Origin of the sequence: Microbacterium ureisolvens (assembly GCF_019511645.1) — a bacterium.
GTDB lineage: Bacteria > Actinomycetota > Actinomycetes > Actinomycetales > Microbacteriaceae > Microbacterium > Microbacterium ureisolvens_A.
On sequence record NZ_JAEUAX010000017.1, the window covers coordinates 1 to 52,177 of the forward strand.

The 52,177-nt window shown below is 69.6% G+C and carries 48 protein-coding genes and 4 tRNA genes; 22 read left to right on the top strand and 30 right to left on the bottom strand.

Going from position 1 to position 52,177, the window contains the following annotated elements; all coding sequences use genetic code 11:
• The first annotated feature begins 741 nt into the window (after positions 1 to 741).
• A complete protein-coding gene (locus JNB61_RS20580) occupies positions 742 to 2,829 on the top strand; it encodes an alpha/beta hydrolase-fold protein (protein ID WP_220340621.1) in 2,088 nt (695 codons plus the stop codon).
• Between the two features lie 165 nt (positions 2,830 to 2,994).
• Here the strand turns inward: JNB61_RS20580 and JNB61_RS20585 are convergent, their stop codons facing one another.
• On the bottom strand, positions 2,995 to 5,724 hold the full coding sequence (locus JNB61_RS20585; RefSeq protein ID WP_308291305.1) for a helix-turn-helix transcriptional regulator: 2,730 nt from the start codon (positions 5,722 to 5,724) through the stop codon (positions 2,995 to 2,997).
• A 146-nt stretch (positions 5,725 to 5,870) separates the two neighbouring features.
• Between JNB61_RS20585 and JNB61_RS18695 the strand changes: the two genes are divergently transcribed.
• The 9 genes from JNB61_RS18695 to JNB61_RS20590 all read left to right on the top strand — a co-directional run bounded on the left by JNB61_RS18695 (position 5,871) and on the right by JNB61_RS20590 (position 13,443).
• Positions 5,871 to 6,695, top strand: coding sequence for an alpha/beta fold hydrolase (locus JNB61_RS18695; protein ID WP_220340623.1), 825 nt, complete (start codon positions 5,871 to 5,873; stop codon positions 6,693 to 6,695).
• 24 nt (positions 6,696 to 6,719) lie between these two features.
• The gene (locus tag JNB61_RS18700; RefSeq protein WP_223214971.1) at positions 6,720 to 7,565 is read left to right on the top strand and encodes an alpha/beta hydrolase; all 846 of its coding nucleotides are present in this window, start codon (positions 6,720 to 6,722) and stop codon (positions 7,563 to 7,565) included.
• A gap of 25 nt (positions 7,566 to 7,590) precedes the next feature.
• Positions 7,591 to 8,406, top strand: a complete 816-nt coding sequence (locus JNB61_RS18705) for an MBL fold metallo-hydrolase (RefSeq protein WP_220292894.1) — start codon at positions 7,591 to 7,593, stop codon at positions 8,404 to 8,406.
• The gene (locus JNB61_RS18710) at positions 8,406 to 9,233 is read left to right on the top strand and encodes an alpha/beta fold hydrolase (protein WP_223214972.1); all 828 of its coding nucleotides are present in this window, start codon (positions 8,406 to 8,408) and stop codon (positions 9,231 to 9,233) included. The genes JNB61_RS18705 and JNB61_RS18710 overlap by 1 nt, the downstream gene beginning before the upstream one ends.
• A gap of 270 nt (positions 9,234 to 9,503) precedes the next feature.
• Entirely contained in the window at positions 9,504 to 10,412 is a 909-nt protein-coding gene (gene phnD, locus JNB61_RS18715; protein WP_220340624.1) for a phosphate/phosphite/phosphonate ABC transporter substrate-binding protein, read from the top strand.
• Complete coding sequence (locus tag JNB61_RS18720) at positions 10,412 to 11,221, top strand: phosphonate ABC transporter ATP-binding protein (RefSeq protein ID WP_220340625.1); 810 nt, start codon at positions 10,412 to 10,414, stop codon at positions 11,219 to 11,221. The genes phnD and JNB61_RS18720 overlap by 1 nt, the downstream gene beginning before the upstream one ends.
• The gene (phnE, locus tag JNB61_RS18725; protein ID WP_220340626.1) at positions 11,205 to 12,050 is read left to right on the top strand and encodes a phosphonate ABC transporter, permease protein PhnE; all 846 of its coding nucleotides are present in this window, start codon (positions 11,205 to 11,207) and stop codon (positions 12,048 to 12,050) included. The genes JNB61_RS18720 and phnE overlap by 17 nt, the downstream gene beginning before the upstream one ends.
• Positions 12,047 to 12,814, top strand: a complete 768-nt coding sequence (locus tag JNB61_RS18730) for a tyrosine-protein phosphatase (protein ID WP_220292890.1) — start codon at positions 12,047 to 12,049, stop codon at positions 12,812 to 12,814. Before phnE ends, JNB61_RS18730 begins: the two co-directional genes overlap by 4 nt.
• Positions 12,811 to 13,443, top strand: a complete 633-nt coding sequence (locus tag JNB61_RS20590; protein ID WP_308291303.1) for a TetR/AcrR family transcriptional regulator — start codon at positions 12,811 to 12,813, stop codon at positions 13,441 to 13,443. The genes JNB61_RS18730 and JNB61_RS20590 overlap by 4 nt, the downstream gene beginning before the upstream one ends.
• Before the next feature lie 238 nt (positions 13,444 to 13,681).
• Here JNB61_RS20590 and JNB61_RS18740 read toward each other — a convergent pair.
• Positions 13,682 to 13,772: transfer RNA gene (locus JNB61_RS18740), tRNA-Ser, on the bottom strand.
• A 173-nt stretch (positions 13,773 to 13,945) separates the two neighbouring features.
• Between JNB61_RS18740 and JNB61_RS18745 the strand changes: the two genes are divergently transcribed.
• Positions 13,946 to 15,319 (top strand): MFS transporter, encoded by a 1,374-nt coding sequence (locus tag JNB61_RS18745; protein ID WP_220340650.1) that lies wholly within the window; start codon positions 13,946 to 13,948, stop codon positions 15,317 to 15,319.
• 52 nt (positions 15,320 to 15,371) lie between these two features.
• Positions 15,372 to 16,325, top strand: coding sequence for an L-lactate dehydrogenase (locus tag JNB61_RS18750; protein WP_220340627.1), 954 nt, complete (start codon positions 15,372 to 15,374; stop codon positions 16,323 to 16,325).
• Positions 16,326 to 16,368: 43 nt separating this feature from the next.
• Here the strand turns inward: JNB61_RS18750 and JNB61_RS18755 are convergent, their stop codons facing one another.
• A complete protein-coding gene (locus tag JNB61_RS18755) occupies positions 16,369 to 16,818 on the bottom strand; it encodes an SRPBCC domain-containing protein (RefSeq protein ID WP_220340628.1) in 450 nt (149 codons plus the stop codon).
• Between the two features lie 75 nt (positions 16,819 to 16,893).
• On the opposite strand from JNB61_RS18755, the gene radA reads away from it, so the two are divergent.
• Positions 16,894 to 18,264, top strand: coding sequence for a DNA repair protein RadA (gene radA, locus JNB61_RS18760; RefSeq protein WP_220340629.1), 1,371 nt, complete (start codon positions 16,894 to 16,896; stop codon positions 18,262 to 18,264).
• 331 nt (positions 18,265 to 18,595) lie between these two features.
• Here the strand turns inward: radA and JNB61_RS18765 are convergent, their stop codons facing one another.
• From JNB61_RS18765 to JNB61_RS18790, 6 genes are all read right to left on the bottom strand, one after another.
• Entirely contained in the window at positions 18,596 to 19,006 is a 411-nt protein-coding gene (locus JNB61_RS18765) for a dehydrogenase (RefSeq protein WP_159847337.1), read from the bottom strand.
• A 44-nt stretch (positions 19,007 to 19,050) separates the two neighbouring features.
• Positions 19,051 to 19,767, bottom strand: a complete 717-nt coding sequence (locus JNB61_RS18770; protein WP_220292887.1) for a FadR/GntR family transcriptional regulator — start codon at positions 19,765 to 19,767, stop codon at positions 19,051 to 19,053.
• 116 nt (positions 19,768 to 19,883) lie between these two features.
• On the bottom strand, positions 19,884 to 20,657 hold the full coding sequence (locus tag JNB61_RS18775; RefSeq protein ID WP_220292886.1) for a 3-oxoacyl-ACP reductase: 774 nt from the start codon (positions 20,655 to 20,657) through the stop codon (positions 19,884 to 19,886).
• 106 nt (positions 20,658 to 20,763) lie between these two features.
• Positions 20,764 to 22,128 carry an aldehyde dehydrogenase family protein gene (locus JNB61_RS18780; protein WP_220340630.1) on the bottom strand — a complete coding sequence of 455 codons (1,365 nt, stop codon included), beginning with the start codon at positions 22,126 to 22,128 and terminating at the stop codon, positions 20,764 to 20,766.
• A 103-nt stretch (positions 22,129 to 22,231) separates the two neighbouring features.
• Entirely contained in the window at positions 22,232 to 22,993 is a 762-nt protein-coding gene (locus tag JNB61_RS18785) for a gamma-glutamyl-gamma-aminobutyrate hydrolase family protein (protein WP_220340631.1), read from the bottom strand.
• Complete coding sequence (locus tag JNB61_RS18790; RefSeq protein ID WP_220340632.1) at positions 22,974 to 24,329, bottom strand: glutamine synthetase family protein; 1,356 nt, start codon at positions 24,327 to 24,329, stop codon at positions 22,974 to 22,976. The genes JNB61_RS18785 and JNB61_RS18790 overlap by 20 nt, the downstream gene beginning before the upstream one ends.
• 188 nt (positions 24,330 to 24,517) lie before the next feature.
• Between JNB61_RS18790 and JNB61_RS18795 the strand changes: the two genes are divergently transcribed.
• Complete coding sequence (locus tag JNB61_RS18795; protein WP_220340633.1) at positions 24,518 to 26,086, top strand: amino acid permease; 1,569 nt, start codon at positions 24,518 to 24,520, stop codon at positions 26,084 to 26,086.
• Positions 26,087 to 26,221: 135 nt separating this feature from the next.
• Here the strand turns inward: JNB61_RS18795 and JNB61_RS18800 are convergent, their stop codons facing one another.
• From JNB61_RS18800 to JNB61_RS18810, 3 genes are all read right to left on the bottom strand, one after another.
• The gene (locus JNB61_RS18800; protein ID WP_220292279.1) at positions 26,222 to 26,917 is read right to left on the bottom strand and encodes a type II secretion system protein M; all 696 of its coding nucleotides are present in this window, start codon (positions 26,915 to 26,917) and stop codon (positions 26,222 to 26,224) included.
• 161 nt (positions 26,918 to 27,078) lie between these two features.
• A complete protein-coding gene (locus JNB61_RS18805) occupies positions 27,079 to 27,582 on the bottom strand; it encodes an amino-acid N-acetyltransferase (RefSeq protein WP_159847360.1) in 504 nt (167 codons plus the stop codon).
• Between the two features lie 78 nt (positions 27,583 to 27,660).
• Positions 27,661 to 30,186, bottom strand: a complete 2,526-nt coding sequence (locus JNB61_RS18810; RefSeq protein WP_220340634.1) for an ATP-dependent Clp protease ATP-binding subunit — start codon at positions 30,184 to 30,186, stop codon at positions 27,661 to 27,663.
• 234 nt (positions 30,187 to 30,420) lie between these two features.
• Between JNB61_RS18810 and JNB61_RS18815 the strand changes: the two genes are divergently transcribed.
• The gene (locus JNB61_RS18815; protein ID WP_223215316.1) at positions 30,421 to 31,023 is read left to right on the top strand and encodes a hypothetical protein; all 603 of its coding nucleotides are present in this window, start codon (positions 30,421 to 30,423) and stop codon (positions 31,021 to 31,023) included.
• Positions 31,020 to 31,250: a helix-turn-helix domain-containing protein gene (locus JNB61_RS18820; protein WP_220292267.1), complete on the top strand. Its 231-nt coding sequence runs from the start codon at positions 31,020 to 31,022 to the stop codon at positions 31,248 to 31,250. Before JNB61_RS18815 ends, JNB61_RS18820 begins: the two co-directional genes overlap by 4 nt.
• A gap of 144 nt (positions 31,251 to 31,394) precedes the next feature.
• Here the strand turns inward: JNB61_RS18820 and JNB61_RS18825 are convergent, their stop codons facing one another.
• The 3 genes from JNB61_RS18825 to JNB61_RS18835 form a co-directional block, all read right to left on the bottom strand.
• Positions 31,395 to 32,132, bottom strand: coding sequence for a hypothetical protein (locus JNB61_RS18825; protein ID WP_220340635.1), 738 nt, complete (start codon positions 32,130 to 32,132; stop codon positions 31,395 to 31,397).
• Positions 32,133 to 32,252: 120 nt separating this feature from the next.
• Complete coding sequence (gene cls, locus JNB61_RS18830; protein WP_220292256.1) at positions 32,253 to 33,719, bottom strand: cardiolipin synthase; 1,467 nt, start codon at positions 33,717 to 33,719, stop codon at positions 32,253 to 32,255.
• Positions 33,720 to 33,870: 151 nt separating this feature from the next.
• Complete coding sequence (locus tag JNB61_RS18835; RefSeq protein ID WP_220292254.1) at positions 33,871 to 34,065, bottom strand: hypothetical protein; 195 nt, start codon at positions 34,063 to 34,065, stop codon at positions 33,871 to 33,873.
• 177 nt (positions 34,066 to 34,242) lie between these two features.
• Between JNB61_RS18835 and JNB61_RS18840 the strand changes: the two genes are divergently transcribed.
• Positions 34,243 to 35,550, top strand: a complete 1,308-nt coding sequence (locus JNB61_RS18840; RefSeq protein WP_220340636.1) for a DUF4192 family protein — start codon at positions 34,243 to 34,245, stop codon at positions 35,548 to 35,550.
• A 29-nt stretch (positions 35,551 to 35,579) separates the two neighbouring features.
• Here the strand turns inward: JNB61_RS18840 and lysS are convergent, their stop codons facing one another.
• Positions 35,580 to 37,121, bottom strand: coding sequence for a lysine--tRNA ligase (gene lysS, locus JNB61_RS18845; protein ID WP_220292250.1), 1,542 nt, complete (start codon positions 37,119 to 37,121; stop codon positions 35,580 to 35,582).
• A gap of 148 nt (positions 37,122 to 37,269) precedes the next feature.
• Here lysS and JNB61_RS18850 point away from each other — a divergent pair, with 148 nt between their 5' ends.
• Positions 37,270 to 38,589: an MFS transporter gene (locus JNB61_RS18850; RefSeq protein ID WP_223214973.1), complete on the top strand. Its 1,320-nt coding sequence runs from the start codon at positions 37,270 to 37,272 to the stop codon at positions 38,587 to 38,589.
• Here JNB61_RS18850 and panC read toward each other — a convergent pair.
• From panC to tilS, 12 genes are all read right to left on the bottom strand, one after another.
• Positions 38,558 to 39,403 carry a pantoate--beta-alanine ligase gene (panC, locus tag JNB61_RS18855; RefSeq protein ID WP_220340637.1) on the bottom strand — a complete coding sequence of 282 codons (846 nt, stop codon included), beginning with the start codon at positions 39,401 to 39,403 and terminating at the stop codon, positions 38,558 to 38,560. The genes JNB61_RS18850 and panC overlap by 32 nt on opposite strands.
• Entirely contained in the window at positions 39,400 to 40,113 is a 714-nt protein-coding gene (locus JNB61_RS18860) for a Rossmann-like and DUF2520 domain-containing protein (protein ID WP_220292238.1), read from the bottom strand. The genes panC and JNB61_RS18860 overlap by 4 nt, the downstream gene beginning before the upstream one ends.
• Positions 40,110 to 41,828, bottom strand: coding sequence for a PH domain-containing protein (locus tag JNB61_RS18865; RefSeq protein ID WP_374226650.1), 1,719 nt, complete (start codon positions 41,826 to 41,828; stop codon positions 40,110 to 40,112). Before JNB61_RS18865 ends, JNB61_RS18860 begins: the two co-directional genes overlap by 4 nt.
• Positions 41,829 to 41,923: 95 nt before the next feature.
• Positions 41,924 to 42,523 carry a PH domain-containing protein gene (locus JNB61_RS18870; RefSeq protein ID WP_220340639.1) on the bottom strand — a complete coding sequence of 200 codons (600 nt, stop codon included), beginning with the start codon at positions 42,521 to 42,523 and terminating at the stop codon, positions 41,924 to 41,926.
• Positions 42,465 to 42,962, bottom strand: coding sequence for a DUF3180 domain-containing protein (locus JNB61_RS18875; RefSeq protein ID WP_220292234.1), 498 nt, complete (start codon positions 42,960 to 42,962; stop codon positions 42,465 to 42,467). The genes JNB61_RS18870 and JNB61_RS18875 overlap by 59 nt, the downstream gene beginning before the upstream one ends.
• Positions 42,959 to 43,516 carry a 2-amino-4-hydroxy-6-hydroxymethyldihydropteridine diphosphokinase gene (folK, locus tag JNB61_RS18880; RefSeq protein WP_220340640.1) on the bottom strand — a complete coding sequence of 186 codons (558 nt, stop codon included), beginning with the start codon at positions 43,514 to 43,516 and terminating at the stop codon, positions 42,959 to 42,961. The genes JNB61_RS18875 and folK overlap by 4 nt, the downstream gene beginning before the upstream one ends.
• Complete coding sequence (gene folB / locus JNB61_RS18885) at positions 43,513 to 43,908, bottom strand: dihydroneopterin aldolase (RefSeq protein WP_220340641.1); 396 nt, start codon at positions 43,906 to 43,908, stop codon at positions 43,513 to 43,515. Before folB ends, folK begins: the two co-directional genes overlap by 4 nt.
• Positions 43,908 to 44,735 carry a dihydropteroate synthase gene (gene folP, locus JNB61_RS18890; protein WP_220340642.1) on the bottom strand — a complete coding sequence of 276 codons (828 nt, stop codon included), beginning with the start codon at positions 44,733 to 44,735 and terminating at the stop codon, positions 43,908 to 43,910. Before folP ends, folB begins: the two co-directional genes overlap by 1 nt.
• Positions 44,732 to 45,322 (bottom strand): GTP cyclohydrolase I, encoded by a 591-nt coding sequence (gene folE, locus JNB61_RS18895; RefSeq protein ID WP_220340643.1) that lies wholly within the window; start codon positions 45,320 to 45,322, stop codon positions 44,732 to 44,734. The genes folP and folE overlap by 4 nt, the downstream gene beginning before the upstream one ends.
• Before the next feature lie 9 nt (positions 45,323 to 45,331).
• On the bottom strand, positions 45,332 to 47,341 hold the full coding sequence (gene ftsH / locus JNB61_RS18900) for an ATP-dependent zinc metalloprotease FtsH (RefSeq protein ID WP_159847407.1): 2,010 nt from the start codon (positions 47,339 to 47,341) through the stop codon (positions 45,332 to 45,334).
• A 147-nt stretch (positions 47,342 to 47,488) separates the two neighbouring features.
• Positions 47,489 to 48,040 carry a hypoxanthine phosphoribosyltransferase gene (gene hpt, locus JNB61_RS18905; protein WP_220340644.1) on the bottom strand — a complete coding sequence of 184 codons (552 nt, stop codon included), beginning with the start codon at positions 48,038 to 48,040 and terminating at the stop codon, positions 47,489 to 47,491.
• A 14-nt stretch (positions 48,041 to 48,054) separates the two neighbouring features.
• Positions 48,055 to 49,053, bottom strand: coding sequence for a tRNA lysidine(34) synthetase TilS (tilS, locus tag JNB61_RS18910; protein ID WP_220340645.1), 999 nt, complete (start codon positions 49,051 to 49,053; stop codon positions 48,055 to 48,057).
• A gap of 189 nt (positions 49,054 to 49,242) precedes the next feature.
• Here tilS and ppa point away from each other — a divergent pair, with 189 nt between their 5' ends.
• Positions 49,243 to 49,776, top strand: coding sequence for an inorganic diphosphatase (gene ppa, locus JNB61_RS18915; RefSeq protein WP_220292218.1), 534 nt, complete (start codon positions 49,243 to 49,245; stop codon positions 49,774 to 49,776).
• A 67-nt stretch (positions 49,777 to 49,843) separates the two neighbouring features.
• On the opposite strand, the gene JNB61_RS18920 is transcribed toward ppa, so the two are convergent.
• Positions 49,844 to 51,148 (bottom strand): M23 family metallopeptidase, encoded by a 1,305-nt coding sequence (locus JNB61_RS18920; RefSeq protein WP_222855578.1) that lies wholly within the window; start codon positions 51,146 to 51,148, stop codon positions 49,844 to 49,846.
• Between the two features lie 321 nt (positions 51,149 to 51,469).
• On the opposite strand from JNB61_RS18920, the gene JNB61_RS18925 reads away from it, so the two are divergent.
• From JNB61_RS18925 to JNB61_RS18935, 3 genes are all read left to right on the top strand, one after another.
• Positions 51,470 to 51,542 (top strand) — tRNA-Glu (locus JNB61_RS18925).
• A 20-nt stretch (positions 51,543 to 51,562) separates the two neighbouring features.
• Positions 51,563 to 51,636, top strand: a tRNA-Asp gene (locus JNB61_RS18930).
• Positions 51,637 to 51,713: 77 nt separating this feature from the next.
• A tRNA-Phe gene (locus tag JNB61_RS18935) sits at positions 51,714 to 51,786 on the top strand.
• 145 nt (positions 51,787 to 51,931) lie between these two features.
• On the opposite strand, the gene JNB61_RS18940 is transcribed toward JNB61_RS18935, so the two are convergent.
• Positions 51,932 to 52,177, bottom strand: a 246-nt coding sequence (locus tag JNB61_RS18940) for a ThuA domain-containing protein (protein WP_220340647.1), incomplete at its 5' end; no start/stop codon positions are given.

Below are 52,177 nucleotides of genomic sequence, written 5' to 3' on the forward strand. Positions count from 1 at the left end.
TGACAAGTGCACGCTGTTGAGTTCTCAAAGATCGGACGCACCAACCAGCAACGAATCCCACGACCCGCGCCCCGGCTGGGCAACTTCACTATCCTACCTCGCGGGAGCGACTCCGTCAAACTGACCGATGCCCCCCAGGCGAGTCCCCCCACACAACCGACAAGCGGACGACCCGGAAACCAGATCTCATATGCGGGAGGCTGTCCACTACTTGAGGGGAGCCAGACCCAGAGGCCTTCCGCTCTACCCTTTGGGGCGAACAACAAGAACTCTACCTGCCGAAGCCGCGTTCGTCCAATCGGGACCCGGGTGGGCGTCCGTGTGGTGCGCGCGACCGCGATTCCCGTTGGCGATCGATGGCCGGATCGGGTTGCGATGCCCTCCCGGGGAGGGGCGAACGAGCCCTCTCGCTCCGCATATGTACAACGTTAGAATTTTTCCTTGACCTTCACCTGCCCGAGACCCCACGATGGGCGGGAACGGAAATTACGACGTTGTAAACCGTGTGATCGGAGCTTCGTCGCCGCTCCGCCGGAGGTTGTGATCCCTCCGGTGTCGACGCTCCCGCATGACGCGGTGCGGGCTGCACACGAGAGGAACTCGATGGTGATGTGGACAGATCAAGGGCGGCGCACGCAGAAGCGCCCCCGTCGTGTACTGGTGGCCTTCGCTACTGCGGCCGCGCTGGGAGTGTCCTCACTCCTCGCGGCGCAGCCGGCCGCAGCCGCTGAGGATCCCTGGGTGACCGAGGTCGATAACGTCGTCCCTGACGTCTATCGCTTCGCGGTTCCCAACTCGGCGATCCAGCCGGCGACCGGCATCACAGGCTCGGTCGTGGCCGTCGAAGGAAACTTCGCGCCGGGCAAGACGTGGACGACCCTGAACATGGGGGCCAGCGGAGGCAACTGGACCTCGACCATCGGCCCGCTCGAGCCGGGACTTTACTACTACCAGTACTCGGCTCGTCCGGCCTGGAACCAGGATGCGATTGCGTTCCGCAACCCCGCCAGTCCGCAGGAGGTGACCTCGAAGCCCGCGTGGAACACCCTGTTCGTCGACGGCCCGGGCGCCGAATGGCTCGCCGACGTCCCCAACGGAGGGGCGCTGGAGGATCTCACCTACCAGAGCTCTGTCACAGGCGCAGAGCGCTCCGCGCTGGTATGGACGCCGCCGGGCTACGACCAGAACCGTGCCGAGCCTTACCCCGTGCTCTACCTCCTGCAGGATGAGGGGCAGAGCTATCGCGAATGGGTCGAGCTCGGGCGGTTGAAGCAGATCCTCGACAACCTGACGGTCGAAGGCGAGGCCGAACCGATGGTCGTCGTGATGGGCGACGGCGAGTCGGATGAGATCCGCGGCGAGGTCGTCAAGAACCTCCTTCCCGCCGCGGAGGGGGCCTTCAACGTCTCCAGCGACGCCGGCGATCGCGCGATCGCCGGTATCGGGCGAGGAGCTGAGCAGGCCCTCAGCCTTCTGGTCAGCGCCACGGGAGAGTTCTCGAACGTCGGCTCGTTCTCGGGTGACCTCGAGCAGAACGTCGGCAAGGGCAAGGCACGCGAGATCAACGACGCGACCGACCTCATCCGTCTCTACGTCGGCAACGTCACCGACCCGAGCTACAACGCAACGGTGAGTCTCGCCGACAAGCTCAGCGCCGCGGGCGTCGAGTTCCAGTCAGACGGCTCCGACCCCGAGACCGGCGGCACGTGGGACACGTGGCAGAAGAGCCTCCACGACTTCGCGCAGCGCGTCTTCCAGGCTTCGGACGACACCGGACCGAGTGAGGGGCATCTTCCGCTGGAGCCGCACGCGCTCCCGGCTGCCGGCACCACGCCGACGCCCTGGATCGACGAGAACGGCGTCGTGACCTTCGAGACCGGCACCGAGTTCGCCGGCGCGAACAACGTCACCGTGTGGGGCAACTTCGGACCTGCGGGCAGCTGGCCGCGCACGCCCATGACCAAGCAGGAGGACGGACGCTGGCGTCTGACGATGCCGGTCGAGGCCGGTTCGTACTATTACAAGTTCGTGGTGGAGGGGTCAGATCGCAAGGACACCGCCAACCCGACGACCGTGCTCTCTGAGCGCAACTGGAGCACATTCCAGGTACCCGGCGACGAGACGCTCCGTGGCGAGTACACGACACCGGTCGCACCCGAGGCTCGCGGCGACGTCCAGGTCATGAACTACACGAGCAGCGCGAGCGGCAACCCCACTCGCTCCGCCTATGTGTGGACGCCCCCGGGCTACGACCCCGATCGCGCTGAGGCCTACCCCGTCTTCTACCTCCAGCACGGTGGCGGGCAGACGTGGACCGACTGGATCGAGGTCGGCTTCGCCGCCCAGATCCTGGACAATCACTACGCCAAGGGGAACATCGTTCCCATGGTGGTGGTGATGGCCAACGGCAACGGCGTGAACTTCCCCACGGAGATCACGCAGCGCATCACCGTGGCCGCCGAGGCGCAGTACAACGTCAGCAGCGAGCCCGCGGACCGCGCCCTCGCGGGCCTCTCCATGGGGTCGGCTGCGGCATTGAGCACCTTGTACCAGGTGCCCGGCGAGTTCGCCTACATCGGGGCCATGTCGGCGTTCACCAACCCTCCGGCCAATGCGAACGTCTCGGCGATCAACGAGGGCACGAAGCTCCTGCGCATCTACTCGGGCGACATCCAGGACTTCACCTACCCGAACACGTTGAGCCTGGTCAGCGCGCTGAACAGCCGCGGGATCGAACACGAGTTCGCTCCGATCATCCCTGGTCCGCACAGCTGGGACGTGTGGCAGAAGTCGCTGATCGACTTGCTTCCGCGCCTGTTCCAGGGCTGAGGCCTCAGCGGTCACTCCCGCCAGGATGACGCCCGTGAGGGCGAGAACGACGTTCTCGCCCTCACGGGTCACTTGTCGGCGATGAAGCATCTCGTCCAGGCGCTGTCGGCCGGCTCGCGCACCTCGATGTCCAGCTACCGCAGCCGGTGCGCGGCAGACCCGCGCTCACGATGACAGGTCGGTGAAGTGATCGGTGAGCTGGCGTCGTGAGTTGATCTCCAGTTTCCGGAAGACCTTGCGCAGGTGGTAGTCGACGGTGTTCGCACTGATGAACATGGATGCGGCGATCTCGCCGTTCGTGGCACCACGGGCCGCGAGGAGGGCAACCTCTCGTTCCTGGCTGGTGAGGGTGTCCTGGGGTTTCGCTCCGCTGATGACATCGATCCCCGTGGCCTGGATCTCTCGGCGCGCGCGTTCGGCGAACGTGACTGCACCGAGGTCGACGAAGGTGTCGTACGCCTTCTGCAGCTGCACCCGCGCGTCGGCGCGACGCCGTACACGGCGCAGCCACTCTCCGTAGAGCAGACGTGCGCGCGCGCCGTCGCCACGGTGGGCACCCACGAGCGCGTCGATCGCAGAGAGGTAGTGCCGCTCGGCATCCTCATCTTCGGCAAGAAGGGCGCGGGACCGGTCTCGCAGACCACGCGCGGCTCCTGAACCGCTCGCCTCGGCGTAGGACTCGAGCTTCGCCAGTCCCCACTGCGCAGATGATCGGTTGCCGCTGCGGGCGGCCGCTTCGATGTATTCGGGGATGTGGTGGAAGCTCGCCTGAAGGAACGGGTGCCGGACGAGCGGTGAGAGTCGTTCGAACGCCGCCTCGTAGGCTCCGGAGGCGATCTCGTTGATCGCAATCGCGCCGGTGGCCATGCGTGAGATCCCGCCCCACCCTCCCTCGTGGACAGCATGGGTGATCTGCTCCACGATCGCGGGGGGCGTGCCCTGCCACGCGAGCAGCCCCGCGTTGACCGCCTGCTCGTCTATGGCACCCAAAGCCCGGCGCAGCTCCGCCGACTGATCGACGTATTCGGCGGCGGCGCGCGGATTCATCCTGCTCATCTCGACCGCGCTGAGGATCCACAGGCAGGCATCCACGTCGCGCAGCGCGCCGGCATCCCTGCTCTCCCTTACTGCGCGCCGGAGAAGTTCGGCCGCAGCATCCCAGTCCCAGAGCGCGACGCACGGGACCGTCACATAGAAGCCGAAGTCCGGGAGTTCTTCGCCGGCCGCGCCGCGCAACGCAACGACGGCCTCACGCAGCAGCGGCGCCGCGTCACCGTAGTCGTCGAGGATGAAGGAACTGACGGCGCGCAGCAGGACAGAGGTGAGGTCTTCGCCCTCAGACGCGGCCCGCATCCGCACAGCGAGCTCGCGGACGTCCGCCCCGACCGCTTGCTCCTCGGTGACCGTGGCCGAGTTGAGCGCAAGCAGCAGCGTTCGCCGAGCGTGTTCCGGTGCCAGCTCGCTCATCAGATCGGCCGCCTGGATCAGCTTCGCCAGTCCACCGCGCAGCCCTTCCGGATCGGAGAGGAACAGGCCCGCCATCGCTTCGACAATGAGCTTGCGTCCCCGGCTGACGTCGTTCAAAGTCGAGTCGTCGACGCGGTCGAGCTGTTGAAGAGCGAGTTGGGCAGCCCCCGCGCTCAGGGCCGCCTCGGCGGCCCCGACAGACCGTTCGCTGCGGTCGGCGACCGCCGTGGAGAGCCCGGACGCTCGCGCGAGCAGATGCGCGCGAGACAGCATGCCGCCGCGCGCGCCGGCGGCGTCGGCCGCGGCGACCAGTTCCGCCGCAACGTCGTCGTCCGGCCGATCGACCGACGCAGCCGCGTGGTATGCCGCGACCTCGAGCTGGTTCCGGGCTCGCGCATGATCACTGAGGGCGCGGTGCACGCTCCGGCGATCGGCCCCGATAGCTGCGGCGTAGACCGCCGAGCGGATGAGTGGATGCCGGAAACGAATCGTGTCGCGCACGTGCACGAAGTCGATGCGCTCGGCGTCGCCCGAAGCGTCCAGCGGAACACCGAGGGCTTCGGCGGCGGCGTTCACGGCCGCCACATCTCCGCTGGATTCGACCGCCGCGATGAGCAGCCATCGCCTGCTGGCTTCGGGCAGCTCCCGCAACCGGCGCGCATAGATCTGCTCGAGCCGACGGCCGATCGGGATCGGCGAGTGGGCGATCGCCGTGGAGGTGAGTTCCGCCGCAGACCATTCGATGGCGAGCTCTCGGAGAGCGAGGGGATTCCCGGCGGTGTACGAGACGTAGTCCGCAGCAACCGTGGGGTCGAGGAGCCCCCTTGCCGCTCCCCTGAGCAACGCTGATCCGGCGTCGCGATCGAGTCCGCCCAGTTCCAGACGCGCAACACCTGCGAGCCCGCTCTGGACGGTCTCGTCCGACCGCGCGGCGATGACGACGCACGCGCGTTCGGCGGCGATCCGTCGGGCGACGAAACCGAGCGCGAGCAGCGACTCGGCGTCGGCATGCTGTGCATCGTCGACCACGCAGGCAGTCGGCTGATCCATACCAGCGCGTGCCAGGAGGTTGAGGAACCCGAGTCCGACGAGCGCCGGCTGGGGCGGAGGTCCTTGTTGCACGCCGGCGGCGATGCGCAGCGCCGTCTGCTGAGCCGGGGGCAGCTCGTCGACGTACTCGATGAGGGGTCGGCCGAGCCGCTGGAGTGCACCGTACGCGATCGTGGACTCCACTTCGACGCCCTGCGTGCGCAGCACACGAAGACCGGGCTGGTCGCGTAGTGCGGCTTCCACGAGGGTCGTCTTCCCGATTCCCGGGTCGCCGGTGATGAGCAGGGCGCCACCGCTCTGATTCCTCGCACCCGCGAACAGAACGCGGAGCCGTTCGGTCTCCGCGTTCCGCCCTAGAAGCTCCGGCCCATCGTCGATGGATGCACATTATCGACGAGACGACAACGAATGGAAGAGCGCCGTCCCGCGAGGTCGGAGGCGACCGGCCCGAAGGACTACGTGCTTCACGTGGTGCGCGACGTTCGCCGAGTCGGTGGGATGGCAGCAACCGCGAAGGAGGCGCCATGCCCTACGTTACGACCGACGACGGAACCGAGATCTTCTACAAGGATTGGGGCGGCGACGGCACCCCGGTGCTCCTCAGCCACGGGTGGCCACTGAACTCGGACGCGTGGGAGTCGGCAGCACTCTTCCTCGCGAGCCACGGCCACCGCGCGATCGCACATGATCGACGGGGGCACGGCAAGTCCACGCAGACCTGGACCGGCAACGAGATGGACACGTATGCCGACGACCTCGCCTGTCTCATCGACCACCTGGATCTGCAGGGCCTGACGCTGGTGGGTCACTCCACCGGCGGCGGAGAGGTTCTCCACTACGTGGCGCGCCACGGCTCGGCACGTGTCGCGAAGCTCATTCTCGTCTCGGCGGTGCCGCCACTCATGGTGAGGACCGACGACAATCCGAACGGACTGCCGATGGACGTGTTCGACGGCATCCGCGCCGGCGAAGCCGCGAACCGTTCACAGCTGTACCGCGACCTCGCCGACGGGCCGTTCTTCGGCAACAACCGCGCCGGCGATGTGCCGCAGGGGACCCGCGACGCCTTCTGGCTGCAGGGTCTGGCATCCGGCACCCGCAACGCCTACGAGTGCATCGCCGCGTTCTCTGCCACAGACTTCCGCCCCGACCTCGCAGAGGTCGACGTCCCGACGCTCGTGATCCACGGCGACGACGACCAGATCGTCCCCTTCGAGATCAGCGGCAAGCTCTCGGCCGAAAAGATCTCCGGCGCCGAACTGCTCGTCTACGAAGGGCGGCCCCATGGGCTTCCCGATACCGATCGGGACCGACTCCACGCCGACATCCTCGCGTTCGTCGAACGCTGACCGCACGAAACGGAGAACACGAACATGAGCCAACCCGGCATGACACCAGGTCTCCCGCCGATCGTGCTGGTGCATGGACTGTGGATGACGCCCTCCAGCTGGGACACCTGGGCTGAGCGGTTCCGCGCCCGGGGCCACGAAGTCCTCACCCCCGGGTGGCCGGGGATCGACGATCGAACCCCCGCGGATGTCCGCCGCGATCCCAGCGCGCTGGAGGACGTCTCGATCACCGAGATCGTCGACTCGTACGATCGGATCATCCGGGCGCTGCCCGAGGCTCCGATCATCATGGGCCACTCGTTCGGCGGGATCTTCATCCAGATGCTGCTCGACCGCGGTCTGGGGGTGGCCGGCGTCGGAGTGGAACCCGGGCAGCCGGCGGGGGTGCTCTCCCTCCCGTTCTCCACCCTGCGGACCGGGTTGCCGATTCTCTCCAACCCGTTCCGCATGCGCAAGGCGAACCGGTTCACCAAGCGACACTTCCACTACACCTTCGGCAACGACCTGACCCGGCAGGAGTCGGACCGCGAGTGGGAGGGCAGCGCGGTGAACTCCGTGAACCGCGTGTTCTTCGAAGGTGTGCTGTCGTTGCCGAGGCAGAAGACGGGGATCACGCGCGTCGACTTCCACAAACCCGACCGCGCACCCCTCCTGCTCATCTCGGGGGGAATCGATCACGTCGCACCGCCCGCCATCCAGAGGGCGACGCTGCGGAAGTACGCGCAGGGCTCTGCTCTCGTGGAGCAGATCGAGTTCCCTGGTCGCACCCACCGCATCGTCAGCCAGGACGGTTGGGAAGAGGTCGCGGACTACGCACTGGACTGGGCCCTGAGCCACGCCCGCAACACCACTCGCGAAGCATCCGTCTGAGCTGTCCGAGGCGAAAGGCCCGCTGATGAAGCTCACTCGGATCGGAGGCCCCAGTGTGCTGGTCGAACACGCGGGCTGGCGCATCCTCATCGATCCCACCTTCGATCCGCCAGGGCGCCGCTACGCCTTCGCACTGGGGACCTCGAGCGTCAAGACACTCCCACCCGCGATCGAGCCGGAGGCTCTCGGGCCCATCGATGTCGTGCTGGTCAGCCACGACCACCACGCCGACAACCTCGACGATCGCGGCAGGGCACTGCTGCCGACAGCAGGAACCGTGGTCACCACGGCGCCCGGGGCCGGCCGGCTCGGGCTGCCGAATGCGCGCGGTCTGCGACCCGGCGAGAGCATCCTTCTCGAGTCGGCGGGCAAGGATGCCCTCGAGGTCACCGCCACACCCGCGCGACACGGGCCTCCTCTGAGCCGCGCGATCGTCGGCGCAGTCATCGGCTTCCTGATCCGCCGCCCGCCACGGCCGCGGTACGACCTGTGGGCCACGGGAGACACGGTCCTCACCCGTCGCCTGCGAGCGTTCGCTCGCGGCCTCGACGTCGACACGGCGATCGTGAACGCCGGCGGAGTCGGGTTCCCGCTGACCGGGCCGATCCGATACACGATGACCGGCGCCGACGCCGTGACCCTCATCGGCGAGCTGAGACCGCGCGTGGCGATCCCGGCGCATTTCGACGGCTGGTCGCATTTCCGGGACGGCGAGACGGGGATGCGCGACGGCATCCGCGCCGCCCCCTCCGCCGTCCGAGACCGGATCCGTTGGCTCCCTGACGGCACCGCCGTCGACCTCACCGACCCCACCACCGCACACGCTGAAAGGAACGACTGATGAACACTCGAAAGCGCCGGGGCCTTCTCGGGCTCGCTGCCGTCGCGATCGCGGCCCTCACGGCCATGGCCGGTGTCGCTGCGCCGGCCACGGCCGAACCCACTACGGCGGCGCGACCCACCGGTCCCAAGCCGACGATCGTGCTGGTTCACGGCGCGTTCGCCGACTCCAGCGGCTGGAACCTCATCGCCCCGACCCTCGAAGCCGGCGGCTACCCCGTCATCGCGTTCTCCAACCCGCTCCGTGGAATCGACTACGACAGTCAGTACCTGCGAGATTTCCTCGGGACCATCGACGGCCCGATCGTGCTCGTGGGGCACTCCTACGGCGGTGCGGTGATCACCAACGCAGCGGTCGACGACCCCGACGTCACGTCACTCGTCTACATCGCCGCCTACGCCCTCGACGAGGGCGAGTCCGTCGCTGCCGCGAACTCCCTCGGCGGCGGGCACACGGAGGTGACGGATCACCTCGTCATCCGCCCGTTCCCCGGCGCGAGCGAGGGCGATGCCGACGCGTACATCGACCCCGCGTTCTTCCCTGACCTCTTCGCCCAGGACGTGCCGAAGACGCTCGCACGGACCATGGCCGCCTCGCAGCGTCCGGGATCGTACGCCTCGCTGATCACCCCGTCGGGGCCGCCGGCGTGGCAGAGCATCCCGAGCTGGTACATGGTCGCGACGCAGGACCGCATCATCCCGCCTGAGGCGGAGCGCGTGATGGCCGAACGCGCCGGCGCCACCACCGTGGAGGTCAACACGTCACACGTGCCGATGATCAGCAAACCGGCCGCCGTGATCGCCCTCATCAAGCAAGCGGCCAAGTGACCACCCCGGCCGGCCCGTCGGAATGTCCGTCCGATGGGCCGGCCGCTGCGGGCGAAGCCCAGCCGAACCAAACGAAACGAGTCCCGTCTCAGCTGAGTGAATCACACTGGCACGGGACTCGAAGCTGGCGGTGTCGCCGAGACGGGGTGGGGTGCGAGTTGTTCATCTTCCGTTTCATTCGCGGTCCAGCGGTCTCGTAATTCGCGGTCACCTCACGGAGTTTGCATACCGGTGTTCTCGAAATCCCCGAACTTCTGGAAGGACACCCACATGCGCTCCCCCGCAATCCCCGCCCTCGGTCTCCTCGGCATCGCCGCGCTCGCCCTCACCGGCTGCGGTGGTGCGGCATCCGCGTCTGACACGGATGCTGTCGCCGACGTCCCGATCACCATCGCCACCATCCCGCTCGGCGACGACCCGTCGGCCGAGAACCCGATCGAGGCGTTCGCTGCACTGCTGGAGGAGGAGACCGGCCGCACCGTCGAGGTCACCGACGTGCCCGACTACCTGAGCGTGGTCGAGGCGATCCGCGCCGACCACGTCGACATCGGCATCATGAGCGGGTTCCCCTCGGCGCTCGCGGTCAACACCGGAGAGGTCGACGCACTGCTCGCCTGGAAGGGCGACGACACCCCCGTCTCGACCTGCGTCGTCTTGCAGGACTCCCCTATTCAGGACGTGGAAGACCTGGAGGGCAAGACGGTCGCGTTCGCGGACCAGGCGTCCAGCTCCGGCTACTTCATGCCGGTCTACATGCTCCACGAGGCGGGCCTCGAGCAGGGCGAGGACTATGAGGCGATCTTCGCCGGCGGCCACGAGGGCAGCTTCGCCGCGCTGGAGCAGGGACAGGTGGATGCCGCCTGCACGGCGATCATGCTGACGCAGATGGGTGAGCCGTACTTCCCGTTCGCTGACGGCGAGTGGCGGGGTGTTGGCGAGAGCCCGTCGATGCCGGTCGCGGGCACGGTGCTGGCACGGCAGTCGCTGGACGACGAGACCCGCGCGCTCCTCGAAGAGGCGCTGCCGGCGGTGTTCTCAGAGGAGAACGCCGAGGCACTCGGCGCGCTGGGTGAGGGCTTCATCGGCCGCGAGACGGTGATCGCGCCGAAGCCTGAGCTGTTCCAGGGCTTCGTGGACATCGCCGCCGTCGCCGGCGTGAAGCTCGAGGATCTGCGCTGATGACGCTGACCGCAACGACGGATGCTGCGGCGGTCGCAGCATCCGTGTCCCCTGTGGTGTCGGTGCGCGACCTCGCGGTGGCCTACGACCGCACCCCGGTGCTCACAGGTGTCGACCTCGACCTGCGACCCGGCGAGACCGTGGCGCTGCTCGGTGCGTCCGGATCGGGCAAGTCCACGCTGATGCGCAGCCTCACCGGGTTCGCCCCGATCACCGGGGGCAGCGCCCAGGTCGCAGGGCAGGAGGTCGCCGCGATGCGCCCGCGTGAACTGCGGGCTCTGCGCGCGCAGGTGGGGCAGGTGTTCCAGCAGTTCAACCTGATCCCCCGGCTCAGCGTGCTGACCAACGTGCTGACGGGTGCCCTGCACCACGCAGGGCCGTTCAACCTCGTCGGCGGCTTCACACGGGAGCAGCGCACCCGCGCCCTCGACCTGCTCGACCGGGTCGGCATCGCCCACAAAGCCACCGCACCGGCCCGGTCGCTCAGCGGCGGGCAGCAGCAGCGTGTCGCCATCGCTCGCGCCCTGATGCAGCGGCCGCGGGTGATCCTGGCCGACGAGCCGGTCGCCTCGCTCGATCCGAAGCTCGCCGACTCGGTACTGAGCCTGTTGCGCGACATCGCCCGCCACGACGGCATCCCCGTGCTGGTCAGCCTGCACGTGCTGCCGCTCGCGCTCGCGCACAGCGACCGGATCGTCGGCCTGAAGCACGGCGAGGTCGTGGTGTCGGCACCTACCGCCGAGCTCGACGCCACCGCCCTCGCGGTCGTCTACGACGACGAGGAGGACGCCGGTGAGCACCACCACTGAGCGCCCGCGCCACCAGAAGGCGAACGCACCGCAGCTGGACCCGCAGGAGCGGGACCGCCTCGAGCACGCCTTCCGAATCCCACGCGCCCGGTTCGGACTCGGCCTGCTCGCCGCGTTCGCGGTGCTGGTCTGGTCCTTCCAAGGCGCCGAGTTCAACTTCGCCAAGCTCGCCGAAGGCGCGGTGAACATGACCGAGTTCCTAGGTCGGCTGTTTCCGCCGGACTTCTCCGACTTCGGCACCATCGTCGCCCTGCTCATCGAGACGCTGCAGATGGCGATCGTCGGCACCGTGCTCGGCGCAGTCTTCGCCCTCCTGATCGCTTTCGGCGCAGCATCCAACATCGCTCCGAAATGGGTCTACTACCCGTGCCGATGGCTGATGAACATCATCCGGTCGGTACCCGACCTGGTGTTCGCGCTGATGTTCGTGTCGGCCGTCGGGCTCGGACCGTTCGCGGGCATCCTCGCGATGACGCTCGGCTCGGTCGGCTCCATCGGCAAGGTCTTCGCCGAGGCGATGGAATCCGTCGACCGCGGACCGCTCGTCGCGATGGAGGCCGTCGGCGCCTCGAAGCGACAGATCATCCAGTACGGCGTGCTGCCGCAAGCGGCGCCGCTTCTCGTGTCGTACACGCTGCTGCTGTTCGAGGGCAACGTGCGCGGCGCGACCATCCTCGGGCTCGTCGGTGCCGGCGGCATCGGCCTCGAGCTCACCACCGCGATGCGCATGTACGACTACGGGCACCTGTGCGCGATCGTCATCTGCATCATCGTCCTGGTCACCGCGATCGACCAGGTCAGCGCATTCGTCAGAAGGAGAATCACATGACCGCCGCCCTCATCGACCTGGAGCTCAGCGCTCCCGTCAACCTCCGCGACCTCGGCGGCATCCCGGTGGCCGGCGGAGTGCTGCGCGAAGGCATCGCCCTCCGCGCCGACGACCTCGCCGTCGTCACCCCGCAGGACGCCGACGACCTGGTCGACCGCGGGCTCGTGGCAGTGATCGACCTGCGCACCAGCGACGAGGTGACCCTCACCGGCCGCGGCCCGCTGGCCGACCAGGCCGTCGCGTACCACCACCTGCCGCTCATGGCGAGCATCGGAGCGGGCATGCCGCAGGGTGGCCGCGTCGCCTTCGACCACGTGTCGATGGGCGAGATGTACGTGCACATGGTCGAGACCTCCGCGCCGCAGCTCGCGACCGCGCTGTCGATCATCGCGCTCGCCCCCGGCGCAACGGCGTTCCACTGCGCCGCCGGCCGCGACCGCACCGGTGTGCTCGCCGCGATGCTGCTGCTCGCCCTCGGCGCCGCCGACGACGACATCGTCGCCGACTACGCCCGCACCGACGCCAACATGGCCGCCATCCAGGCACGCATGAAGCCCGTCATGGGCGTGCTGCTCGAGCGGCTCGGTTTCGACCTCGACGAGATGACCGCATCGACGACGGATGCTGAACCCATGGACATCTCGATGCGCACCCTGCTCGCCCGGCTCCGCGAGCGGCACGGCGACGCCCTCGCCCCGGTCCGTGCGGCGGGCCTGACGGACGACATCGTGGCACGGCTGCGCGCTCGCGCGGTGGCCGTGTGAGCATCGCTCCGCCCGCAGAGCAGACCGGGGCCGCGGTACGCCGTGGCCCCGGCCGGCCCCGGGTCGATGACCTCGACCAGCAGATCCTCACCGCCGCGCTCGCGCTCATCGACGAAGGCGAGACCGTCACTGTTCGCCAGCTGGTGCACCGCAGTGGTGTCAGCCGCGCGGCGATCTACCGCCGCTGGCCGTCGATGACCACGCTCGTGGCCGCCGCACTGGACGTCGGCCGCACTGTGCCGCCCGACCTTCCGCTCGACGGCGACCTCCGCGCGGCGGTGATGGGGGCGCTCGTGGGGGGCCAGAGCGTGAGCGTCGTGGGCTACTCGGAGGAACGGTTCCGGCACCGGATCCGGCTCGCCATGACCGACCGCGACTTGCAGACCGCGTATTGGGCCTCCCACGTGTCCCGCCGCCGTGAGCCGCTCGAGCGTGCCATCGGCGCCGGCATCGACCGCGGCATCCTTCGTCCCGACCTCGACCCGGCCACCTGCTTCGATCTGCTCGCCGGCGTCGTCTACTACCAACTCGTGGTCCGCGGTGACCAGATGAGCGATCCGGTCGTCTGGCAGCGTTGCCAGGCTGCGTTCGACATCGCCTGGCGAGGCATGCTCGCCGACCAGCCCTGACGCCGGTCAGACCTCACCCCTTCACGAGGCGAGGACAGCGTGGGTGTCCGGCGCATGCGCCATGGTCCGCGGTCGTTGCCGTCAAGGGATGTGCACGCGGCTGGGTCATTCGTCGTTCGCGTGCTCCTCGATCCCGTCGACGGCATGATCGAAGCGCGAACCGCTCCTGGAGCGTGGACCATTGTGGGCAAACGATGGCCTGCGCAAAACGAAAACCCCTGCTGAACAGGGGTTTTCATGGCGGTGACGGTGGGATTTGAACCCACGGTAGGGGGTTACCCTACACAACTTTTCGAGAGTTGCACCTTCGGCCGCTCGGACACGTCACCGCGGACAAGCTTACGACACGAAAACGGATGCCGCGAATCGGCGCCGTTCCCCTCGGTCCAGGGTCGTCCGCCCGCGACTCGGAACCGCCGGCCCCGGTGTCGCCGGGCGGGTCTAGCGTGGGATCGTGACCGACGATCATCCGGCGGAGGCGCCCGCATCCGTCCCCGGCCGAATGGCCACGACGCAGCGGTACGTGCTGTGGATCGCCGTGCTCGCGTCGTTCGTGGCGTTCCTCGACGGCACGATCGTGAACGTCGCGCTGCCGGCGATCAGCGACGAGCTCGGCGGCGGCATCAGGACGCAGCAGTGGGTCGTCGACGCCTACCTCATCACGCTCGGCGCGCTGATCCTCGTCGCGGGATCGGTGAGCGATGCCTACGGGCGGGTGCTGGTGCTGCGCATCGGGCTCATCGGGTTCGCCGTCGCGTCCCTCGCGATCGCCGCGGCTCCGACGGCGGAGTTCCTCATCGTCGCGCGCGCTGTGCAGGGGGCGGCGGGCGCGTTCCTCGTGCCGAGCTCGCTGGCTCTCATCACCTCCAACTTCAGCGGTCCGGCGCAGAGTCGCGCGATCGGCATCTGGACGGCGATGACGACGTCGGCCATGATCGTCGGGCCACTGCTCGGCGGGATCCTCGTCGACTTCGCATCGTGGCGGTGGGCGTTCCTCATCAATGTCGTGCCGATCGGCGTCACCCTCGTGCTGCTCGCACGCGGCGGCTTCCGCGACACGCGGCATCAGGATGCATCGATCGACTGGCTCGGCGCGGTGCTGTGCACCCTCGGCCTCGGCGGGATGGTCTACGCACTCATCGAGCAGCCGAATCAAGGGTGGGCCTCCCCCGGGATCTGGATTCCGCTCGTCCTCGGCGCGCTGCTGTTTCTCACGTTCGTGATGCGTCAGCGCACGGTGCGGCACCCGATCCTGCCGCTCGACCTGTTCCGCGCGCGCAACTTCCGAATGGGCAACATCGCGACCACGTTCATCTACGGAGCGCTCGCGCTCAACGGACTCGTTGTCGTCGTGTACCTGCAGGAGGGGGCGGGGCTTCCGGCGACCCTCGCCGGACTCGCGAGTCTGCCGATGACGATCCTGATGATCCTCTTCAGCTCCCGCGTCGGCGCACTCAGCGGGAGGTGGGGGCCACGATTCTTCATGACGATCGGGCCGATCACGATGGGCGTCGGCGCGCTGCTGCTCCTGACGGTCGGCAGCGACTTCTCCTATTGGTGGCAGGTGCTGCCGAGCATGATCGTGATGGGAGCCGGCCTCGCGCTCACCGTCGCGCCCCTCACCTCGGCGATCCTCGGCGCGATCGAGCCGGAGCGCTCGGGCATCGCCTCCGCGGTGAACAACGCGGTGGCGCGCGTGGCGGGGCTGATCGCGATCGCGCTGCTCGCCAGCATCGTGGGCGGCACGCTCGACCTCGAAGGCTTCCACCGCGCTGCGATCGTCACAGCGGTGCTCATGATCGCCGGCGGGATCACATCGTTCGTCGGCATCCGCAATCCGGATCGCGCCCTCTACCCGCCGGCCGAGCCGGCATAGACCCGGCGGTAAACGGTGGCTCGCAGCATCCGCCGACTGCAAGACTGGCGGCATGGCCGTCATCGAGAATTCGAAAGTCACCATCGTCGGAGCCGGCAGCGTCGGCTCGAGCGCCGCGTATGCCGCGCTCATCCGCGGCTCCGCCCGCCACGTCGCCCTCTACGACATCGCCACCCAGAAGGTGGAGGCCGAGGTGCTCGACCTCGCCCACGGCACGCAGTTCACGGGAACCAGCGACATCATCGGCGGCAGCGACCTCTCGGTGGTGGAGGGCTCACACGTCGTCGTGATCACGGCAGGAGCGAAGCAGAATCCGGGTCAGACGCGCATCGAGCTCGCCGGGGTGAACGCCGGGATCATGAAGACGATGATGCCGCAGCTGCTCAGCGTGGCACCCGACGCCGTGTACGTCATCGTCACGAACCCCTGCGATGTGCTCACCGTGCTCGCGCAGGAGGAGACCGGCCTCCCGCGCGAGCGCATCTTCGCCTCGGGCACCGTGCTCGACACCTCGCGTCTGCGCTGGAAGCTCGCCGAGCGCGCCGGCGTCTCGACCTCGAGCGTGCACGCGTACATCGTCGGCGAGCACGGCGACACCGAGTTCCCGCTGTGGTCGAAGGCGACCATCGGCACCGTGCCGATCCTCGAGTGGGTCACGCCCGCCGGCGACCGCATGACGGCCGAGGAGCTCGACCAGATCGCCATCGACGTCCGCGACGCCGCCTACAAGGTGATCCAGGGCAAGGGCGCGACGAACTATGCGATCGGCCTGTCGAGCGCCCGCATCATCGAGGCGATCCTGAACGACGAGCGCGCCGTGATGCCGGTCTCCCCCGTGCTGCGCGACTTCCACGGCGTCGACGGCGTGGCGCTCTCGGTGCCGTCCATCGTGAGTGCGGCGGGCGCCGAGCCGATCCGCGAGACCCAGTTCGCCCCTGACGAGCTCGAGCTCTTGCACGCCTCGGCCGACGCGCTGAAGAAGGTGGCCGACTCGATGCGCAGCTGACGTCGTACGAAGGCGGATGCTGCGGCCCGTGGCATCCGTTGCCTCACTCGAGAAGGCGGGCGAGGTTCGAAAGCGACGAGGCGAGTCCCTCGGCGTGGTCTTCGGGAGAGATGCCGGCGGGGACGTCGGTCGCCTCGACGGTGACGAGGGTCCCGCCGCGGCGGGGCTCGAAGCTCCACGTCATCGTCATCGTGCCGGCGAAGGCGGGATCGTCCGAGGGGAAGTCGATCGCCTCGACGATCCGGTGCGGCGGCGCGAGCTCGACGCGGCGCACTTCGGCGACGTCGGCGTCCGCGCTCGCCTTTCCGCCGCCTTCGGGTGCCTCGTCGTAGGTCAGCACCATGCGGTACCCGGCGACCGGATCAAACCGATCGAAGCGGCCGCTCATCCCGGACGGCGGCAGCCAGGCGAGGAGCTGTTCCCCATCCGTGAAAGCGGCGAAGACGCGCTCCGGGGCGGCGGCGATGAGACGGGATGCCGAGTCCACACGCATGATGTCAACCTACGCCTCGACCGATCCCGCGCGGGGCTCGCGGACGATGTCGCGGGCCGGACGTAGGCTCATCGCATGCCCGCTGCCCGACGCCCGACGCAGACCGCCCCGTATCGGTGCACCGAGTGCGGCTGGACCACGCTCAAGTGGGTCGGGCGCTGCGGCGAGTGCCAGCAGTGGGGCACGGTGGTCGAGGCCGCCGAGCAGACGGGGATTCTCCGGTCGGTCACGCCGGTGTCGCCCGGAGCGGGGCGCGCTGCGCAGCCGATCACGCGCATCGACACGGCGGATGCCCCGCGGCGTACGACGGGCGTCGCCGAATTCGATCGCGTCCTCGGCGGCGGGCTCGTGCCCGGCGCCGCGATCCTGCTGTCGGGCGAGCCAGGGGTCGGCAAGTCCACCCTGCTGCTCGAGGTCGCCGCGCAGTCCGCGAAGGCCGGACGCCGCGTGCTCTACGCGAGCGCCGAGGAGTCGACCGCGCAGGTGAGGTTGCGCGCCGAGCGCACCGGCGCCCTCCACGAGGAGCTGTACCTCGCGAGCGAGACGGACCTCGCGACCATCCTCGGCCACGTCGACGACGTGGCGCCCGAACTTCTCATCGTCGACTCGGTGCAGACGGTGTCGTCTGCCCTGTCGGAAGGCATGGCAGGGCACCCCTCGCAGGTGCGCGAGGTCGCGGCGACGCTCATCCGCGTCGCCAAAGAGCGCGGACTCCCGACGATCATCGTGGGTCACGTCACGAAGGACGGCTCGATCGCGGGGCCCCGCATCCTGGAGCACCTCGTCGACGTGGTGTGCCAGTTCGAGGGCGACCGGCAGACCTCCCTGCGGTTCGTGCGGGCACTCAAGAACCGCTTCGGGCCGACGGACGAAGTCGGATGCTTCGACATGACCGGTGCCGGCATCGCCGAGGTGCCCGACCCCAGCGCCCTGTTCCTCGGGCACGGCAGCACGGAGCCCGGCACCTGCGTGTCGATCGCGCTCGAAGGCCGGCGGGCGCTGCCGGTGGAGGTGCAGGCCCTCACGATCGACAGCAAGTCGGGCAACCCTCGGCGCATCGTGAACGGTGTCGATGCGGCACGGGTCGCGACCGTGCTGGCGGTGCTCGAGAAGCGGATGAAGATCAAGACCTCCGATCAAGACGTCTACGTCTCGACGGTCGGCGGCGTGCGGTTCGCCGAACCGGCGGCCGACCTCGCGATCGCACTCGCCGTGGCCAGCGCGGTCGAGGGATGGACGATTCCTCGCCACATCGCCGTGGTCGGCGAACTGAGCCTGGCGGGCGAGGTGCGCCCGGTCACGCAGGCGGCGCAGCGCCGCACCGAAGGGGCGCGTCTCGGCTACCGAGATGTGATCGACCACCGGTCGGGATCGCTGGGCGGCGCCGTCAGTGACGTGCGGGTGCGGTCCAAGGGCCGGCCCGGGGAAGACGTCCCCGAGTTCTGAGGTTCGGCCGGTCCGTTCAGCGGCCGCGAGGCCGGCGCCGGCGCGCGGGGTCGACGTACCCGAGCACGACGGGGATCACCAGTCCGGTCGCGCACACGATTCCGACGAGCAGGAATTCCACCCGGCGAGTCTGCCCCGTCGTCCCCGCGGACGCAAACCCCTCGCCCGGGGTGTCCGGTTCCGCCGCGGCCGCCACCGTGGGACGCCACTCGGGTTTGGGGCGCCACTCGGGTTTGGGGCGCATGCGTGTCATTCGGGGCGCGCCGGACGCGCCCCGAATGGCAGCGACGCGCCCCAAACCCGGGAAGGTCCGCCGGGTCGAGGGCTGCCGTCAGGCGTCGAGCGCGGCGATGAGGTCGGACGGTGACGCCTGCAGCGGATGAGGACCGGCGATATCGAAGAAGACCGTGGTGATCTCGTCCTCGTGCGCACCGAGGAAGGCGCGCAGCCAGGCCGGCGACTGCAGCGCTACGCCCGGCGGCAGCGTCTCGGGCTTGTGCGCGGCATCGCTGAAGAGCAGCAGGGCGACGTCGCCGGTCTTCGCGTCGCGGTAGGTCCACACCTCGCCGACGTCGAGGGGGTTGTCGCGGTGGCCGGGTCGCATCAGCGGCACGACGGTCGGACCGTGCCTGAGCGCGAAGGCGACCGCGGCCATGTCCTGCGTCTGGAGCGCGTCGCCGAGCTGCGTGTTGCGGAACTCGAGCGGTTCCTTCGCTTTCTTCACACGCTTCTTGCCTGCCACCCGTCCAGCGTAATCGCCCGCAGAACGAGGACGCGGCGGGATCGTCAGGCGAGGAAGCCGCGCAGCAGGGCCTCCGAACCGGCGAGGTGTTCGAGGATGGCGGCTTCCGCAGCATCCGGTCGCCCCGCGAGGATCGCGGTCACGATGCGCTCGTGCTGAAGATTGGAGTGCTCGATGTTGCGCGGCAGCAGGGGGAACGTGTCGAGCCACTCGTTCACGCGCGCACGGTTCTCGGCGGCGAGCGCGACGAGCGACGGGATGCCGGCGAGCTCGGCGATCGTCAGGTGCAGCAGCGTGTCGAGCCGCCGGTAGTCCGATGCGGACGCCTCGGCCACGACCTCGTACCGCGCCCACAGCTCGTCGCGGGCAGCGGCGTCGAGCGTGCGACCGGCGGCGGCGCGGGCCGCGCCCGCCTCGAGCACGCGGCGAAGGCCGAGGACGTCTTCGAGCTCGGCCGGGGTGACGTCGCGCGGATGCGGCGGCTGCGGCAGCGGATCCGCGACGAAGGTGCCGCCGTACCGGCCGCGGCGGCGCACGAGGTAGCCGGTGTCGGCGAGCTCGCGGATCGCCTCGCGCACGGTGTCGCGACTTACGGCGTAGAGGACCGCGAGCTCTCGTTCCGACGGGAGAGACTCCCCCGGCGCGACGACGCCGAGCCGGATCGTCTGCACCAGGCGGGCGACCGTGTCTTCGAGCGCGTTGCCCTCGCGCACCGGCCGATACACGGCCTTGCGCACCTCCTGCAGCGGGGAGTCCGTCATGACTGAGCCGCGCGATCTGGCTCCTGGCCCAGGCTGCACGACGGCGCACCCCCGCAAGCGCGGGGGTGCGGCATCCACCCCCGTCGTTCTGCCTGAATTGCGAGCATGGCGAGACCTTACAGCGGCGTGACGTAGGCGTTGGTGATGCCGCCGTCCACGACGAACGCGGTGGCGGTGATGAACGACGCGTCGTCCGAGGCGAGGAAGGCGACCGCGGCGGCGAGTTCCTCGGGCTCGGCGAAGCGGCCCATCGGCACGTGGACGAGCCGACGCTGCGCCCGCTCCGGGTCCTTCGCGAAGAGCTCCTGCAGAAGCGGCGTGTTGACCGGCCCCGGACAGAGCGCGTTCACCCGAATGCCCTGTCGCGCGAACTGCACGCCGAGCTCGCGGGTCATCGCGAGCACGCCCCCCTTCGACGCTGTGTAGGAGATCTGCGAGGTCGCCGAGCCGAGCAGCGCCACGAACGACGCCGTGTTGATGATCGAGCCCCTGCCGGCCGGAACCATGTGGCGCAGCGCCGCGCGCGAGCACAGGTAGACGCTCTTCAGGTTGACATCCTGCACGCGATCCCACGCGGGCAGCTCCGTCGTCTCGATCGAGTCGTCGTCGGCGGGTGAGATGCCGGCGTTGTTGAACGCGATGTCCACACTCCCCAGATCGCCCGCGACCGAGTCGAACAGCATATTGACGGATGCCTCGTCCGCGACGTCCACCGGACGGAACAGGCCGTCCACCTCGGCGGCGGCACGCTCGCCGGCGGCGGGGTCGAGGTCGGCGATGACGACGCGCGCGCCCTCGGCCGCGAAGCGCCGAGCGGTCGCCAGGCCGATCCCGGAGGCGCCACCGGTGATGACGGCCACCCGGTCCTTGAGTCGCTGGGTCAGATCCATGCTGTTCCTCTTCCCTTCCGTTTCTGCCGTGCGAAGTCCGGACTTCGCCGGGTTCCGCGCCCCGAACCCCGCGAGATCCGGACATCGCCACCGTCGTGGGGGCCGGTCACGAGGCGTCCGTCGCGAAGAAGACGTTCTTGGTCTCGGTGAAGTGCTCGGCGGCGTCGGGACCGAGCTCGCGGCCGAGACCCGAGGCCTTCATGCCGCCGAAGGGGGTCCAATACCGCACCGAGGAGTGCGAGTTGACCGACAGCACGCCGCTCTTCACACCCCGCGAGACGCGCACGGCGCGGCCGAGGTTCTCGGTCCAGATGGAGCCCGCCAGCCCGTAGATCGTGTCGTTCGCCAGCTGGATCGCGTCGGCCTCGTCGTCGAAGGGCAGGACGGCGACCACGGGCCCGAAGACCTCTTCCCGCGCAAGCCGGTCGCCCCGATCGGCCAGGACCACGGTCGGGGCGAACCAGAACCCGTCGCCGGAGGGGGCCGAGCCGCGGAAGGCCACGTTCGCGCCGTCGAGGAACCCTTCGACACTGGACCGATGGGAGGCCGAGATCAACGGCCCCATCTCCGTCCCCTCGTCCGCAGGATCTCCGACCCGCCAGGACTGCACCGCCGGCTCGAGCAGTTCGAGGAAGCGGTCGTAGGCCGACCGCTCGACGAGGATGCGGCTGCGGGCGCAGCAGTCCTGCCCCGCGTTGTCGAACACGGCGCCGGGTGCCGAGGCCGCGGCCTTCTCGAGGTCGGCGTCGGCGAACACGATGTTGGCGCTCTTGCCGCCGAGCTCCAGGGTCACGGGCTTCAGCTCGCGCGCACATCCGGCCGCGACATCCGTCCCCACCGACGTCGAGCCCGTGAAGACGACCTTGCGCACGTCGGGATGCGAGACGAAGCGCTGCCCGACCACCGAGCCCGAGCCCGTCACGACTTCGAACAGCCCCTCGGGCAGTCCCGCGTGAAGCGCCAGCTCCCCCAGGCGCAGCGCCGTCAAGGGCGTGAGCTCCGCCGGTTTCAGCACGACCGCATTGCCGGCGGCGAGCGCCGGCGCGAAGCCCCACGACGCGATCGTCATCGGGAAGTTCCAGGGCACGATGATCCCGACCACGCCGTACGGCTCGTGGAAGGTCACGTCGAGACCACCCGCGACCGGGATCTGCTGTCCCGAGAGCCTCTCGGGCGCACCCGCGTAGAAGTTCAGCACCTGCGCGACGTGCGACGCCTCCCAGCGTGCCGAGCCGATCGGGTGCCCCGAGTTCAGCACCTCCAGTTGCGCCAGCTCCTCCACGTGGGCCTCGACGACGCGCGCGAACGACCGCAGCGCGTCGGCGCGCGCGACCGGCGGCAGTGCCGCCCACGAACGCTGTGCGACGACCGCGCGGGAGATCGCAGCATCCGTGTCGTCCACGCTCGCCCGTGGGATCTCGCGGATCGGCAGCGCGGTCGCCGGGTTGATGACGGTGAACACGGCGCTCATGCGCGTCCTGCTTTCTCGCCGTTGTGTCTCGATTCGGGCCGCACCAGCGACCGGGAGCGGCCGCAAGCGGGACGAGCTCGCCGTTGGAGGAGGCCTGACGCTCTCACGCGGTCACCTCCTGACCGCTCGAGCGGGACGCGAACACGGATGCCTCGGCCACGAGCCCTGCGAACAGGCGGCGATCCTCGCGGTTCTCCTCGGGGTGCCACTGGACGCCGACGACGTATCCCTCACCCTCGGACTCGAACGCCTGCACCAGCCCGTCGTCGGTGCGCGCGGTCGCCACGAGTCCCGCCCCGAGCCGGTCGATGCCCTGGTGGTGGTAGCTGTGCACCTCGAGGCTGCCGGCACCGACGAGCTCGGCCAGCCGGGAGCCCTCGTCGACCGTGACCTCGTTGGTCGCGAACACGCCGCCGCCGACGCGATACCGCTCGGTGCCGAGCGCCTCGGGCAGGTGCTGATGGAGCGTGCCGCCGCGCGAGACGTTGACGAGCTGGAGCCCGCGGCAGATCGCCAGCACCGGCGTCCGTCGCCTCTCCGCACCCCGGAAGAGGGCGAGCTCCCAGGCATCGCGGTCGGGACGCGCAGGATCGGTGAGCGGATGCCGCTGTGCGCCGTACAGCGACGGCTCGACGTCCACCCCTCCGGTGAGGATGAGTCCGTCGAGCCCGTCGAGCACGGCATCCGCCGCCGCCTGGGGCTCAGGCTGCGGCGGCAGCAGGACGGCGACGCCGCCCGAGGTGGTCACCGAGTCGAAGTACTGCTGCGGCAGGAAGGCCGCGGGGACGTCCCAGACTCCCTGCCTCGCCTGCTCGAGATACGTCGTCAGGCCGATGACGGGCTTCCTAGAGGCGTTCGAAGCCACGGACCCTCTCCCAGTCGGTCACGGCGGCGTCGTAGGCCTCGACCTCGATGCGCGCCTGGTTCAGGTAGTGGTCGACCATGTCCTCGCCGAACGCCGCGCGGGCGATCGCCGACTCGTCGAACAGCCGCGCCGCCTCGCGCAGCGTCGTCGGCAGGTGGTCGACGCCGGCGGTGTAGGCATTGCCCTCGAGACGGTCTGGCAGCGGCAATTCGTGCTCGATGCCGTGCAGGCCTCCCGCGATGATCGCGGCGATGCCGAGGTACGGGTTGACGTCGCCGCCGGGCACCCGATTCTCGACCCGGAGCGACGAGCCGTGGCCGATGACGCGCAACGCGCATGTGCGGTTGTCGAGACCCCACGCGATGCCGGTCGGGGCGAACGAGCCCTTGGCGAACCGCTTGTAGGAGTTGATGTTGGGGGCGTAGAGCAGCGTGAACTCGCGCAGCGTGGCCAGGATTCCGGCGATCCAGTGCTCCATGAGCGGGCTGAACCCGTGCTCGCCCTCACCCGCCATCACCGGGTCGCCCGTCGCCGAGCGCACCGACAGGTGGATGTGACAGCTGTTGCCCTCGCGCTCATTGAACTTCGCCATGAAGGTCAGCGACTTGCCGTGTTGCTCGGCGATGGCCTTCGCGCCGTTCTTGTAGATCGCGTGCTGATCGGCGGTCTCCTGCGCTTCCGCGTAGCGGAACGCGATCTCCTGCTGACCGAGGTTGCACTCGCCCTTGACGCCCTCGGTGTACAGCCCGGCCCTGTCCATCGACAGGCGGATGTCGCGCAGCAGCGGCTCCAGGCGGCCCGAGGCCAGGAGGTCGTAATCGACGTTGTAGTCGGTCGACGGCGTGAGGTCGCGGTAGCCCTTGGCCCAGGCATCCCGGTACGTGTCGTCGAAGACGATGAATTCGAGCTCGGTTCCCGAGAAGGCGACCAGGCCGCGGTCCGCGAGGCGCTGACGCTGGCGGTCCAGGATGGCGCGGGGCGACTGCACGACGGGCTCGCCACCCTCCCACGTGAGGTCGGCCATGACGAGCGCCGATCCGGGAAGCCACGGGATGCACCGGAGGGTGGAGACGTCGGGTCGCAGCATCATGTCGCCGTAGCCGGTCTCCCAGCTCGACATCGCGTAGCCGTCGACCGTATTCATGTCGACGTCGACCGAGAGCAGGTAGTTGCAGGCCTCGGCACCGTGCGGCAGCACCTCCTCCTGGAAGAGCCGCGCAGAGACCCGTTTGCCGACCAGGCGCCCCTGCGCATCGGCGAAGGCGACGACCACGGTGTCGATGTCACCCGCGGCGATCCCGGCGTTCAACTGCTCGACCGTGAGGTTGCCCGGCATCCGTTCCTCCTGCGGTGTCGACGTGCGACGAGACTCCTGAGCGCGGTCCTCCGGACCGCGTTCACCCGCACACTCTAACCAAAATCCGTTTCAAAGGTAGACACAGCCGACCATTAGGCGCCACAATCGGCGAAAAGCGCATGAGCGCGACCCGAGCGCACCTTCCTTCGCGAATCCTTGGAGAGCCGATGTCCCAAGCGAGCAGTGCCACTCCGCCGGAATCCCCGGCATCGTCCACCGACAGCTCTGCGAAGGTCGCGGGGGCGACCTATACACGCGCGGGCCAGGAGTACTTTCAGAAGCGCGGCCTGAAACGCAGCGCGGGAGTCTGGGGTCTGTGGGGCCTCGCCGTCGCCGCGGTCATCTCGGGCGACTTCTCGGGATGGAACTTCGGCATCGACTTCGCCGGCTTCGGCGGCATGCTGATCGCCTTCGCCATCCTCGTGGTCATGTACTACGGCATGATCTTCTCGATCGGCGAGATGGCGGCCGCCATGCCGCACACCGGCGGTGCCTACTCGTTCGCCCGCTCGGCGATGGGACCGTGGGGCGGTCTTGTCACCGGAGCCGCCGAGACGATCGAGTACGTCGCGACGACCGCGGTCATCGTCTACTTCTCGGCCAGCTACGCCGACGCGATCACCAGCCAGCTGCTCGACTTCTCGATGCCGACGTGGGTGTGGTGGATCATCCTGTACGCGGCGTTCATCGCGCTCAACGCCGCGGGCGCGAGCATCTCCTTCAGGTTCGCGATCGTCGTGTCGATCATCTCCATCGCGATCATCCTGGTGTTCTCGGTGATGGCGATCTTCTCCGGCCAGTTCAGCTGGGACAACCTCTTCGACATCCCGCCCGACCCCGGCCAGTCGGAGTTCCTGCCGCACGGCGTGATCCCGATCCTGTTCGCCCTGCCGTACGCGATGTGGTTCTTCCTCGGCATCGAGGAGCTCCCGCTCGCCGCGGAGGAGTCGCACAACCCGGTCCGCGACATCCCCCGCGCGGGCTTCATCGCCCGCACCACGCTCATCATCACGGGCCTGCTCGTGCTGTTCCTCAACACGGGTGTCGTGGGCGCCGCCGCCACCGGCGTCGCGAGCGAGCCGCTGCTCGACGGCTTCCGCGCGATCGTCGGCGACGAGCTCGCCGCCGTGCTCGCGCTGTTCGCCCTCATCGGCCTGCTCGCGTCGCTGCAGGGCATCATGTTCGCCTACGGGCGCAACATGTACTCGCTGTCGCGGGCCGGCTACTACCCGAAGTTCCTGTCCCTCACCGGAAAGCGCGCGACGCCATGGGTGGCGCTCGTGGTCGGCGCGGTGATCGGCTTCATCGCGCTGGTGCTGGTCGATTCGCTCGGTGGCGCGAGCGGCGTCGCCGGTGCGATCGTGCTCAACATCGCGATCTGGGGTGCGGTGATCGCATACACGCTGCAGATGGTGTCTTACGTGATCCTCCGCAGGAAGTTCCCGAACGCGAACCGCCCCTACCGGAGCCCCTGGGGCATCCCCGGAGCGGTCATCGCGGGCGCCGTCTCGGTGCTCATCTTCTTCGGATTCTTCATCAACGAGCCCGCTCGTCCGGCGATCGTCGCGATCGCGATCGTGTACGTCGTGATCCTCATCGGCTTCGCGCTGTACTTCCGTCACCGCCTCGTGCTCTCGCCCGAGGAGGAGTACGCGATCTCGGGCGGGGCGCACGGCGACCCGCAGGCGGAGGGCTACGACGCGATGGAGAAAGAGGTCTTCGACGACAAGTCCTAGGTGTTCGGCCAAGACACCTGTGCAGGGAGGCGGAGCGGGGCGGCCTGGGGGACGCCCCGCTCCACTGCGTCACGACGCGGACGCCACGGGCACGGATGCTGCGCCCCGACCCACCCGCCCGGCCCGAGGTGCACGTCAGTAGAGGAGGAACTGCTTCGGCTCGGTCGAGGGGATGCCGCCGATCTCGACCGACAGGTGATACGAGGCGCCGCCGCCGGGGGCCATCGGGCGGTTGCCGTCGGCGCAGGTGCCGACGGCCGAGCGGGTGCGATCCCACGACAGGGCCGTCGCGCTCGACACCGTCTGACCGGCGGCGATCAGCACGACCATGTCGCTGGGCTCGCTCTGGCAGTCGGTCGACCGCCACCAGATGTCGTCGCCGCTGGTGACGGTGAAGGACTGGGCGCTGGTGCCTACGTTCATCGTGCAGTCTGGGCCGTTGTTGGTGAGCTTGATGGTGAACTGCGGCTGCTGATCACCCGCGTACGTGTCGGCGCTGGTGACGGGCTCGACAGTGATCTCGCTGGCGACACAGGGCTGCGCGGCGGGAGTGGCCCCGGGCGTCGGGGTCTGGCCCTCGACGACCGCTCCTTCGACCGCGCCGGTATCGGTTCCGCCGCTCGTCGCCTGTGACGACGGCACCGGCAGCGACTCGGCCGCGTTCTTGCTCTGCGGCTTGTCGTCCGGCGACGTCGTCGCCGCGCCCGCCCAGGGCTGTGCGATGAGCAGCCACACGATCCCGGCGATCACGAGCAGCCCGACGATCAGCACGAGCCGCCGGCGGCGATACACCGCCTTCGAGGGGCGGCGTCGGGGGGTGGTGCCGGTCATGCTCAACAGGCTAACGGCGCGCGTCGCCTTCTCCCGTCGGCGCGCCCCGGATGCCGCGACCCGACGGCCGGCGGTGGGCGTTCGTCCGTCGCGCGCCGACGCGATCGGTCGCCTCGCGAGGCGACGACCGACCACACGAGCCGGTTCCCGTCGCGGGCTGGTCAGAGGCGCTTCAGCATGCGGGTGTTGCCGAGGGTGTTGGGCTTCACGTGCGCAAGGTCGAGGAACTCCGCGACGCCCTCGTCGGGCGAGCGGATGAGCTGCGAATAGACGTCGGGATCGACGACCTGCTCGCCGATCTGCTCGAATCCGCGGCGCGTGAAGAAGTCGACCTCGAAGGTGAGGCAGAACAGGCGGGTGAGGCCGAGGGTGCGGGCGTTCGCCTCGAGGCCCTCGACGATCGCGCGACCCACGCCGTGGTGCAGCCAGCCGTCGGCGACGATCAGGGTGCGGACCTCGCCGAGGTCCTCCCACATGACGTGCAGGGCACCGCAGCCGATGAGGTCGCCGTTCGCGTCCTCGGCGACGAGGAACTGCTGCGTGGCCTCATAGAGCACCACGAGGTCCTTGCCGAGCAGGATCCGCCGCTGCACGAACGGCTCGAGGAGCGCCTGGATGCGGCGGACGTCGCTCGTGCGCGCCGGCCTGACGGTGAACTCTGCCACCCGTCCAGCGTAGAGCCGTCCGCGCCCGGGAATGACGAAGAGCGGATGCCGAGGCATCCGCTCTTCGTTCGAATCAGGTCAGGAGTTGGCTGCGAGGTCGGGCGTGGCGGTGATCTCGCCGTTGTGGACGACGCCCACCGCGACCTTCTCGCCGCGCGGGCCGTGCTCGAACACGAACTCGCCGTTCTGCGCGTCCACCTTCACGTGGTCGCCCGCGTCGAGCTCACCGTGCAGGATCTTCTCCGACAGGCGGTCCTCGATCTCACGCTGCATCGCGCGACGCAGCGGCCGGGCGCCGAGTGCGGGATCGAAGCCGATCTCGATCAGCTTGTCCTTCGCAGCATCCGTCAGCTCCACCGTCATGTCGCGGTCGAGCAGGCGCTCGCCGAGGCGCTTGGTGAACAGGCCCACGATCTGGCGCAGCTCGTCCTTGTCGAGCTGCGGGAAGACGATGATGTCGTCGACGCGGTTCAGGAACTCGGGCTTGAAGTTGCGCTTCAGCTCCTCGTTGACCTTGCCCTTCATCCGCTCGTACGTGGTGCCGCTGTTGCCCTCGACCTGGAAGCCCACCGGGCCGCCGGCGATCGCCGACGAACCGAGGTTCGTCGTCATGATGATCACCGTGTTCTTGAAGTCGATCACGCGACCCTGACCGTCGGTCAGGCGACCCTCTTCGAGGATCTGCAGGAGCGAGTTGAAGATGTCGGGGTGGGCCTTCTCGATCTCGTCGAAGAGCACCACCGAGAACGGCTTGCGGCGCACCTTCTCCGTGAGCTGGCCGCCCTCCTCGAATCCGACGAAGCCGGGAGGAGCACCGAACAGGCGAGAGACGGTGTGCTTCTCGCCGAACTCCGACATGTCGAGCGAGATGAGCGCGTGCTCGTCGTCGAAGAGGAACTCGGCGAGAGCCTTGGCAAGCTCGGTCTTTCCGACGCCCGTGGGGCCGGCGAAGATGAACGAGCCGGAGGGGCGCTTCGGGTCCTTGAGGCCCGCACGCTGGCGGCGGATCGTCTTCGAGAGGGCGGCGATCGCCTCCTCCTGGCCGATGACGCGCTGGTGCAGCGCCTTCTCCATGAAGACGAGGCGGCTCGACTCCTCCTCGGTGAGCTTGAACACCGGGATGCCGGTCGCCTGCGCGAGCACCTCGGCGATCAGACCCTCGTCGACGACGGCGTGGCTGGCGACGTCGCCCGAGCGCCACTGCTTCTCGAGGCGCAGCCGCTCGGCGAGGAGGGACTTCTCCTCGTCGCGCAGCGACGCGGCCTTCTCGAAGTCCTGGTCCTCGGAGGCGCGCTCCTTGTCTTCGCGCACCTTGGCGATCTTCTCGTCGAACTCCCGCAGCTCGGGCGGGCTCGAGAGGATCGACAGACGCAGGCGGGCGCCGGCCTCGTCGATCAGGTCGATGGCCTTGTCGGGAAGGAACCGGTCCGAGATGTAACGGTCGGCGAGGTTCGCGGCAGCGACGATCGCGCCGTCCGTGATCTGCACCTTGTGGTGCGCCTCGTAGCGGTCGCGCAGCCCCTTCAGGATGTTGATCGCGTGGGGCAGGCTCGGCTCGGCGACCTGGATCGGCTGGAAACGACGCTCGAGCGCAGCGTCCTTCTCGAAGTGCTTGCGGTACTCGTCGAGCGTGGTGGCACCGATCGTCTGGAGCTCGCCACGGGCGAGGAGCGGCTTCAGGATCGACGCGGCGTCGATCGCGCCCTCGGCGGCACCCGCACCCACGAGGGTGTGGATCTCGTCGATGAAGACGATGATGTCGCCACGCGTGCGGATCTCCTTGGTGACCTTCTTCAGGCGCTCCTCGAAGTCACCGCGGTAGCGGGATCCGGCGATGAGCGAGCCGAGGTCGAGCGAGTAGAGCTGCTTGTCCTTGAGCGTCTCGGGCACATCGCCCTTGACGATGGCCTGCGCGAGGCCCTCGACGACCGCCGTCTTGCCGACGCCCGGCTCGCCGATGAGGACGGGGTTGTTCTTGGAGCGGCGCGACAGGATCTGCATCACGCGCTCGATCTCCTTCTCGCGCCCGATGACCGGGTCGAGCTTGTTGTCGCGTGCGGCCTGCGTGAGGTTGCGGCCGAACTGGTCGAGCACTTGCGAGCCTCCCTGCGTGGTGCCCTGGGTCTGCTCGCCCTGACCGCTCGCGACGCCCGCCGGCTCCTTGCCCTGGTAGCCCGAGAGCAGCTGGATGACCTGCTGGCGCACCTTGTTGAGGTCGGCGCCGAGCTTGACGAGCACCTGGGCGGCGACGCCCTCGCCCTCGCGGATGAGGCCCAGGAGGATGTGCTCGGTGCCGATGTAGTTGTGACCGAGCTGCAGTGCCTCGCGGAGGCTGAGCTCGAGCACCTTCTTGGCGCGGGGGGTGAACGGGATGTGGCCGGTCGGCTGCTGCTGGCCCTGCCCGATGATGTCCTGCACCTGCTCGCGCACGGCATCGAGCGAGATGCCCAGGCTCTCGAGCGCCTTGGCGGCGACGCCCTCACCCTCGTGGATGAGACCGAGCAGGATGTGCTCGGTGCCGATGTAGTTGTGGTTCAGCATCTTCGCCTCTTCCTGGGCGAGGACGACCACACGACGGGCACGGTCGGTGAATCTCTCGAACATCGTTCACTCCTCCGGGGCGCCTCGGGACGGCCTGCCCACTGCGCCTTACATCGAGGGTAGCCAGCGCCTCGTGAGCGCACGGCCGTGTTCGCCGTGGGCATAGCGCGGCGGTCCGGGCCTTGACATGAGGGGGACGCCTTGCGCCGCGGCATCCCTTCGGGTTATCGTTTTTCGATAATAACGTTTATCGATATGGATCGGGGTCACAGGATGTACGCCACGCACCGAACTACCGTGAGCACCGGCGACGCCGTCGCTCTCGGGATCATAGCCACCGGCGCGGTCAGCGTGGCGGTAGCCGCCCTCGTCGCCGGCGTCCGGGCGGCGTTCGAGGTCTTCGGCACCGACCCCACCGTCGCGATGCCCGTCACCGGCGGCGACGTCGAAGCCCTCGACGGGGTCACCGACATCACCGCCGCCGTCTACACCTCGGCCGACGTCACCTTCGCGTCGCTGCCGACCGCGGTGAGCTGGCTCCTGCTGCTCGAAGTCGCACTGCCCGCTCTCGCCACGATCGGCGTCTGCGCCGTCGCCTGGTGGCTCGGCGTCTCGCTGATCCGCGGACGGCCGTTCCGCGCGTCGATGCCGGCGGCGATCGGCGTCGTCGCGTGCCTCGTGATCGCGGGCGGACTGTTCGGGCAGTTCGCGGGGGCCTGGGGTCGCGCGATGCTCGTGGAGCACCTGGCGGCGACCGACGAAGCGGTCACCGACGTCTTCTGGATCTTCCTGCTGCCGCTGGACCTGACGCCGATCGGCTGGGGCTTCGCTCTCGCGCTCGTGGCGGGGGCGTTCCAGATCGGATCACGCCTGCAGCGCGACACGGAAGGACTCGTGTGACCCCCGCCGACGACGAGGGCCCGAGCGGCGTCCACTGCCGGCTCGACGAGCTGCTCGAAGCGCGCGGCATGACCCTCACCCGCCTGGCGGAGCTGGTCGGGGTCTCGGTCGTGAACCTCTCGATCCTCAAGAACGACCGGGCGCGCGCCATCCGCTACTCGACGCTGTCGGCCATCTGCCGGGCGCTCGACTGCGAGATCGGCGACCTGCTCGTGCGGGCGGACTGAACCGCGGGCCCGCCCGCGACTGCTGCAGTTTCCTGCAACTGCCGTGTCGCGACGCAGCAGTTGCAGGCGACTGCAGCGCTCGGCCCCGCCGACGACCCCGTGGATCACGGATGCCGCGAGCCGCGGCATCCGTGATCACCGGCGTCAGTTGGGGTAGATGGGGATGCGGATGTTGTCGAACTCGCCGCCGGTGAGGATCGCGAAGGTCTCGGCGTCCTCGTCCTCGAGGCCGTTAACGGCGGTCACGACACCGCGCGGGGCCATGTCCATCGTGCAGACCTGGTCGGCGGGCGGGGTGACGAAGGTCACGGTGACCTCGGTCGCGCTCGTCGCCTCAGTGTTCTCGACCTGCGGCGCGCACGAGGAAGAGCCCCACGTGAGGATCACGAACTGACCGTCGACATCCGTCCAGCCCGCGCTCGGCAGGTAGTCGGCCTCACCGCCGACTTCGAGGCCTGCGACGCCCTCGAGGTCGGTGTCGCCGTGCCATCCGTCACCGGTCACCTCGATCTCGACGCCGTTGACCGGGTCGACGTCGGTGGGCGTGCCCACGAGGGTCACGCGCGGAACGAGGTCGGCGGTGCACGCCTTGTCGGTCTCGGCGTCGACGAGGGTGACCATCATCACTCCGTCGTCGTAGGTCGCCTCCTCAGCGACGGGGATGCACGTGGAGCTGCCCTGCGTGAGGATGCCGATCATGCGACCGCCATCGAGCCAGGCCGCGCTGACTTCCTGCTCGTCGCCATCGTCGTCCGTGCTGGTGGTCACCGGCGACGGCGTGGTGCCGCCCGTGCCGGCGGGCGCGGCGCAGGCGGTCAGAAGGCCTGCGGCGAGGAGCGCCAGGCCGAGCCCGGCGAGCAGTGAACGGGAGCGAACAGGCATGCGAGGCCTCCTGGAGTTCCGCGGATGCCCCCGGCATCCGTCCCCCATATCGTGTCGCAGATCATCCTGAAATCTCAGCATCTCGATCACATGAAGGTCACGATGAGCGGGAACCCGCCATTACTGCAGCGCCGATGTGAGACGCGCGAGATTGTCGAGCACCGTCGAGCGCAGCGGCTGCTTCTCCCACTCCTCGAGCGTGAGTTCCCGTGAGAGGGACCGGTACATGTCTTCGACCGCGCGCATCTCGCGCACGAACTCCTCACCGCGCACGAGCATCGAGATCTCCATGTTGAGACCGAACGAGCGCATGTCCATGTTGCTCGAGCCGACGATGGCGACCTCGTCGTCGATGGTGAGGCTCTTCGTGTGCAGGATGAACGGCTTCTTGTACATCCAGATCTTCACACCCGCTCGAAGCAGCGCCTCGTAATAGCTGCGCTGGGCGTGGTAGACGATCGCCTGATCCCCCTCCTCCGACACGAAGAGCTCGACATGGATGCCGCGCTGGCACGCCGTCGTGATCGCGAGGAGCATCGCCTCGTCGGGTACGAAATACGGGCTCACCACGATGATCTTGCGCTGCGCCGCGTAGAGCAGGCCGGCGAAGAGCTTGAGGTTGTTCTGGAACTCGAACCCCGGCCCCGACGGCACGATCTGGCAGTCGAGATCGCCCGGCCCGCTGCGCACGTCGAAGAGGTCGATCTGATCGGTGAGCACCTCGTCGGTCTCGCTGTACCAGTCGCTCAAGAAGACGGCATTGACGGATGCTACGACCGGGCCCTCGATGCGCGCCATCAGGTCGACCCAGTGCAGGCCGCGCTTGATGTTCTTGCGCAGGTTGTACGTCGAATCCGTGACGTTCTGCGACCCGGTGAACGCGACCCGGCCGTCGACGACGAGCAGCTTGCGGTGATTGCGCAGGTCGGGGCGCTGATACTTGCCGCGCAGCGGCTGCACCGGGAGCATGAGGTGCCATTGCGCGCCCATGGCCGTCAGGCGCTTGAGGGTTCGCTTGTAGAACGGCTTGCCGCGGTTCGCCCAGTGGTCGAGGAGCACGCGCACGGTCACGCCCCGAGCCGCCGCCTCTTCGAGGGCGCGGAAGAAGTTGTCGGTCGCGGCATCCGCCTGCAGGATGTAGAACTCGACGTGCACGAACCGCTCCGCCTCACGGATGGCGGCAGCCATCGAATCGAGGCTCTCCTGATAGCCGGGGATCAGGTGCGCGGAGTTGTCGCCCGCCAGCGGCATCGCTCCGAGATTGCGGTTGAGCGTCACGAGCGACGTGAACCAGCTGGGAGCGTGCGGACGAAGCGTGCCGAAGTCCAGTGAGGCGCTGGTGTCGTGGATGTAGTCGTTGATGCGCTCCTGCTTGCGACGTCGCTTGCGCGGAAGCCGGGGGTTCCCGATGAGCAGGAACAGGAACACGCCGATGATCGGGATGAAGTAGATCGCCAGCAGCCACGCCATCGCGGCGGTGGGGCGGCGGTTGCGCGGCACCACGATGATCGCCGTGATGCGGATGACGATGTCGAGGATGAAGACGAGCACCACCCACCACGTCGCGTCGAACGTGATGGTGATCATCGAGCGGAGCCTCTCCCCGGCCGTCGGGCGGATCCGCCCGATCGGACGCGCCGACGGGCGGTGTGCCCACACTATCGGGGGCGGAGGACGCGGCCTCGCATCCGAGGTCGGCGGCTGCCGGGCGCGCGCTCAGCCCGACATGCGGCGCGGGTCAGGCGTCGGTGGAGGCGGCGCCGGGCCCGACCGGCGGCAGCCCGCGCTTGGCGCGCTCTTCGGCCTCGATCTTCGCGTACACGCGACGCTCGGTGCGGTCCGCCCGGATGATGCTGCGCAGCACGAAGAAGAAGATCAGCGAGACGAGGACGGTCGGCAGGAGCGTCCAGAGCGCCGCGACCCAGTAATCCATGCCTTCAAGGATACGCCGTGCGGGTATCGCCTCCTCCCCAGGGGCCTGCGCGGACTCTTTCCGCCGGCCTGTCCACAGGCGTGAGCCCCTTCCTCCCCAGGGCGCCTGTCGCCGCCCGGCCGATCCGGTGTCTGTGGAGACTCGGGCGGAGGGCTCCGGCGTCACGACACTCGTCCCATGACTCCCACCGTCGTCAAAGCCGCGGACGCCGCGCAGTTCCTCTCCTTCCTGCCCCGCATGCTGGGCTATCACCCGTCGCAGAGCCTCGTCGTGATCCCGTTCCACGGCGCCCGCAGCCTCGGCGCGATGCGGTTCGACCTCCCCGGCGGCGACGAGGACGCCGTCGACCGCGTCGCCGCGACCGTCACCGGCATGGTGTGCCGGCTCGCCGAGGCCGACGCGGTCGCCGCCATCGCGTACACCGGTGCGAAGTTCTCGGACGAGGAGCGGATGCCGCATCACGACCTCCTCACCGCGCTCGAGCGCCGCGCCGATGCGTGCGGACTGCGGGTGACCGATCTGCTGTGCGTCGCCGCGGATGGGTGGGGGTCGGTCTTCGACGCCGGGTGTCCGGCCGCGGGCCGGCCGCTCGGCGACCTGGAGTGGATCGGCGCCGGGGACATCCCGGAGCCCGACGGCGATCAGGCGACCGGGGCGGAGCTGCCGGGGTGCTCGGCAGAGGAGCGCGTTCGGGTGGCGCAGGCGATGACCGCGCTCGACACCGCGATCGCCGTGCTGTGCGGACCGCCGGCCGGGGGCGGCACCGCCGAGGGCGCCGCACGGTCGGCTCGCACCGAGTGCAAGGACGGGATCACGGGTGAGGCGCGCGGTGGGGGTGCTCCCCCCGACGGAGCCGGACGCGGCGACGGGACGAGCGACCTCGGCCCCGTTCCCGCGCCGGTATCGGGCGTGGCGGAGGACGAGGCATCCGTCACCGACGAGGCGGCGCGGGTCGACCCGCGGGCGCTCGCCGCGGTGTGCCGGTTCGACGATCTGCCCGGGTTCTTCGAGGATGCCCTGGCACGACCGGTCGACGCGGCGGACCCGTACGACGTCGCCGCCCTCGTGTGGTGCCTGGCACGCCCGTCGCTGCGGGACGTGGCGCTCGTGCAGTGGAGCGGCAACCTCGCCCAGGGCGACGAGGCCCTCGACGCGCAGCTGCGGTGGGAGTCGGGCGAAGAGTACCCGCCGCACCTGGCGATGCGCATGTGGGGCGAGGGCGACAGCCCGCAGGTGTCGCGCCTCGAGACCGCGCTCGAGCTGGCGCGGCACACGGCCGCGGCCGCGCCCCGCGACGCGCGGCCCGGGTCGCTCGCGATGTGCGCGTGGCTGTCATGGGCCCTCGGCCGCTCGACGCACGCCGCCGCCTACGCGGAGCGCGCGTGCGAGATCGAGCCGGAGCACGGGCTGTCGCAGATCGTGCTCTCGTTCGTGAGCGCCGGGCATCTGCCCGACTGGGCGTTCCAGCGCGCGGGGGCGCGGTGATCCGCGCTGGGTGCGATCCCGCGGGCGGACTACTTGACGAGCGGGAACAGGATCGTCTCGCGGATGCCGAGCCCGGTCACCGCCATCAGCAGACGATCGATGCCCATGCCCATGCCCCCGGTCGGCGGCATGCCGTGCTCGAGTGCGCGGAGGAACTCCTCGTCGATGCGCATGGCCTCCAGGTCTCCCTTGGCGGCGAGCTTGGCCTGCTCGACGAACCGCTCGCGCTGGATCACCGGGTCGACGAGCTCGGAGTAGCCGGTGGCGAGCTCGAAGCCGCGCACGTACAGGTCCCACTTCTCCACGACGCCGGCGATCGAGCGGTGCTCGCGGACAAGCGGGCTCGTGTCGACGGGGAAGTCCATCACGAAGGTCGGGCGCACCAGGCCCGGCTTCACGAAGTGCTCCCACAGCTCCTCGACGAGCTTGCCGTGGATGGCGTGCGGCGGCAGATCGAGGCCTTCGGCCTCGGCGAGCGCGACGAGATCCTCGAACGGCGTCTGGGGCGTGATCGAGCGGCCGGCCGCCTCCGACAGCGACTCGTACATCGAGAGGCGGTCCCACTGGCCGCCCAGGTCGTACTCGGTGCCGTCCGCCCACGTCACCGTGGTCGAACCCGAGATCGCGATCGCCGCGTTCTGGATCAGCTCCTGCGTGAGGTCGGCGATGCCGTTGTAGTCGCTGTACGCCTGGTAGGCCTCCAGCATCGCGAACTCGGGGCTGTGCGTGGAGTCGGCGCCCTCGTTGCGGAAGTTGCGGTTGATCTCGAAGACCCGGTCGATGCCGCCGACCACCGCACGCTTGAGGAACAGCTCGGGCGCGATGCGCAGGTACAGGTCGGTGTCGAAGGCGTTGGAGTGGGTGATGAACGGGCGCGCGGACGCACCGCCGTGCTGCACCTGCAGCATCGGGGTCTCGACCTCGATGAAGTCGTGCGACGCGAAGGTGTTTCGCAGGCTCGCGTTGACCTTCGCGCGCGCGAGGACGGTCTCGCGGGCGCGGTCGCGCACGATGAGGTCGAGGAAGCGGCTGCGGACGCGGCTCTCCTCGCTGAGCTCGGAGTGGAGGTTGGGCAGCGGAAGCACGGCCTTCGATGCGATGCGCCAGTCGGACACCATGATCGACAGCTCGCCGCGACGACTCGAGATGACCTCACCCGAGACGAACACGTGGTCGCCGAGGTCGACGAGTTCCTTCCACGCCTGGAGCGACTCGTCGCCGACCGCCGCGAGCGACACCATCGCCTGGATGCGGCTGCCGTCGCCGGCCTGCAGCGAGGCGAAGCAGAGCTTTCCGGTGTTGCGGCTGAAGACCACGCGGCCTGCGACAGCGGCGGTGACACCGGTCTCAGCGCCCGCCTCGAGGTCGGCGTACCGCTCGCGCAGCGCCGGGATCGTGTCGGTGATGGGCACGCCGACCGGGTACGCCCCGCCGGCGGCGTCCGCTCGCTCGGCGATCAGACGCTCGCGCTTCGCCAGCCGCACGGCCTTCTGCTCGGAGGCTTCGACAAGCTCGGCAACCGAGGGGTCGGTCGGCTCGGCGGTCTCGGCGGGCGAGGTCGTGTCGGTCACGGGGTGTGCTCCTCGGTGGGGGTTCTCCGCAGAACGCGGACCCCCAAGTCTACCGAGGTGCTCCACGGCGCGAGTAAGGTCGGGGGCGGCTCCTGGAACGCCCACCTCGACACGATCGGACGATGCGATGTCGCAAGCTCGTCGCACGATGTCGGATCTCACCGGGTTCTGGGTCGTCGCGGCCGCCTTCACCACGGTCACCGCCTACGCCACGGTCCCGACGCCTCTGTATCCGCTCTACCAGGCGGCCGACGACTTCCCCGTCCCGGTCGTGACCTTCATCTTCGCCGCTTTCGCGGTCGGAGTCGTGGTCAGCCTGTTCCTGATCGGCCACATCAGCGACTGGGCAGGACGACGCCGGATGGCGGTCATCGCGATGCTGGTGTCGGCGATCGCCGCGGTCGTGTTCATCGTCTGGAACTCCGTTCCGGGCCTCGTCGTCGCGCGATTCGTCGACGAAGTCAGTGTCGGCACGCTCAGCGCCGCGGCGACGGCCCACCTCGCGGAGCTGCGCTCGAACGCACGACCCGCGGAGACACCGGTCGTCGCGGCTTCGGTGGCCGGGGCCGCCAATCTCGGCGGACTCGCCCTCGGACCTCTCGTGGGCGGCCTGTTCGCCGAGTTCGCTCCCGACCCGCTGGAGCTGCCGCACGCGGTGTTCCTGGTGCTCTTCGTCGGCGCGGCGGTCGTTCTCCGTCACGTGCCCGAGACGGTCGACACCTCGGCGTCGCATCCGGCATATCGACCACAGCGGCTGGCGCTGCCCGCCGGGTCCGCGGCGGCTTTCACGGCGGCCAGCACCGGAGCGGCCGCCTCGTTCGCGCTCTTCGCGCTATTCACATCACTGGCCCCCACCTTTCTCCACGACACGTTCCAGGTCTCGGACCACCTGGTGGACGGCGCAACCGTCTTCGCGGTCTTCGGCGCGGCAGCGGTCGCCCAGGTGCTGCTGGTCCGCGTCGCGCAGCGGGCGCAGCTGCTCGTCGCGATCCTGTGCTTCGCGATCGGGCTGGTCTCCATCGCCGCAGGCGCACTGATTCCGATCCTGGGGCTCTTCGTCGTAGGCGGCATCGTGGCCGGGGCGGGGGCCGGCATCATGTTCCGCTTCGGCGCTCGCCGCGGCGAGCGCGCTCGCGGCACCCGACCGCCGGGGCGAGACTCTGGCCCTCCTCTTCCTCATCGCGTATGCGGGCCTTGTCGCGCCGGTGCTCCTCGTGGGGCTCAGCCTTCCCCTGGTGGGCGAGACCACCGTCCTGCTCGTCTTCTCCGCAGTGGTGCTCGTCGCGACGCTCGGCGCGGGCATCGCGATGCGGCGGCGCTCGCCGGACGCGGCCGCGCACGACGGCGGAACACGCTGAGCCGGGCGCGGAAGTCGCACCGGCAGGGCGGTCCGACCGCCGGGACGCGCATGTCGCCTCCCAGCCCTCGTGCCCGGTTCAGCCCAGGTAGATCTCGGCGTTGTCGATGAAGCGGTGCCCCGCCACCGAGGCGGCGATGAGCGCCAGTGCCGGTCCGCTGCTGCCCTCGTCGACCGGCAGGAAGGTCGCCGGGTCGACGACGCTCAGGTACTCCAGCCGGATGCGCGGCTCTCCCATGAGGGCCGACTGTGCGGCGGCGATGCACGCGTCGACGCCTCGATCCGCGTTCGCGGCGGCGGCGTCCAGCGCGGCCGGGAGGAGTGCGGCGGCCGTGAGGTCGCGGTCCTCGAGCAGTCCGACGCGCGTCGACACCGGCAGCCCGTCGTCCCCGCGCACGGTCTCGACCGTCGCGACCTCGACGTTGAAGAACAGGTCGCGGATCATGCGGCGCACGAGGAACACCCGCTGCGGATCGCGCTCGCCGTACACGGCGACGTCCGGTTGGACGAGGTGGAAGAGCTTCGCCTCCACCGTGAGGAGTCCGTCGAAGTAGAACGGGCGCGCACGCCCCTCGTAGCGAAGGCCGAGATCGCCCGCGGTGACCTTCGTCGTCGCGGAGCCGTCGGGGAGCAGCTCGCTCGACTCCGGGGCGAACACCACCTCGACGCCCAGCGACTCGAGCAGGCGCTCGTCGTCGTCCGGCGTCCTCGGATACGCCGCGAACTCCGCCGGGGTTGCGAAGCGCAGCGGGTTCACGAAGATCGAGACGACCACCACGTCGGCCACTTCACGGGCACGGTGCACGAGGTCGATGTGCCCGTCGTGAAGCGAGCCGATGGTGGAGATGAGTGCGATGCGCGCTCCGGGGGCGGCGGCGCGGATCTCGGCGAGCCGAGCCCGCAGCTCGTCGACGGTGCTGATCATCCTTGGATCGTAGCGGGGGGCTCGGCTCCAGGACCGGAGCCCGCCTCCGCGAGCGCGTGGTCGATCGTCGTGTGCGCCAGTGCCGACAGGAATGAGCCGGGTTGCGGCACGCCCGCCTCGGCGAGCAGCGCGGTCGCCTGACGCACGATCGATCGGGAGAAATCGCGTGCGGTCGCGATCGCCTCGGCGTACGCCGGCCGGGCCGACTCGTCGACGACGACCGGCTCGCAGCCGAGCTCGACGGCGAGCGCCTGCGCGATCGGCAGCACGGGACCGGGGGCGGTGACGGCGGCGTACGCGCTCGAGAGCGCCCGCAGATCCATCGACGTCCCGCTGAACTCGATCGCCGGGTGCACGGCGAGCGGGATCGCGCCCTTCGCGACGGCGGCCGACAGGATGCCGGTGCCCCAGGCCGGGTCGGTGTGCAGCACGAGCTGGCCGGGCTGCCACGCACCGATCTCGGCCAGACCGCCGACGAGCCCCTCCAGCTGGTCGTGCGGCACGGCGACGATCACAAGCTCGCTGCGGCGGACGACCTCGGTGGCGTCGAGAACCGGGACGCCGGGCAGGATCGCCTCCACCCGCTCGGGGTCGGAGCCCTGGGTGATCCCCACGAGCGCGTGCCCGGCGCCGGCGAGCGCCGCACCCAGAACGGGCCCGACCCGGCCGGCGCCGATGATGCCGACGCCCAGACGCCCATCCCGGCTCATGCGGGCTCCTCCCCCGGCCGGGTGACGACGGTGTAGCCCGGCGGCGGCGGCACGGATGCTGCGGACTGAGCGCCTGCGCCGGCATCCGGGGGGACCGGCGCCGTCGCAGCGGGAACGGAGACAGCGGGCAGCGGGACGGCGGGGGCCGCAGCATCCGTCTCGCCCTCTGCCCAGCGATGCGTGCGGTCGGCCAGAGCCGCGCGCACCGACCCGGTGGCGACGTCGTCGAACAGGGCGAGCGCGCGGTCGCGATCGACGGCCGCGAGGAAGGGCGAGACGGGACCCGTCACGACGTGGGCGCGCACATTGGTCACGCGTGACGCGCGGTCGAGCGGGCCCTGGTAGAGCCCGAAGCTCTGCAGGCGCGCGAGGGGCAGGATCACGAGCTTGCGCCACACCACGCCGCGCCGCATCAGCAGCACGTCCTCAGTGAGACGGAAGCCGTTGCGGCGGTAGGAGAAGGGCCGGATCCACCACGCGCGCTTCGGCGTGTTCGTGAAGGTGTCGCCCTCGGTCGGCCCGAACATCCCCTCCTGGACGATGAGCGCCCGCTCGTCGTCGGGCAGCGACGGCTGCAGCAGGCGCAGCACCCGCTCGACGTCCGCCGCGGTGCCCACCGGCAGCACCGTCGTGAACTGATCGGTCGAGCTGTCGGCCGCGCTGCGGCCGGTGAGACGGTTGATGCGGATCGTCCACCAGCCCGCCGGGCGCCAGAGGATCCCCTGCGTCACCTCCACGGCGTGCACCCGGCCGGGCGGGACGATCTCGGTGATGGTCGTGAAGAGCCCGAACGTGATGCGCACGCCGTCGGGGGTCGGTGCGATCGAGTAGCGCAGCGAGCGGACGATCGAGCGCACCCAGTACGCGCCGAAACCGATGATCGCCGGGACGAAGCCGAACAGCAGCCACGTCACGCCCTGGCTGACGCCGATCACGATCGCGACGATCGCGAACAGCAGAGCCAGCGTCGAGGTGCTGAGGACATGGGATGCGACGAGCCGGCCGAGCGGGATGTGCACGACCGATTCGAGCTCGGCGACGGGGGCCTCGGGCCCCTCGATGAGTCCGGTGATCTCGCGGCCGACGGTCTGGCTCAGGGATGCGACCCTGCCGGGCTGCCGCGTCGCGGTCGCACCGGCTGGGCCCGCCGACATCGCGAGCCGGCGCCCCGACGCGAGGCGCAGGATGTCGGACCGGACGGCCTCGGCGTTGGCGGTCGAGAGGTACTCGAGCTTGACGTTGGCGTCGATGCCTGCCCCGACCACCTCGAGCTTGGCCATGCCGAGCAGCCGCGCGATCATCGGCCGGGTGAGATTGACGCCCTGCACGCGGTCCAGCGGTGCACGCCGCTGCGTGCGGAACAGGATCCCGCTGCGCACCTCGACGTCGTCATCGGTGATGCGGAACGTGTGGAAGCGCCACGAGGTGTAGAACACGGTGACGAGCACGATGAGCACCGCGAGCACCGCGACGCCGGCGAGCACGTAGAGGTTGTTCGCGATGATGAAGTCGATCGGGTCACCGCCGACCTGCTCCCATTCGACGACCTCGTCCCCCACGCCCGGCGCGAGCCACGGCAGGAAGACGTACAGCAGGCGGTCCCGCAGGTTCGCGAAGACGATGCCGATGACGACGATGAGGAACAGACCGCCGCGAAGAAGCGGTGTCAACGGGTGCAGACGGTGCCACTCGCCGTCGCTCAGCGGCGAGCGCACGAGCTGTGGCGGCGGCGCGCCGGGCCCGCCCGCAGGCGCGGGCGGCGGCGCGCCGGGCCCGCCCGCGGGCGCCGGCTCGGGAGGGGGCACCGAGCTCATAGCCCCGTGCGCCGGCTCTCGGCGACCTCGACCAGGTGGTCGCGGAGCGTCTCTGCGGTGGACTGGGCGAGGCCGGGGATCACGACGCCGGTCGCCGCGGCGGCCGTCACGAACTTCAGCTGCGCGATGCCGAAGCCGCGGTCGAGCGGGCCGTGCGTGATGTCGATGAGCTGCATGCGACCATAGGGCACGGTGACGAAGCGCTGCCACAGGATGCCGCGGCGGAAGACGAGGTCGTCGTCGCGCAGCTGGTACCCGATCGCGCGCGCCTGCCGAGGCAGGATGGCGAGCGTCCACGCGAGGATCACGGTCATGATGCCGCCGGGGATCCACGCCCACAGCTGGTGCATCAGCAGCGTCAGCACGAGGGTGGCCGCGATGACGACCAGCAGGAACGATCCCGTCGAGATGAACTGGACCGTCACGTACTTCGGCGAGATCTGGTGCCACACGCCGCTCTCGAGGGCGAGCCTGTTCTCGGACCGCGGCTCGACCAACCGCTCGAACTCCGGGGCGACATCGGGTGCCGCCGCCGCGTCAGTGGTCGTGGATGCGGGGTTCGAGTCCGGGTGCGTCGCCTCCGGGCTGTTCGTCATCGTCGTCCTTCCGGATGGTGCACAGGTGCTCCGCGACCAGACCTGCAGCGACCAGCAGGGCGCCGCACACGGTCGTCGCGATGACCGTTGCCAACGAGCCTAGCGAGGGCGTCACCGGCCGGGTCGCGAGGAAGATCCACAGCCCCGCGCCCAGTCCGCCGAGCGCGGCGCCGACGATGCTCGACGCCTTCGCGAGCATCGCGACGCGCACCGCGCGGAACGGGTCGACCTTCGTCTTCGACGTGCCTCGCGTGGCCCGGCGGATCGGGATCGCGAGCCCGATCACGACCGCGCCGAGCAGCACGAGAAGGATCGGCAGCGTCACGGCGGGGGTGAAGGTGGGGCGGCCCGCCGAGGTCAAGAGCTGATCCACGAGGAACCCCGCCGCGACCCCGAGGACCGCCGCGATGATCAGCACTCCCGCCCCTGTGCGCTTCATCGACCCTCCGACCGCAGCCGGCGCAGCGCCTCGTCCACCCGGCCGACACCGGGGAGCACGGCGTCGGGGTCTACGGCCAGCCACGGCGCCAGCACGAAGTCGCGCTCGGCCGCACGCGGGTGCGGGAGGAGAAGCCGCGGATCGTCGCTGACCAGATCTCCGTAGGCGATCAGGTCGAGATCAAGCGTGCGGTCCTCCCAGCCTCCCTCGCGCGCGGAACGGGAGGCGGAGCGCACCCGGCCATGGCGCTGCTCGATGGCGTGGAGGTAGCCGAGCAGCACAGACGGCGCCAGCCGCGTGGTGAGGACCGCGACGGCGTTCAGGTATGCCGGGGCCGAGGCATCCGGTCCCTCCGGCTTCAGCGCGACCGACTCGATCGGCTCGGACACCCGCACCGCGTCGACGAGGGGAACCCGCGCGAGGTCCTTGATCGCCGCCGACATCGTCGCAGCCCGATCGCCCAGGTTGGCGCCGAGCGCGACGACCGCTTCGACCGCCTCACGCGGGTGACCCTCCGCCTCGCCGTCGAATCCCTGGGCCAGACGCCGGTTCACGACCCGACCGTCCGCATCGGGCTCCCGGGGCGGCCACGGCGGATCGTCACCGACACGTCGGTGAACGGGACCGTGATCGGAGCCTGGGGCTTGTGGACGGTGACGGCGACCATCCTCACGAGGTCGTACGTGAGGAGGTCGTCGGCGATGCGCGCCGCGACGCCCTCGATGAGGTTCAGCGGCTCGCCGCCGACGAGTTCGACGATGCGCTCGGCGACCTCGCCGTAGTGCACGGTGTCGGCGACGTCATCGGTCTCTGCGGCCTCTGCGGTGCTGAGGTACAGAGTCGCGTCGACCACGAACTCCTGTCCCTCGCGGCGCTCGTCCGCGAATACCCCGTGGTACCCGTAGGCGCGCACGCCCGTGAGCGTGATCTCGTCGATGAAGTCCATCAGCCCTCCTGGCCGCCCGATCGATCCACGCCCGCCCACCGCTGCGCGACCACCAGAGCATCTCGCGTGGCGGCGACATCGTGGACGCGCACCGCCCACACCCCGGCCTGCGCCGCAAGGGCGCTCGTCACCGCGGTGGCGAGGTCGCGCCGGGCCTCGGACGCCTGGGCGGGGTCGTCCGCGAGCGCGTCGGCGAGGAACCGCTTGCGACTCGTTCCGATCAGCACGCGGTGCCCCATCGCGACGAACCGGTCGAGTCCGCGCAGCGTCTGCCAGTTCTGCTCGCCCTGCTTGCCGAATCCGATACCGGGGTCGACGATCACGCGCGCGGGATCGATGCCGGCCAGGACGGCGGCCTCCACACGGGCAGTGAGCTCGCCGGCCACTTCGGCGACGACGTCGTCGTACACGGCGCCCGCGTACATGTCGGCGGAGTGGCCGCGCCAGTGCTGCAGCACCACGTCCGCATCGGTGGACGCGACGGCCCCCAGCATCCCGGGATCGGCCATGCCGCCCGAGACGTCGTTCACGATCCGCGCGCCGGCCTCGACGGCGGCGACGGCGGTCGAGGCGTTCATCGTGTCGATGCTCACCACGACCCCGGCGTCCGCCAGCGCCCGCACCACCGGGAGTACCCGCGCCCGCTCGACCTCGGGGCTCACCCGCTCTGCACCGGGCCGGGTGGATTCGCCGCCGACATCGACGATGTCGGCGCCCTGCGCTCGCAGACCCATCGCGTGGGCGACCGCCGCGTCGGCGTCCACGTAGCGTCCGCCATCGCTGAAGGAATCGGGCGTCACGTTGACGACGCCCATGATCAGGGTCATGAGCGGCCGGCTCCGATCAGTGCCACCAGCTCGGCCCGCGCGGCGGGGTCGGCGAACTCGCCCCGCGCCGCGATCGTCACGGTCGAGGCATCCGGCTGGCGACCGCCCCGCATCGTGACGCACTCGTGCGTCGCGTCGAGCACCACCAGCACGCCGCGGGCGTCGAGGGACCCGGCGATCACGTCGGCGATCTGCTCGCCCAGGCGCTCCTGCACCTGAGGACGCGACGACAGGATGTCGACGACCTTCGGCAGCGCGCCGAGGCCGACGACCTGCTCACCGGGGAGGTACGCGAGGTGCGCGTGACCCCGGAAGGGCAGGAGGTGATGCTCGCACACCGAGCGGAAGATGATGTCTCGCAGGATCACCGCTCCCGACGGCAGCGTGTCGGGCGCCGGGCCGCGCGACACCGAGATGGTGTGCGCGAGGGGGGCCGCGGCATCCGTCCCCACCCCCGCGAAGAACTCGGCGTACGCGTCGGCGACGCGCTCGGGCGTCTGCTTCAGCCCGGGGCGTTCCGGGTCTTCGCCGATCGCCGCGAGCAGTTCGCGCACGAGCTGGGCGACGCGCTCACGATCGACGGCCATAGGCCGAGCCTACGCGGTCGCCGGGCGCGCCTGTCCGGTGGGACGGCGCTTGGTCGCCTTCTCGGCAGCCGGCTGCTCGTCGGCCTCGACGCTCGCGGCGAGGCCCGCCTCGTCGCGGCGCTGCGGAACCTCGACGGGCGGCAGCTCCGAGACGGGGCGCTGCTCGCTCGAGAGCCACTGCGGGCGCGGGGGCAGGCGCTTGACGTCCTTGAAGATCTCGGCGAGCTCCAGGTGGTCGAGCGTCTCCTTCTCGAGCAGCGCCAGCGCGAGCTTGTCGAGCACAGCGCGGTTGGCGTTGATCACCTCGTAGGCCTCGTTGTGCGCCTGCTCGATGAGGTCGCGCACCTGGACGTCGACGCGCTCGGCGACGCGCTCCGAGAACTCGCGGCCGTGGCCCATGTCGCGGCCCATGAAGACCTCGCCGGAGGACTGGCCGAGCTTGACCGGGCCGATGTCGCCTGTCATGCCGTACTCGGTCACCATCTTGCGGGCGATGCTGGTCGCCTTCTCGATGTCGTTGGAGGCGCCGGTGGTCGGGTCGTGGAACACGATCTCTTCGGCGACGCGGCCGCCCATCGCGTAGGTGAGCTGGTCCTGCAGCTCGTTGCGCGTGACGGAGTACTTGTCGTCCAGCGGCAGCACCATCGTGTAGCCGAGGGCTTTGCCGCGCGGGAGGATCGTGACCTTCGTGACCGGGTCGGTGTGGTTCATCGCCGCCGCGGCGAGGGCATGGCCACCCTCGTGGTACGCCGTGATGAGCTTCTCCTTGTCCTTCATCACGCGCGTGCGCCGCTGCGGCCCGGCGATCACGCGGTCGATGGCCTCGTCGAGGGCGCGGTTGTCGATCAGCTGCGCGTTCGAGCGGGCGGTGAGCAGCGCTGCCTCGTTCAGCACGTTCGCGAGGTCGGCGCCGGTGAAGCCGGGGGTCTTGCGGGCGACGACCTCGAGGTCGACGCCGTCGGCGAGCGGCTTGCCGCGGCCGTGCACCTCGAGGATCTTGGTGCGGCCCTTGAGATCGGGCGCGTCGACGCCGATCTGGCGGTCGAAGCGGCCGGGGCGCAGCAGCGCCGGGTCGAGGATGTCGGGGCGGTTGGTCGCCGCGATCACGATGACGTTCGCCTTGGGGTCGAAGCCGTCCATCTCGACGAGCATCTGGTTGAGCGTCTGCTCGCGCTCGTCGTGGCCGCCGCCCATTCCGGCGCCACGGTGACGACCCACGGCGTCGATCTCGTCGATGAAGATGATGGCCGGGGCGTTGTCCTTGGCGTTGTTGAAGAGGTCGCGCACGCGGCTCGCGCCGACGCCGACGAACATCTCGACGAAGTCCGAACCCGAGATCGAGTAGAACGGCACGCCCGCCTCACCCGCGACCGCGCGGGCGAGGAGCGTCTTGCCCGTTCCGGGAGGGCCGTACAGCAGCACGCCCTTCGGGATGCGGGCGCCGACGGCCTGGAACTTGGACGGGTCCTTCAGGAAGTCCTTGATCTCTTCGAGCTCTTCGATCGCCTCGTCGGAGCCCGCGACATCCTGGAAGGTGACCTGCGGCATCTCCTTGGTCACGAGCTTCGCGCGCGACTTGCCGAACTGCATGACCTTGCTGCCGCCGCCCTGGGCACTCGACAGCAGGAACCAGAACAGCAGACCCAGCAGCAGGATCGGCAGGAGCAGCGAGATGAAGCCGTCGAACCACGTCGCGCGCGGCACCGCGTCGTTGAAGCCGTCCTTCGGGTTGGCCTCGTTGACCGCGTCGACGACCTCGGCGGCACGGGCCGAGACGTAGTAGAACTGCACGTCGGTGGCGCCCTCGTACTCCTTCGAGAGCTTCATGTCGACGCGCTGGTCGCCGTCGGTGTTGACCACCTCGGTGACCGTGTCGCCCGAGAGCAGCTCGAGGCCCTCCTGCGTGGAGATCTGCTTCGCGCCGCCCAGGCTCGAGATGAGCGAGAACCCCACGATGAGGAAGACCCCGATCAGCAGGACGTAGAAGAGCGGGTTGCGGGTGATCTTCTTGAAGTCCATGGCGCGGGCGCGAGCCCGACCCCTTTCGTCGACGTGCCGCCGCGGACGGGAGAACCCCCGTCGACGGTTGAATCAGGGTATCGCGCGATTCCTAGGCGTCGTCTGTGCATTCGCCCCGGGCGTAATCACAGTCCGCCGCTGCGGTGCTCAGCTGTAGACGTGAGGCGCGAGCACCGCCACGTCGCGGAGGTTGCGGTACTTCTCGGCGTAATCCAGGCCGTACCCGACGACGAACTCGGTCGGGATGTCGAATCCGACGTACCTGCATTGCACCTCGACCTTTGCGGCCTCGGGCTTGCGCAGCAGCGCGAAGACCTCGACGGATGCCGCGCCTCGGGCGGCGAAGTTTTCCAGCAGCCAGCTGAGGGTCAGGCCCGAGTCGATGATGTCCTCGACGATGAGCACGTGCTTGCCGAGGATGTCGGTGTCGAGGTCCTTGCGGATCTGCACGACACCGCTGGACTTCGTGCCGGCGCCGTAGGACGAGACCGCCATCCAGTCCATCGTCACGTGCTTCTTCAGCGCCCGCGAGAAGTCCGCCATGACCATGATCGCGCCCTTGAGGACCCCCACCAGCAGAAGGTCCTGGTCGGCGTAGTCCGTGGCGACCTGCGCCGCGATCTCATCGAGCTTGGCTCGGATCTCCTCCTCGGTGACGAGGACTTCGGTGATGTCGCTGGAGACGTCGGCCGCGCGCATGCAGACGAGTCTATTCAGACGCGGGCTGAGAACTCGATTCGCCCGCCGACGCGGCGGGCGCGGCATCCGGGAAGATCGATGGGCCCCTGGCCCGACCAATCGGTGGCCAGGCGCACCACCTCGAGCGTCTGAGTCCGGGTGAGGCTCTCGTGGAACTCGCTGGCCACGACGTGGCGGATGATGCGGTTGCGCAGGGCCGCGGGGTTGGCGGCGAGCGCGGCCGCCGACACCGAGATGCCGGCCTCGGCGTGCTCGACGATGTCTTCGATCGTCTCGTCGATCATCTCGTCGAACGCCTCGGCGTCTTCACGCAGCTGGGCGGCCGTGCGCGCCAGCGCCTCGGCGATGCCCGGCCCGAGTTGCGCCTCGAGCGTCGGCAGCACCGTCTCGCGCACGCGCACGCGCGCGAAGCGGGGCTCGGAGTTGTGGGGGTCGTCCCACGGTTCGATCCCTTCGGCCGTGCAGGCGGCGCGGGTGGTGGCGCGGCGCACGCCGAGCAGCGGGCGCAGCATCCGGACACCTTCGAGAACGGATGCCTCGGCCATGCCCTGCAGGCTGGTGGCACCCGCGCCGCGGGCGAGGCCGAGAAGAACGGTCTCGGCCTGATCGTCGAGCGTGTGGCCGGTGAGGATCGCGGTGGCGCCGATGGCGCGCGCGGCCTCGGCGAGGGCGCGGTAGCGCGCCTCGCGTGCGGCGGCCTCGGGACCGCCCGCCGCGCCCACCTCGACACGCACGACGCGGGCCTCGAGCCCGAGCGCCTCGGCTTTCGCCGAGGCGGCGGCGGCAGCATCCGTCGATCCGTCCTGCAGGCCGTGGTCGACGGTGAGAGAGGCGGCGCGGAGGCCGAGCTTCGCCGCCTCGAAGGCCGTCGCCGCCGCCAGCGCGAGCGAATCGGCACCGCCCGACAGCGCGACGACGACGGTGCTGCCCTGCTGCAGGCCGGTGAGCGCCCGGCGCACGGCGAGCCGCACCTCGGCGACGGCGGGGTCGAGTCCGGGTCGGCGGTCGGTCACGCACCCACGGTACCGGCCGCCCCGGTTCGCAACTCAGGATGGATGCGCGCGCGAGGCCGGATAGAGCACACGAACGCCCGGCGATCCTGAATTGCGAACGGTGGGGAGCCTGGCACCGCCCCGAGAATCGCGCACAGCAGCGCGACTAGGCTGGTCGCGGCCATCCACAGTCTTCGAAGGAGCACCACTATGGGCGCGTACGACGCCGTCATCGAGATCCCGCGCAACAGCCGCGTGAAGTACGAGGTCGACCACGGCACCGGCCGCGTGTTCCTCGACCGCATCCTCTACACGCCGATGGGCTACCCCACCAACTACGGGTTCTTCGAGAACACCCTCGGCGAGGACGGCGACCCGCTGGACGTGCTCGTGATCCTCGACGTCGACCTGGCCCCCGGCATCCTCGCGAGCGTTCGCCCGGTCGGCGTGCTCAAGATGAGCGACGAGGCCGGCGGCGACGACAAGGTCGTCGCGGTGCTCGCCAAGGACCCGCGCTGGGCCCACATCCAGGACGTCGGCGACATCCCCGAGTACCTCCAGAAGGAGATCGCCCACTTCTTCGAGCACTACAAGGACCTCGAGCCGAACAAGTGGGTCAAGGTCGACGAGTGGGCCGACGCCGCAGAGGCCGAGCGCCTCGTCGGCGAGGCCTTCGACCGATTCAAGGAGCACGACGCCCAGACCAAGACGCAGGGTGAGGGCGTCGCGCCGAGCACGCTCTGACCTGTCTTCACATGCGAGAACCGGATGCCGCGGCATCCGGTTCTCGTCGTTTCAGGCGTCGGTCGCGTCAGACGGAGACGCCTCGATCGGCCATGAAGTAGATCGGATTCACGGGCGAGCCGTTGACGTAGGTCTCGAAGTGGAGGTGGCAGCCGAAGGAGTTGCCGGTGTTGCCCTCGCTGGCGATGAGCTGGCCGGCGCTGACCCACTGGCCCACGCCGACGAAGATGCCGCCAGAGCGGATGTGGCCGTACCCGGTGCCGATGCCGCCGCCGTGGTCGATCTTGATGTAGTTGCCGTAGCCGCCGTTCCAGCCGGCGTAGACGACACGCCCCGCCGATGCGGCGTAGATGCCCGAGCCGCAGCCCGCTGCGAGGTCGACGCCGTAATGGAAGCCACTGGAGCAGTAGCTGTTGCCGCACTGCACAGTCCGCGGCCCGTAGCCCGAGCTGCGCCAGCCGGATGAGGGACGAGCCCAGCCGGAACCGACGACGGCTCCTCCGCCGCCGCTGCCGCCTCCGCCGCCTCCACCACCGCCGCCGCCCTGCTGGGCGAGACGATCGGCCTCCTCCTTTGCGCGGCGGGCTTCCTCCTCGCGACGCAGGCGCTCCTGCTCCGCACGGACGCGCTCACCCTCCTGATAGTCGGCGACGGTCTTCGCGGTGGCGTCCTGCAGGGCCGCGAGCTGCGCCTCGAGCTCGCCGCGCTTGGCGTTCTGCGCGTCGAGCGCGGCCTGCGCCTCCTCGGCGGCCTTCTGCGCGGCGATCATCTTCTCTTCGGCGATCTTCTGCAGCCGGTCGCGCTCGGCGCGTTGCACGGCCGCCTGGTCGCTCAGGCTCTGTGCGGAGTCGCGCGCGGTGACCGCCTGCGCGTAGACGTCCTGGTTGCGCTGGACGAGCTTGTCCATCGTGCCCAGGCGGGCCAGCAGGTCGTCGGCGCCGGAGGCCGAGCCCGCGAAGAACAGTTCGAGAGACGTGTCGTCCCCGCCGTTGCGGTACAGCTGCGCCGCGACGCGCCCGGCCTTGTTCGCGGCGTCGATCGCGGCGGAGGCCTGCTCGTCGGCCTGCTGCTGCAGCTGGTCGGCGCGCACGGCCGCGTCGAAGTACTCCTGCTGCGCGACATAGAACTCGTCGGCCATCTGCTGCGCGACCTGCTGCTTCGCAGCGACATCGGCCTCGAGGCCCGCGATGAGCTCCTGGATCTTGGTGATCTCGGCGGCCTTGGCCGCCTCGTTGTTCTTCGCGGCGACGACGTCATCCCACGACGGGTAATCGGCGGCGAACGCGGGAGCGACCAGGGGTCCGAGCGTTCCGCCCGCGCCGAGAGCCGCGACGCCGAGGATGCCGAGTCCGAGCGCGGTGCGCCGGTTCATCGAGGGCCAGAGCCGCCGCTGCTCACGAGGAGACGGAGCGCATCCGCAGTCCACGGAGGCGTCGCCGGCCAGGGCCTTCTCGGTGGTGTTCTCGGGCTGCACCGGGTCCTCCCCTCGCGGCGTCAACTCGTTTCACACTAGCAACATCAGTAACATGTGCAACCCCCAGTGGTGCACAGCGACCGCCGCCTCGGGAAGCGGTCACCCGGTCAGTGTGCGCCTCGGGAAGCCGTTGCACAAGGGCGGCGCGCCCTCGATTCGCGTTTTCGGGAGGAGTTACGTATGCTTGGTCCTCGGCAGTGAGCCCCAAAAGGTTCACCCGGCCCCATCGTTTAGCGGCCTAGGACGCCGCCCTTTCACGGCGGTAGCACGGGTTCGAATCCCGTTGGGGTCACTCCACAATTCAATAAGCATGGCCCTGTAGCGCAGTTGGTTAGCGTGCCGCCCTGTCACGGCGGAGGTCGCGGGTTCAAGTCCCGTCAGGGTCGCTCCGAGCGACGGGCCCTTTTCTTGAAGAGGGCCTTTCGTCTAGGACGCGGCAGGTCTTGTATGAGAGTTGCCGCAAGGCTCTGTAGCTCAGTTGGTAGAGCGTTCGACTGAAAATCGAAAGGTCACCGGATCGATGCCGGTCGGAGCCACAAGGGTGATCGTTACAGTCACCCCAGGAACCCTCGCGTAGCTTCTACATCGCGGGGGTTTCGTCTTTTCGAGGACCCCGCGGGCAGAGACGCCACCCTGTGGGACCCACCCAGGAGTTCCGCCGTCTCTGCGGAGGCATGGGCATCACAGGGCGCCGACGGTGTCACGCACCACCGCTCGCGTCGCCTCGTCTCCGATCACGCCCACGCCGCCGCGCTCCAGACCGCGCGTCGCCCACAGCAATCCTCTTTCGATGATGGTGCGAACACTGACGTCGCGGAGGACGGACAGACTGTGGCCGGGGGTCGCGACGAAGACGCGCCCCTGACCCCATTCGCGCGTCCACACCGCCGGGGAGGTGATGGGGCGATGCCAGGGGTGTCTCTTATA

Excerpts from the sequence above, each read along its gene's own strand:
- JNB61_RS18840 (WP_220340636.1), top strand. The coding sequence starts at position 34,243 with ATGACTCCCACCGTCGTCAAAGCCGCGGACGCCGCGCAGTTCCTCTCC.
- JNB61_RS18770 (WP_220292887.1), bottom strand. The coding sequence starts at position 19,767 with ATGACGGACTCCCCGCTGCAGGAGGTGCGCAAGGCCGTGTATCGGCCG.
- JNB61_RS18870 (WP_220340639.1), bottom strand. The coding sequence starts at position 42,523 with ATGACGAACAGCCCGGAGGCGACGCACCCGGACTCGAACCCCGCATCC.
- folP (WP_220340642.1), bottom strand. The coding sequence starts at position 44,735 with ATGACCCTGATCATGGGCGTCGTCAACGTGACGCCCGATTCCTTCAGC.
- JNB61_RS18920 (WP_222855578.1), bottom strand. The coding sequence starts at position 51,148 with ATGAACCGGCGCACCGCGCTCGGACTCGGCATCCTCGGCGTCGCGGCT.
- JNB61_RS18780 (WP_220340630.1), bottom strand. The coding sequence starts at position 22,128 with ATGAGCGCCGTGTTCACCGTCATCAACCCGGCGACCGCGCTGCCGATC.
- JNB61_RS18795 (WP_220340633.1), top strand. The coding sequence starts at position 24,518 with ATGTCCCAAGCGAGCAGTGCCACTCCGCCGGAATCCCCGGCATCGTCC.
- ftsH (WP_159847407.1), bottom strand. The coding sequence starts at position 47,341 with ATGGACTTCAAGAAGATCACCCGCAACCCGCTCTTCTACGTCCTGCTG.
- JNB61_RS18710 (WP_223214972.1), top strand. The coding sequence starts at position 8,406 with ATGAACACTCGAAAGCGCCGGGGCCTTCTCGGGCTCGCTGCCGTCGCG.
- JNB61_RS18750 (WP_220340627.1), top strand. The coding sequence starts at position 15,372 with ATGGCCGTCATCGAGAATTCGAAAGTCACCATCGTCGGAGCCGGCAGC.
- JNB61_RS18800 (WP_220292279.1), bottom strand. The coding sequence starts at position 26,917 with ATGACCGGCACCACCCCCCGACGCCGCCCCTCGAAGGCGGTGTATCGC.
- JNB61_RS18850 (WP_223214973.1), top strand. The coding sequence starts at position 37,270 with ATGTCGGATCTCACCGGGTTCTGGGTCGTCGCGGCCGCCTTCACCACG.
- JNB61_RS18860 (WP_220292238.1), bottom strand. The coding sequence starts at position 40,113 with ATGAGCCGGGATGGGCGTCTGGGCGTCGGCATCATCGGCGCCGGCCGG.
- folB (WP_220340641.1), bottom strand. The coding sequence starts at position 43,908 with ATGGACTTCATCGACGAGATCACGCTCACGGGCGTGCGCGCCTACGGG.
- JNB61_RS18700 (WP_223214971.1), top strand. The coding sequence starts at position 6,720 with ATGAGCCAACCCGGCATGACACCAGGTCTCCCGCCGATCGTGCTGGTG.
- JNB61_RS18875 (WP_220292234.1), bottom strand. The coding sequence starts at position 42,962 with ATGAAGCGCACAGGGGCGGGAGTGCTGATCATCGCGGCGGTCCTCGGG.
- cls (WP_220292256.1), bottom strand. The coding sequence starts at position 33,719 with ATGATCACCATCACGTTCGACGCGACGTGGTGGGTGGTGCTCGTCTTC.
- JNB61_RS18695 (WP_220340623.1), top strand. The coding sequence starts at position 5,871 with ATGCCCTACGTTACGACCGACGACGGAACCGAGATCTTCTACAAGGAT.
- JNB61_RS18705 (WP_220292894.1), top strand. The coding sequence starts at position 7,591 with ATGAAGCTCACTCGGATCGGAGGCCCCAGTGTGCTGGTCGAACACGCG.
- ppa (WP_220292218.1), top strand. The coding sequence starts at position 49,243 with ATGGGCGCGTACGACGCCGTCATCGAGATCCCGCGCAACAGCCGCGTG.
- JNB61_RS18790 (WP_220340632.1), bottom strand. The coding sequence starts at position 24,329 with ATGCCGGGCAACCTCACGGTCGAGCAGTTGAACGCCGGGATCGCCGCG.
- panC (WP_220340637.1), bottom strand. The coding sequence starts at position 39,403 with ATGATCAGCACCGTCGACGAGCTGCGGGCTCGGCTCGCCGAGATCCGC.
- phnD (WP_220340624.1), top strand. The coding sequence starts at position 9,504 with ATGCGCTCCCCCGCAATCCCCGCCCTCGGTCTCCTCGGCATCGCCGCG.
- hpt (WP_220340644.1), bottom strand. The coding sequence starts at position 48,040 with ATGCGCGCGGCCGACGTCTCCAGCGACATCACCGAAGTCCTCGTCACC.
- JNB61_RS18730 (WP_220292890.1), top strand. The coding sequence starts at position 12,047 with ATGACCGCCGCCCTCATCGACCTGGAGCTCAGCGCTCCCGTCAACCTC.
- JNB61_RS18775 (WP_220292886.1), bottom strand. The coding sequence starts at position 20,657 with ATGGATCTGACCCAGCGACTCAAGGACCGGGTGGCCGTCATCACCGGT.
- JNB61_RS18835 (WP_220292254.1), bottom strand. The coding sequence starts at position 34,065 with ATGGATTACTGGGTCGCGGCGCTCTGGACGCTCCTGCCGACCGTCCTC.
- JNB61_RS18720 (WP_220340625.1), top strand. The coding sequence starts at position 10,412 with ATGACGCTGACCGCAACGACGGATGCTGCGGCGGTCGCAGCATCCGTG.
- JNB61_RS18810 (WP_220340634.1), bottom strand. The coding sequence starts at position 30,186 with ATGTTCGAGAGATTCACCGACCGTGCCCGTCGTGTGGTCGTCCTCGCC.
- JNB61_RS18745 (WP_220340650.1), top strand. The coding sequence starts at position 13,946 with ATGGCCACGACGCAGCGGTACGTGCTGTGGATCGCCGTGCTCGCGTCG.
- JNB61_RS18825 (WP_220340635.1), bottom strand. The coding sequence starts at position 32,132 with ATGCCTGTTCGCTCCCGTTCACTGCTCGCCGGGCTCGGCCTGGCGCTC.
- radA (WP_220340629.1), top strand. The coding sequence starts at position 16,894 with ATGCCCGCTGCCCGACGCCCGACGCAGACCGCCCCGTATCGGTGCACC.
- JNB61_RS18755 (WP_220340628.1), bottom strand. The coding sequence starts at position 16,818 with ATGCGTGTGGACTCGGCATCCCGTCTCATCGCCGCCGCCCCGGAGCGC.
- folE (WP_220340643.1), bottom strand. The coding sequence starts at position 45,322 with ATGGCCGTCGATCGTGAGCGCGTCGCCCAGCTCGTGCGCGAACTGCTC.